Origin of the sequence: Aeromonas sp. R5-3 (assembly GCF_040908225.1) — a bacterium.
GTDB lineage: Bacteria > Pseudomonadota > Gammaproteobacteria > Enterobacterales > Aeromonadaceae > Aeromonas > Aeromonas dhakensis.
Genome location: NZ_JBFODH010000009.1, coordinates 57,492 through 109,259, shown reverse-complemented (window position 1 = coordinate 109,259; position 51,768 = coordinate 57,492). Strand labels below are relative to the sequence as shown.

General features: G+C 59.4%; 56 protein-coding genes, 4 tRNA genes and 1 pseudogene. 19 read left to right on the top strand and 42 right to left on the bottom strand.

Annotation, left to right across the window (positions count from 1 at the left end):
- Positions 1-3 precede the first annotated feature (3 nt).
- The 3 genes from AB5Y95_RS04665 to AB5Y95_RS04655 all read left to right on the top strand — a co-directional run bounded on the left by AB5Y95_RS04665 (position 4) and on the right by AB5Y95_RS04655 (position 291).
- A tRNA-Arg gene (locus AB5Y95_RS04665) sits at positions 4-80 on the top strand.
- A gap of 29 nt (positions 81-109) precedes the next feature.
- Positions 110-186 (top strand) — tRNA-Arg (locus tag AB5Y95_RS04660).
- A 28-nt stretch (positions 187-214) separates the two neighbouring features.
- A tRNA-Arg gene (locus AB5Y95_RS04655) sits at positions 215-291 on the top strand.
- Positions 292-679: 388 nt separating this feature from the next.
- On the opposite strand, the gene pbpG is transcribed toward AB5Y95_RS04655, so the two are convergent.
- From pbpG to pepA, 6 genes are all read right to left on the bottom strand, one after another.
- Positions 680-1,507 (bottom strand): D-alanyl-D-alanine endopeptidase, encoded by an 828-nt coding sequence (gene pbpG, locus AB5Y95_RS04650; RefSeq protein ID WP_065018771.1) that lies wholly within the window; start codon positions 1,505-1,507, stop codon positions 680-682.
- A 138-nt stretch (positions 1,508-1,645) separates the two neighbouring features.
- Positions 1,646-2,311, bottom strand: a complete 666-nt coding sequence (locus AB5Y95_RS04645; RefSeq protein ID WP_005305157.1) for a DedA family protein — start codon at positions 2,309-2,311, stop codon at positions 1,646-1,648.
- 18 nt (positions 2,312-2,329) lie between these two features.
- A complete protein-coding gene (locus AB5Y95_RS04640) occupies positions 2,330-3,622 on the bottom strand; it encodes a hemolysin family protein (RefSeq protein ID WP_025201157.1) in 1,293 nt (430 codons plus the stop codon).
- A gap of 186 nt (positions 3,623-3,808) precedes the next feature.
- Complete coding sequence (locus tag AB5Y95_RS04635) at positions 3,809-6,661, bottom strand: valine--tRNA ligase (protein ID WP_368159685.1); 2,853 nt, start codon at positions 6,659-6,661, stop codon at positions 3,809-3,811.
- 65 nt (positions 6,662-6,726) lie between these two features.
- Entirely contained in the window at positions 6,727-7,182 is a 456-nt protein-coding gene (locus tag AB5Y95_RS04630) for a DNA polymerase III subunit chi (RefSeq protein WP_065018774.1), read from the bottom strand.
- A 162-nt stretch (positions 7,183-7,344) separates the two neighbouring features.
- Entirely contained in the window at positions 7,345-8,853 is a 1,509-nt protein-coding gene (gene pepA, locus AB5Y95_RS04625; protein WP_005305141.1) for a leucyl aminopeptidase, read from the bottom strand.
- Positions 8,854-9,025: 172 nt separating this feature from the next.
- Here pepA and lptF point away from each other — a divergent pair, with 172 nt between their 5' ends.
- Together lptF and lptG are read left to right on the top strand one after the other, a co-directional pair.
- Positions 9,026-10,138, top strand: a complete 1,113-nt coding sequence (gene lptF / locus AB5Y95_RS04620) for an LPS export ABC transporter permease LptF (protein ID WP_017765325.1) — start codon at positions 9,026-9,028, stop codon at positions 10,136-10,138.
- Positions 10,139-10,279: 141 nt separating this feature from the next.
- Complete coding sequence (lptG, locus tag AB5Y95_RS04615) at positions 10,280-11,350, top strand: LPS export ABC transporter permease LptG (protein WP_368159683.1); 1,071 nt, start codon at positions 10,280-10,282, stop codon at positions 11,348-11,350.
- 159 nt (positions 11,351-11,509) lie between these two features.
- Here the strand turns inward: lptG and AB5Y95_RS04610 are convergent, their stop codons facing one another.
- A complete protein-coding gene (locus AB5Y95_RS04610; RefSeq protein ID WP_368159680.1) occupies positions 11,510-12,031 on the bottom strand; it encodes an RDD family protein in 522 nt (173 codons plus the stop codon).
- A 143-nt stretch (positions 12,032-12,174) separates the two neighbouring features.
- Between AB5Y95_RS04610 and AB5Y95_RS04605 the strand changes: the two genes are divergently transcribed.
- From AB5Y95_RS04605 to AB5Y95_RS04590, 4 genes are all read left to right on the top strand, one after another.
- Positions 12,175-12,260 (top strand) — tRNA-Leu (locus AB5Y95_RS04605).
- Between the two features lie 199 nt (positions 12,261-12,459).
- Positions 12,460-12,744 (top strand): ADP-ribosyl-(dinitrogen reductase) hydrolase, encoded by a 285-nt coding sequence (locus AB5Y95_RS04600; RefSeq protein ID WP_124252050.1) that lies wholly within the window; start codon positions 12,460-12,462, stop codon positions 12,742-12,744.
- A 91-nt stretch (positions 12,745-12,835) separates the two neighbouring features.
- Entirely contained in the window at positions 12,836-13,189 is a 354-nt protein-coding gene (locus tag AB5Y95_RS04595; RefSeq protein WP_124252049.1) for a hypothetical protein, read from the top strand.
- A 145-nt stretch (positions 13,190-13,334) separates the two neighbouring features.
- Positions 13,335-13,736, top strand: a complete 402-nt coding sequence (locus AB5Y95_RS04590; RefSeq protein ID WP_338324608.1) for a DUF4236 domain-containing protein — start codon at positions 13,335-13,337, stop codon at positions 13,734-13,736.
- A 642-nt stretch (positions 13,737-14,378) separates the two neighbouring features.
- On the opposite strand, the gene AB5Y95_RS04585 is transcribed toward AB5Y95_RS04590, so the two are convergent.
- From AB5Y95_RS04585 to AB5Y95_RS04470, 24 genes are all read right to left on the bottom strand, one after another.
- The gene (locus AB5Y95_RS04585) at positions 14,379-15,077 is read right to left on the bottom strand and encodes a phage virion morphogenesis protein (protein ID WP_368159676.1); all 699 of its coding nucleotides are present in this window, start codon (positions 15,075-15,077) and stop codon (positions 14,379-14,381) included.
- Between the two features lie 10 nt (positions 15,078-15,087).
- Positions 15,088-16,701 (bottom strand): hypothetical protein, encoded by a 1,614-nt coding sequence (locus AB5Y95_RS04580; RefSeq protein WP_368159673.1) that lies wholly within the window; start codon positions 16,699-16,701, stop codon positions 15,088-15,090.
- Positions 16,698-17,249, bottom strand: coding sequence for a hypothetical protein (locus tag AB5Y95_RS04575; RefSeq protein ID WP_368159671.1), 552 nt, complete (start codon positions 17,247-17,249; stop codon positions 16,698-16,700). Before AB5Y95_RS04575 ends, AB5Y95_RS04580 begins: the two co-directional genes overlap by 4 nt.
- On the bottom strand, positions 17,246-18,127 hold the full coding sequence (locus AB5Y95_RS04570) for a hypothetical protein (protein ID WP_368159668.1): 882 nt from the start codon (positions 18,125-18,127) through the stop codon (positions 17,246-17,248). Before AB5Y95_RS04570 ends, AB5Y95_RS04575 begins: the two co-directional genes overlap by 4 nt.
- Positions 18,124-18,549, bottom strand: a complete 426-nt coding sequence (locus tag AB5Y95_RS04565; RefSeq protein WP_368159666.1) for a tail fiber assembly protein — start codon at positions 18,547-18,549, stop codon at positions 18,124-18,126. Before AB5Y95_RS04565 ends, AB5Y95_RS04570 begins: the two co-directional genes overlap by 4 nt.
- A 15-nt stretch (positions 18,550-18,564) precedes the next feature.
- On the bottom strand, positions 18,565-20,655 hold the full coding sequence (locus AB5Y95_RS04560; RefSeq protein ID WP_368159664.1) for a phage tail protein: 2,091 nt from the start codon (positions 20,653-20,655) through the stop codon (positions 18,565-18,567).
- Entirely contained in the window at positions 20,652-21,254 is a 603-nt protein-coding gene (locus AB5Y95_RS04555; RefSeq protein WP_368159661.1) for a phage tail protein, read from the bottom strand. The genes AB5Y95_RS04560 and AB5Y95_RS04555 overlap by 4 nt, the downstream gene beginning before the upstream one ends.
- Positions 21,247-22,434, bottom strand: a complete 1,188-nt coding sequence (locus tag AB5Y95_RS04550) for a baseplate J/gp47 family protein (RefSeq protein ID WP_368159659.1) — start codon at positions 22,432-22,434, stop codon at positions 21,247-21,249. The genes AB5Y95_RS04555 and AB5Y95_RS04550 overlap by 8 nt, the downstream gene beginning before the upstream one ends.
- The gene (locus AB5Y95_RS04545; protein ID WP_230122758.1) at positions 22,431-22,754 is read right to left on the bottom strand and encodes a DUF2590 family protein; all 324 of its coding nucleotides are present in this window, start codon (positions 22,752-22,754) and stop codon (positions 22,431-22,433) included. Before AB5Y95_RS04545 ends, AB5Y95_RS04550 begins: the two co-directional genes overlap by 4 nt.
- Positions 22,751-24,808: a phage tail tape measure protein gene (locus AB5Y95_RS04540; RefSeq protein ID WP_368159657.1), complete on the bottom strand. Its 2,058-nt coding sequence runs from the start codon at positions 24,806-24,808 to the stop codon at positions 22,751-22,753. Before AB5Y95_RS04540 ends, AB5Y95_RS04545 begins: the two co-directional genes overlap by 4 nt.
- A 3-nt stretch (positions 24,809-24,811) precedes the next feature.
- The gene (locus AB5Y95_RS04535) at positions 24,812-24,955 is read right to left on the bottom strand and encodes a hypothetical protein (RefSeq protein ID WP_167335816.1); all 144 of its coding nucleotides are present in this window, start codon (positions 24,953-24,955) and stop codon (positions 24,812-24,814) included.
- 41 nt (positions 24,956-24,996) lie between these two features.
- Complete coding sequence (locus tag AB5Y95_RS04530) at positions 24,997-25,263, bottom strand: putative phage tail assembly chaperone (protein WP_043122797.1); 267 nt, start codon at positions 25,261-25,263, stop codon at positions 24,997-24,999.
- Positions 25,260-25,451 (bottom strand): hypothetical protein, encoded by a 192-nt coding sequence (locus AB5Y95_RS04525; RefSeq protein ID WP_368159653.1) that lies wholly within the window; start codon positions 25,449-25,451, stop codon positions 25,260-25,262. Before AB5Y95_RS04525 ends, AB5Y95_RS04530 begins: the two co-directional genes overlap by 4 nt.
- The gene (locus AB5Y95_RS04520) at positions 25,387-25,821 is read right to left on the bottom strand and encodes a hypothetical protein (protein ID WP_368159651.1); all 435 of its coding nucleotides are present in this window, start codon (positions 25,819-25,821) and stop codon (positions 25,387-25,389) included. Before AB5Y95_RS04520 ends, AB5Y95_RS04525 begins: the two co-directional genes overlap by 65 nt.
- Positions 25,818-26,279, bottom strand: coding sequence for a glycoside hydrolase family 104 protein (locus AB5Y95_RS04515; protein ID WP_368159648.1), 462 nt, complete (start codon positions 26,277-26,279; stop codon positions 25,818-25,820). Before AB5Y95_RS04515 ends, AB5Y95_RS04520 begins: the two co-directional genes overlap by 4 nt.
- Complete coding sequence (locus tag AB5Y95_RS04510; RefSeq protein ID WP_268000005.1) at positions 26,266-26,592, bottom strand: phage holin, lambda family; 327 nt, start codon at positions 26,590-26,592, stop codon at positions 26,266-26,268. Before AB5Y95_RS04510 ends, AB5Y95_RS04515 begins: the two co-directional genes overlap by 14 nt.
- Before the next feature lie 23 nt (positions 26,593-26,615).
- Positions 26,616-26,825, bottom strand: coding sequence for a TraR/DksA family transcriptional regulator (locus AB5Y95_RS04505; protein ID WP_368159646.1), 210 nt, complete (start codon positions 26,823-26,825; stop codon positions 26,616-26,618).
- A 10-nt stretch (positions 26,826-26,835) separates the two neighbouring features.
- Entirely contained in the window at positions 26,836-27,291 is a 456-nt protein-coding gene (locus AB5Y95_RS04500) for a phage protein (protein ID WP_044800823.1), read from the bottom strand.
- 3 nt (positions 27,292-27,294) lie between these two features.
- Positions 27,295-28,431, bottom strand: coding sequence for a DUF2586 domain-containing protein (locus tag AB5Y95_RS04495; protein ID WP_368159643.1), 1,137 nt, complete (start codon positions 28,429-28,431; stop codon positions 27,295-27,297).
- Positions 28,432-28,456: 25 nt separating this feature from the next.
- Entirely contained in the window at positions 28,457-28,972 is a 516-nt protein-coding gene (locus AB5Y95_RS04490; protein ID WP_368159641.1) for a phage tail protein, read from the bottom strand.
- Entirely contained in the window at positions 28,969-29,430 is a 462-nt protein-coding gene (locus AB5Y95_RS04485) for a head completion/stabilization protein (RefSeq protein WP_368159640.1), read from the bottom strand. The genes AB5Y95_RS04490 and AB5Y95_RS04485 overlap by 4 nt, the downstream gene beginning before the upstream one ends.
- Before the next feature lie 105 nt (positions 29,431-29,535).
- Positions 29,536-30,261 carry a phage terminase small subunit gene (gpM, locus tag AB5Y95_RS04480; protein WP_042066260.1) on the bottom strand — a complete coding sequence of 242 codons (726 nt, stop codon included), beginning with the start codon at positions 30,259-30,261 and terminating at the stop codon, positions 29,536-29,538.
- 2 nt (positions 30,262-30,263) lie between these two features.
- The gene (locus AB5Y95_RS04475) at positions 30,264-31,343 is read right to left on the bottom strand and encodes a phage major capsid protein, P2 family (protein WP_368159638.1); all 1,080 of its coding nucleotides are present in this window, start codon (positions 31,341-31,343) and stop codon (positions 30,264-30,266) included.
- A 10-nt stretch (positions 31,344-31,353) separates the two neighbouring features.
- Entirely contained in the window at positions 31,354-32,271 is a 918-nt protein-coding gene (locus tag AB5Y95_RS04470; protein ID WP_368159636.1) for a GPO family capsid scaffolding protein, read from the bottom strand.
- Between the two features lie 177 nt (positions 32,272-32,448).
- Here AB5Y95_RS04470 and AB5Y95_RS04465 point away from each other — a divergent pair.
- Together AB5Y95_RS04465 and AB5Y95_RS04460 are read left to right on the top strand one after the other, a co-directional pair.
- Positions 32,449-34,254 (top strand): annotated as a pseudogene (locus AB5Y95_RS04465) (terminase family protein); the annotation flags it as partial.
- Positions 34,255-34,264: 10 nt separating this feature from the next.
- On the top strand, positions 34,265-35,311 hold the full coding sequence (locus AB5Y95_RS04460) for a phage portal protein (RefSeq protein ID WP_368159634.1): 1,047 nt from the start codon (positions 34,265-34,267) through the stop codon (positions 35,309-35,311).
- A gap of 157 nt (positions 35,312-35,468) precedes the next feature.
- On the opposite strand, the gene AB5Y95_RS04455 is transcribed toward AB5Y95_RS04460, so the two are convergent.
- Entirely contained in the window at positions 35,469-36,683 is a 1,215-nt protein-coding gene (locus AB5Y95_RS04455) for a hypothetical protein (RefSeq protein ID WP_368159631.1), read from the bottom strand.
- 476 nt (positions 36,684-37,159) lie between these two features.
- Between AB5Y95_RS04455 and AB5Y95_RS04450 the strand changes: the two genes are divergently transcribed.
- Positions 37,160-37,414, top strand: a complete 255-nt coding sequence (locus AB5Y95_RS04450) for an ogr/Delta-like zinc finger family protein (protein WP_139695941.1) — start codon at positions 37,160-37,162, stop codon at positions 37,412-37,414.
- A 35-nt stretch (positions 37,415-37,449) separates the two neighbouring features.
- Here AB5Y95_RS04450 and AB5Y95_RS04445 read toward each other — a convergent pair whose 3' ends face one another.
- Positions 37,450-37,983, bottom strand: a complete 534-nt coding sequence (locus AB5Y95_RS04445; RefSeq protein ID WP_368159629.1) for a hypothetical protein — start codon at positions 37,981-37,983, stop codon at positions 37,450-37,452.
- A gap of 356 nt (positions 37,984-38,339) precedes the next feature.
- Here AB5Y95_RS04445 and AB5Y95_RS04440 point away from each other — a divergent pair, with 356 nt between their 5' ends.
- Complete coding sequence (locus tag AB5Y95_RS04440) at positions 38,340-38,573, top strand: hypothetical protein (RefSeq protein ID WP_368159627.1); 234 nt, start codon at positions 38,340-38,342, stop codon at positions 38,571-38,573.
- Between the two features lie 130 nt (positions 38,574-38,703).
- On the opposite strand, the gene AB5Y95_RS04435 is transcribed toward AB5Y95_RS04440, so the two are convergent.
- The 9 genes from AB5Y95_RS04435 to AB5Y95_RS04395 form a co-directional block, all read right to left on the bottom strand.
- Positions 38,704-41,472 carry a replication endonuclease gene (locus AB5Y95_RS04435; RefSeq protein WP_368159624.1) on the bottom strand — a complete coding sequence of 923 codons (2,769 nt, stop codon included), beginning with the start codon at positions 41,470-41,472 and terminating at the stop codon, positions 38,704-38,706.
- On the bottom strand, positions 41,472-41,756 hold the full coding sequence (locus AB5Y95_RS04430; RefSeq protein ID WP_368159622.1) for a hypothetical protein: 285 nt from the start codon (positions 41,754-41,756) through the stop codon (positions 41,472-41,474). The genes AB5Y95_RS04435 and AB5Y95_RS04430 overlap by 1 nt, the downstream gene beginning before the upstream one ends.
- Positions 41,753-42,202, bottom strand: a complete 450-nt coding sequence (locus AB5Y95_RS04425; protein ID WP_368159620.1) for a hypothetical protein — start codon at positions 42,200-42,202, stop codon at positions 41,753-41,755. The genes AB5Y95_RS04430 and AB5Y95_RS04425 overlap by 4 nt, the downstream gene beginning before the upstream one ends.
- A gap of 267 nt (positions 42,203-42,469) precedes the next feature.
- Positions 42,470-42,757 (bottom strand): helix-turn-helix domain-containing protein, encoded by a 288-nt coding sequence (locus AB5Y95_RS04420; protein ID WP_235354733.1) that lies wholly within the window; start codon positions 42,755-42,757, stop codon positions 42,470-42,472.
- A gap of 2 nt (positions 42,758-42,759) precedes the next feature.
- The gene (locus AB5Y95_RS04415; protein WP_017412429.1) at positions 42,760-42,945 is read right to left on the bottom strand and encodes a hypothetical protein; all 186 of its coding nucleotides are present in this window, start codon (positions 42,943-42,945) and stop codon (positions 42,760-42,762) included.
- A 38-nt stretch (positions 42,946-42,983) separates the two neighbouring features.
- A complete protein-coding gene (locus tag AB5Y95_RS04410; protein ID WP_368159616.1) occupies positions 42,984-43,409 on the bottom strand; it encodes a hypothetical protein in 426 nt (141 codons plus the stop codon).
- 13 nt (positions 43,410-43,422) lie between these two features.
- Positions 43,423-43,905: a phage regulatory CII family protein gene (locus AB5Y95_RS04405; RefSeq protein WP_368159613.1), complete on the bottom strand. Its 483-nt coding sequence runs from the start codon at positions 43,903-43,905 to the stop codon at positions 43,423-43,425.
- A 28-nt stretch (positions 43,906-43,933) separates the two neighbouring features.
- Positions 43,934-44,221 (bottom strand): hypothetical protein, encoded by a 288-nt coding sequence (locus AB5Y95_RS04400; protein WP_065475621.1) that lies wholly within the window; start codon positions 44,219-44,221, stop codon positions 43,934-43,936.
- A gap of 11 nt (positions 44,222-44,232) precedes the next feature.
- Positions 44,233-44,418: a Cro/CI family transcriptional regulator gene (locus AB5Y95_RS04395; RefSeq protein ID WP_368159610.1), complete on the bottom strand. Its 186-nt coding sequence runs from the start codon at positions 44,416-44,418 to the stop codon at positions 44,233-44,235.
- Between the two features lie 117 nt (positions 44,419-44,535).
- Here AB5Y95_RS04395 and AB5Y95_RS04390 point away from each other — a divergent pair, with 117 nt between their 5' ends.
- The 6 genes from AB5Y95_RS04390 to rlmD all read left to right on the top strand — a co-directional run bounded on the left by AB5Y95_RS04390 (position 44,536) and on the right by rlmD (position 51,662).
- A complete protein-coding gene (locus AB5Y95_RS04390) occupies positions 44,536-45,186 on the top strand; it encodes a LexA family protein (protein WP_368159607.1) in 651 nt (216 codons plus the stop codon).
- A gap of 86 nt (positions 45,187-45,272) precedes the next feature.
- Complete coding sequence (locus AB5Y95_RS04385) at positions 45,273-45,779, top strand: hypothetical protein (RefSeq protein WP_368159604.1); 507 nt, start codon at positions 45,273-45,275, stop codon at positions 45,777-45,779.
- Entirely contained in the window at positions 45,772-46,857 is a 1,086-nt protein-coding gene (locus tag AB5Y95_RS04380) for a ComEC/Rec2 family competence protein (protein ID WP_368159602.1), read from the top strand. The genes AB5Y95_RS04385 and AB5Y95_RS04380 overlap by 8 nt, the downstream gene beginning before the upstream one ends.
- 97 nt (positions 46,858-46,954) lie before the next feature.
- Positions 46,955-48,007, top strand: coding sequence for a site-specific integrase (locus AB5Y95_RS04375; RefSeq protein WP_368159599.1), 1,053 nt, complete (start codon positions 46,955-46,957; stop codon positions 48,005-48,007).
- Positions 48,008-48,584: 577 nt separating this feature from the next.
- On the top strand, positions 48,585-49,994 hold the full coding sequence (gene amt / locus AB5Y95_RS04370; RefSeq protein WP_017782602.1) for an ammonium transporter: 1,410 nt from the start codon (positions 48,585-48,587) through the stop codon (positions 49,992-49,994).
- A 315-nt stretch (positions 49,995-50,309) separates the two neighbouring features.
- On the top strand, positions 50,310-51,662 hold the full coding sequence (rlmD, locus tag AB5Y95_RS04365) for a 23S rRNA (uracil(1939)-C(5))-methyltransferase RlmD (protein ID WP_336289856.1): 1,353 nt from the start codon (positions 50,310-50,312) through the stop codon (positions 51,660-51,662).
- Positions 51,663-51,768 lie beyond the last annotated feature (106 nt).

Genomic DNA, 51,768 nt, shown 5'->3' with positions numbered 1-51,768 from the left:
TGAGCGCCCGTAGCTCAGCTGGATAGAGTACCTGGCTACGAACCAGGTGGTCAGAGGTTCGAATCCTCTCGGGCGCACCATTTTGAAAGCAGTACACAAAAGTTTGTGAGCGCCCGTAGCTCAGCTGGATAGAGTACCTGGCTACGAACCAGGTGGTCAGAGGTTCGAATCCTCTCGGGCGCACCATTTTGAAAGCAGTACCAAAAGTTGATGAGCGCCCGTAGCTCAGCTGGATAGAGTACCTGGCTACGAACCAGGTGGTCAGAGGTTCGAATCCTCTCGGGCGCACCATACAGACAGCCTCGACTTCGGTCGGGGCTGTTTTTTTATATGGCCGCTCCGGATATGGGATACGACCCGGGTGGCTTGATACTCGTCTCTTCGTCTCTTCACCTCTTTGCTTCAACTCTGTGGCTTCGCTACTAAGATCGCGCTCACGGCAACCCCGAGTTCCGTGACAAGGGCTTCCACCTCTGCATGACGGGCGCTTGGCGCATCTCCCTGCCTCTGCGGCCCACTGCGCCGACTTTCGCGTTATCGCGCCCTGTGTGCATCCCTTGGTTCTCGGTCAACCCACGCCCCTTTCTGCTGATAAACCCGCTCAGAGGCGGGCAGAGGCGGTTTGCAGGCAATAAAAAAGGATGCCGCAGCATCCTTTTTTATCCCCGCAGTCCGGGTGTCAGCTTTTCAGCCATTTGCGAATGCGGTTGGCATCGCCGATGGGGGTGCGTTTGCCCACCGAGTTGAGCAGCACTATGGCCAGCTCCTGATTGTCCGGCTTGGCCCGCATCAGCAGACAGCGGCCCGCTTCGTCGGTATAACCGGTCTTGGAGAGGCGCACGTCCCAATCCGGGTTCTTCACCAGCGGGTTGGTGTTGTTGAACATCAGGCTGTAGGCCGGCGTGCGAAAGCGCATGTCCTTGCTGGTGTCCTGGGTGAACTCGCGGATCAGCGGCTGGCGGTAGGCCGCCGCGATGAGCTTGGCCAGATCCTGGGCGGTGGAGACGTTGCGGGTCGACAGGCCGGTGGAGTCGTAGAAGCGGCTGTTGCGCATGCCCAGCTGCTTGGCCTTGTTGTTCATGGCTCGGATGAAAGCGGGACGGCCCCCCGGGTAGTGGCGGGCAAGCGCCGAGGCCATGCGGTTTTCAGAGGACATCAACGCCAGATGCAGGGCATCGCGGCGGGTCACCTGGGTGCCCATGCGAACCCGCGAATAGGTGTGTTTGATGGCGTCTCTGTCGTTCTGGTCGATGGTCAGGGTCTGGCCGAGATCCTGGCGGGTATCCAGCACTACCAGCGCCGTCATCAGCTTGGTGAGGGAGGCGATGGGGCGCACCTGGGTGGGATTCTTCTGGTAGAGGGTCTTGCCCGTTCTGACATCCATCACCAGTGCGCTGCTCGATTGCAGCTGCAGTTTGGCCGGGTTGGGGGCAGCCAATGCTGCTGGCAGTCCCAGCAGTCCAACCAATGCATAAACCAGCGCCATAGCGCTAACCCGACACCGCATACTACCGACTCCGTTCACATGGAAAAAAAGGCGCTAGATTCACTCATTTTTACCCTCGCTTGACAAGAGTGCCAGCGGGTAAATCACCATTATTTCGCTAAAAAAAGGGCCATCTCGCGATGACCCTCTCTCTTTGCCTCAATCCCGTGGCGCACTGGCTTTGCGTTTGCTCAGCCAGCGCCAGATCAGCGCAATCAAACCGCCGACCAGCAGCACGATCGGCAGGCAGAGAATGATGCTGAGGAACTGGGACTGGTACTCGGCCGCCAGCTTGGTGTGACTGAGGAAGTAGCCGAAACCTACCAGCGGGCAGATCCACATGATGGAGCTGACCAGATTGACGATGAGAAAGCGCCCCTGGGGCAGTTCGGTGGCACCGACGATATAGGGGTAGGCTGTACGCACGAAGGCGATATAGCGGGCGGTGATCAGGGTCACGATGCCGTATTTGTCCAGCAGGTAGTAAACCTTCTGCTGGTGTTTCTCTTCCACATGGGACAGCAGCCGGTGGTAGAGCTGGGTATGGCCCAGGAAACGCCCCTGCATGTAGCCGAGCCAGGTGCCGACGAAGGTGGCCAGGATCAGCAGCGGGATCACCCCGAGGGAGAGCACGTCCTGATAGATAAGCACGCCGGTCAGGATCAGCAGGCTGTCGCCGGGCAGAAAGGCGGTGGGAATGAAGCCGTTCTCCAGCACCAGAAAGGTCAATAACACACCGCAGACCATGAAGGCCATCTTGGGATCGGATAGCGTCACCAGATCCTGATGCATAAAGGCGTGGGCCAGTTGGTAAAACTGTTCCATAGTTGCAAACTCCGCAGGTTAGCTGGGTTGATCAAGCAAGGGCATGGCAAGCACCTTGTCGATGCGCAAACCATCCATGTCAACGATTTCCAGTTGCCACTGTTCCAGGGTGACCAGGTCTCCCGTCTGGGGAACACGACCAAGGAGCAGCATGATAAGCCCTCCGAGGGTGTGATAGTGATGTTTTTCTTCCTCCGGTAGCCGAACCAGTCCCAGGCAGTCTTTCAATTCCGGCAGCGGAATGAGGCCGTCGAGCAGCCAGCTGCCGTCGGTACGCTGAAAAGCCCAGTTGTCGTCGCCGTCTTCCTGCTGGAAGTCGCCGGCCAGAGTCTCCAGCAGATCCTGCTGGGTGACCAGTCCCTGCAACTCGCCATATTCGTCCACCACCAGCACCATGTGCTCGGAGTGGGTGCGGAAGTGGTTGAGCAGCTCGAGGCCGTTGAGGGTCTCAGGCAGCAGGCTGCCATCCTGGGTCAATGCCGCCAGATCGATGGGCTCACCCTTGATATAGGCGTGCAGCACCTTGCTGACGTTGATGATGCCCACCAGTTCCGACAGGTTGCCGTCGCAGACCGGGAAGAAGCTGTGGCGATACTCCACCAGCCGCTGCAGGTTGACCTCCAGCGGCAGGGCGAGGTCGAGATAGCGGATGTCGCTGCGCGGCACCATCAGCGAGGAGAGGCTGCGTTCGTCGAGCCGGAATACGTTGCGCAGCATGGTGTGCTCATGATCCTCGATGATCCCGGCTTCCGAACCCTCCACCAGCATGGCGTGGATCTCCTCCTGGGTCACGTTGGCGCTGGCATCCTGGCTGACTCTCAGCAGTCGCAGGCTGGCCTTGGTGGAGGCCGACAGCAGCCAGACGAAGGGACGGGTAAGGGCGGCCAGCCACAACATGGGGCGGGCCACCAGGCAGGCGATGCGCTCGGCACTGATCTGGCCGAGCCGCTTGGGCACCAGTTCGCCGATGACGATGGAGAGATAGGTGACCACCACTATGACCAGCACGGTGGCGATGAGGCCGCTGCTCTTGGGGGTCATGCCCCACTCCTGCAGCCAGAGCGCCAGCGGCTGGGCCAGCAGGGATTCGCCGTAGATACCGTTGAGCAGACCAATACTGGTGATGCCGATCTGCACCGCGGAGAGAAAATGAGTGGGATCTTCGCTCAGCTTGAGCGCGATGGCGGCGGAGCGGCTCCCTTCGCTGACCATCTTGCTGAGGCGTGCCTTGCGTGCGGTGACGATGGCGATTTCCGACATGGCGAAAACGCCATTGAGCAAAATCAATCCAAACAGGATCAATATTTCCATACTGCGGCAGCACTCCTAGTAGAAAGATCGCTGGCAGTGTAATGAATTTGGGGGCGCTGCGCTTGTGAAAGCGGGTGATTTGGCTCGCTAATTTTGCATGACAACGCGCGAAATGAGGGGGAATGGTGGTGGGCGGGCAACAAAAAGCCCCCTGCAGGAGGGGGCTTTTGCGAGGCGGATGCCGGCTTACAGCGCGGCGATCTCGGCCTGCTGGGCTTCCAGCTTGGTCAGCTGGAGGCGGTAATCTTCCAGTTTCTCGCGCTCCTTGGCGATGACCGCTTCCGGCGCCTTGGCGACGAAGGCCTCGTTGCCAAGCTTGCCTTCGATGCGGCCACACTCGCCCACCAGACGGGCTACCTCTTTGGCCAGACGGGCCAGTTCGGCATCCTTGTCGATGAGACCGGCCATCGGGATCAGCAGCTCGGTGGCACCGATCAGCTTCTTCACCGACAGTGGCGCGGCTTCACCTTCGCCAAGCACGCGGATGGATTCCAGACGGGCAAGCGACTTGAGGAAGGCCTCGTTGTCGGCTGCACGCTCGGCATCCTTGGCATCGCACTGGAGCAGCACGTTGAGCGGGACGCTCGGTGCCACGTTCATCTCGGCGCGGATGTTGCGGATGCTGACGATGAACTCCTTCACCCACTCCTGATCCGCCATCGCGGCTTCGTCCACCTTGGCGGCGTCGAACTCCGGGAAGGCCTGAACCATGATGGTGTCGGCGTGTACGCCAGCCAGCGGGGCGACCGATTTCCAGATGGTCTCGGTGATGAACGGGATGATCGGGTGTGCCAGACGCAGCAGGGTTTCCAGCACGGTCACCAAGGTATGGCGGGCAGCGCGCTGCTCGGCCTCGGAACCCTTGGTCAGTACCGGCTTGGTCAGCTCCAGATACCAGTCACAGAACTGGTTCCAGATAAATTCGTACAGCACGCCAGCCGCGATGTCGAAGCGGTAGGTATCGAGGGCGGTGCGGAAGTCACGGATGGCCACTTGCAGCTGAGACTGGATCCAGCGATCTGCCAGACTGAACTGCATTTCGCCACCGGCAAAACCGCAATCCTGATCTTCGGTGTTCATCAGCACATAGCGGGAGGCGTTCCACAGCTTGTTGCAGAAGTTGTTGTAGCCATCCAGGCGCTTCATGTCCCAGTTGATGTCACGACCGGTAGAGGCCAGCGCCGCCAGGGTGAAGCGCAGGGCGTCGGTACCGTGGGCCTCGATCCCTTCCGGGAACTGCTTGGCGGTACGCTTGCCGATCTTCTCGGCCATCTGCGGCTGCATCATGTTGCCGGTGCGCTTCTCCAACAGATCTTCCAGGCTGATGCCGTCGATCATGTCGAGGGGATCCAGCACGTTGCCCTTGGACTTGGACATCTTCTGGCCCTCTTCGTCACGAATGAGGCCTGTGATGTAGACGGTTTTGAACGGCACTTGCGGCTGGCCGTTCTCGTCCTTGATGAAGTGCATGGTCATCATGATCATCCGGGCGATCCAGAAGAAGATGATGTCGAAGCCGCTCATCAGCACGTCGGTCGGGTGGAAGGTCTTGAGCGCTTCTGTGTTGTTCGGCCAGCCGAGGGTGGAGAAGGTCCACAGGGCGGAGCTGAACCAGGTGTCGAGCACATCTTCGTCCTGACGCAGCACGGTCACGGACGGGATGCTGTGCTTGGCGCGCACTTCATCCTCGTTGCGACCCACGTAGACGTTGCCGGCGTCGTCATACCAGGCCGGGATGCGGTGACCCCACCACAGCTGACGGGAGACGCACCAGTCCTGAATGTCGCGCATCCAGGAGAAGTACATGTTTTCGTACTGTTTCGGCACGAACTGGATACGGCCATCTTCCACCGCCTCGATGGCGGTCTTGGCCATGGGGGCCACGCGCACGTACCACTGGTCGGTCAGCATCGGCTCGATGGGCACGCCGCCGCGATCGCCGTAGGGCTGCTGCAGCACGTGATCCTTGATCTCGGCCAGCAGGCCCAGCTCGTCCAGCTTGGCGACGATGGCCTTGCGGGCGGCAAAGCGCTCCATCCCGGCGAACTCGGTCGGCAGGGTGGCGTCATAGGCGGTGCTGGGGTTGCCGTTGGAGTCAACCACTTCGGCCTCGGCGCGCACGTGGGCGTCCAGAGTGAAGATGTTGATCATCGGCAGGTTGTGGCGCTTGCCCACTTCGTTGTCGTTGAAGTCGTGGGCCGGGGTGATCTTCACGCAGCCTGTGCCCTTCTCCATGTCGGCGTGCTCGTCGGCGACGATGGGGATCAGGCGGTTCACCAGCGGCAGCAGAATGTGCTGACCGATCAGCGCCTTGTAGCGCGGGTCTTCCGGGTTCACCGCCACGGCGGTATCACCCAGCATGGTTTCCGGACGGGTGGTGGCGACGATCAGGTGATCCTGGCCTTCGGCGGTCTTGGCGCCGTTGGCCAGCGGGTAGCGCAGGTGCCACATGTGGCCCTTGATCTCGCGATTTTCCACTTCCAGATCAGAGATGGCGGTGTTGAGCTTGGGATCCCAGTTCACCAGGCGCTTGCCGCGGTACATCAGGCCATCTTCGTAGAGACGGACGAACACTTCCTGCACAGCAGCGGAGAGGCCTTCATCCATGGTGAAGCGCTCGCGCTCCCAATCCACGGAGTCGCCCAGGCGGCGCATCTGGCGGGTGATGGTGCCGCCGGACTCTTCCTTCCACTGCCAAATCTTGTCGATGAAGGCTTCCCGGCCATAATCGTGGCGGGTCTTGCCCTCTTCTGCGGCGATCTTGCGCTCAACCACCATCTGGGTGGCGATACCGGCGTGGTCGGTACCCGCCTGCCACAGGGTGTTCTTGCCCTGCATGCGGTTGTAGCGGATCAGGGTATCCATCAGGGTTTGCTGGAAGGCGTGACCCATGTGCAGGCTGCCGGTGACGTTCGGCGGCGGGATCATGATGCAGAAGGAGTCTTTGCTGGTGTCGCCGTGGGGCTTGAAGTAGCCCTGAGCTTCCCAGTGCTGGTAGAGCGCCTGTTCGATGGCGTTGTGATTAAAAGTCTTTTCCATGGTCTCGCCGTAATCTGGATGGATGGATTCTGGTGTTGATTCGTGGTGGATCACAGGCGGCGCAGTCAGGGCTGCGCCGGATCCGGTGCGGCAAGGACGGGCTGATCCCTCATCTCGAGGGCGTGGCCTGCCTGGCGATAGTGCTTGTAGCGCTCGCGGGCTTGCTGCTTTTGCGTTTCGTCAGTGGGGACAAAATCTACCACTTGAGCGAAGTGTCCTGCAAACAAAGGTGTCTGTTTGGCCAGATTGATGAGGCGGGCGTAGCGCCGCCGTGGCGGCTGGTGGCCGATCTCCACCGGGGCCTGGCCGCTCTCACCCTGCAACTGGTGCGGCACGAAGCGCTCCGGCGGCAGCTGCCACAACAGCTCGTCGAGGCGCAGGGCCTGAGCCTCATCGTCGCAGAACAGATAGAGGTGGCCCGCGCCCCACGACTCGGCCGCAAGGCTGCAGGCGAGTCGCTCGACGGCAGAGGCCTGCGCGTCATCCGGTTCGCTCATCAGGTAAAAAGTCACTTGGCTCATCAGGTTGATCCCGTTTGCGGTGACGGATAATTGACCGCCGGTAAGGACGGGCAGGGGGTATTCCTGCCCACCCTCAATGAAACAAGGAAGAGGCGGGCCTCTTCCTTGTGGTGCAGGGCAACTTCCGCTCGCCCGATGACATCGCCGGGCGAGGTGCGGAAATTACTCCTTCTCTTCGATGTCCACCCCTGACCGGTTCAGCAGGAACTGGGTCAGCAAGGGCACCGGACGCCCGGTGGAGCCTTTCTCCTTGCCACTCTTCCAGGCAGTCCCGGCGATATCCAGGTGGGCCCAGTTGTACTTCTTGGTGAAGCGTGACAGGAAGGCTGCGGCGGTGATGGTACCGGCCGGACGACCGCCTATGTTGGCCATGTCGGCAAACGGACTCTCCAGCTGTTCCTGATACTCGTCGAACAGCGGCAGACGCCAGGCGCGATCACCCGCCTGCTCGGAGGCATTGAGCAGCTCGTGGGCCAGCGGGTTGTGGTTGGCCAAGAGGCCCGTGGTGTGGTGACCCAGGGCGATGATGCAGGCACCGGTCAGGGTGGCCACGTCGATCACGGTTTCCGGATCAAAGCGATCCACGTAGGTCAGCGCATCGCACAGCACCAGGCGGCCTTCCGCATCCGTGTTCAGCACTTCGATGGTCTGGCCGGACATGGAGGTGAGGATGTCGCCCGGACGATAGGCGTTGCCACCCGGCATGTTCTCGCAGCCCGCCAGCACGCCGATGACGTTGATGGGCAGCTGCAGCTGGGCCAGGGCGTGCATGGTACCGAGCACGGAGGCGGCGCCGCCCATGTCGTACTTCATCTCGTCCATGCCGTCGGCCGGCTTGATGGAGATGCCGCCGGAGTCGAAGGTCAGTCCTTTGCCGACCAGCACGATGGGCTTGGCATCCGGATGACCCTTGTATTCGATGATGGCCATCATGGCTTCGTTGTCGGAACCGCGCGCCACCGCCAGGTAGGAGTTCATGCCGAGCTCGGCCATCTCCTGCTCGCCGATCACCTTGGTGGTGATGTTGTCGAAGGCATCGGCCAGACGACGGGCCTGGGAGGCGAGATAGGCCGGATTGCAGACATTGGGCGGCATGTTGGCCACGTCGCGACAGACGCGCACCCCTTTCGCCACGGCCAGGCCGTGGGCGATGGCTTTTTCACCAATGGTCAGTTCCCGACGCGTCGGCACGTTGAACACCAGCTTGCGCAGCGGACGGCGCGGCTCGGCCTTGTTGGTCTTGAACTGGTCGAAACTGTAGAGGCCCGCCTTGGTGGTTTCTACCGCCTGGCGCACCTTCCAATAGGTATCCCGTCCCTTGACGTGCAGCTCGGTCAGGAAGCAGACCGCTTCCATGGAGCCGGTTTCGTTGAGGGTGGTGATGGTCTTGTTGATGATCTGCTTGTACTGGCGTTCATCGAGTTCCCGCTCCTTGCCGCAACCGACCAGCAGCACGCGCTCGCTGAGCACGCCCGGTACTTGATGCAGCAACAGCATCTGGCCTGGTTTCCCTTCCAGGTCGCCACGGCGCAGCAGCGAGCTGATGTAGCCATCGCTGATCTTGTCCAGCTGTTCGGCAACCGGAGAGAGGCGACGCGGCTCGAATACGCCGACCACGACGCAGGCACTGCGTTGCTTCTCAGGACTGCCACTCTTTACACTGAACTCCATGGAATCTCCTACATCCTAAAGACAAAAGGCACCTTTTATTGAATAATGCGGTGCTTGTTGGGGTATCAGAGGCGGAGCGAACAGGCACTGGCCCCGCAGTTCAAACTGGTAAAAATCCAATATACGGCCCTATTTTTCAGGCATTCGACTAAAAACACAAGTTTACTTGGGAATGACTGTGATCGTTTTCCGATATTTGTTCAGGGAAACCCTGAAAACCCAGCTGGCGGTATTATTCGTGCTGCTGCTCATCTTCGTCAGCCAGCAATTCATCCAGATCATCGGCGATGCCGCCGATGGTGAGGTGCCGACGCGCCTGGTCTCCACCCTGCTGCTGCTCAACCTGCCGAATATGGCCCTGTTGATGCTGCCCATCAGCCTGTTTTTGGCCATCTTGTTCGCTCACGGGCGCCTCTACGCTGAAAGCGAGATGACGGTGATGCATGCGGTAGGCTTCAGCCACCGTTTCGTGATGCGCAGCGCCATGGTACTGGCCCTGCTGACGGCGGCCGTCGCCGCCTTCAATACCGGCTGGATTGCCCCGCAGGCGAAGGAGCGCGAGTACCAGGTGATCGACGAGTTCAAGGCAGATCCGGGGATCTCCTTCCTGCAGGCCGGCCGCTTCATGGAGCTCGACAAGGGTCGCCTGGTGGCCTACATCCAGGACCTGAATGACAAGGGCTCCAAACTGCAGAAAATCTTCGTGTTGCAGCGCTCCCAGGATGGCAAGCCGCCGTCAGTGGTGGTGGCGACCGAAGGGGTGGTCACGGTCGACAGCAACGGCCTGCAGTGGCTGACCCTGAAGGATGGTTCTCGCTACGAGGGGCACTTCAATACCCGCCAGTTCCAGATCTCCGAGTTTGACGAGTACAGCCTGGTGATCCGCCAGCAGGAGATGGAGCGCTCCAACCGCAAGGCGGCGGCCAAGCCGACCATGGAGCTGCTGGGCACCCAGGACAACCAGCTGATGGCCGAACTGCAGTGGCGCCTGTCACTGCCGCTCTCCATTCTGGTGCTGACCTTCCTGGTGGTGCCACTGGCGCGGGTCAACCCCCGTCAGGGCCGCTATGCCAAGCTGTTGCCGGCCATCCTGCTCTACCTCTCCTACTTCCTGCTGCTCAGTGCCGCCCGTTCAGCCATCGACAGCGGCCGGCTGCCGCACTGGCCCGGCATGTTCCTGGTGCCGCTGGTCTATCTGCTGCTGATCGGGTTGCCGCTCAACCTGCAGGGCACCAGCTGGTGGAACGGGGTCAAGACCCTCTATTTCAAGAGAAAATCGGCATGATGTTGCCATCTGGGAGTCTCTACTGATGTTTGGCATTCTCGATAGACATGGCGACCGGGTCATTTTGCTGTCGCCCCCGCTCCATACGTCTGTATTTGAGGGAAAAATCAGCATGATGCTGCAACCGGGGAGTTTCTGCTGATGTTTGGCATTCTCGATAGATATATCGGCCGGATCATTTTCATGTCGGTCCTGCTGTGTGAGATCACGCTGGTGGGCCTTGCGGCGCTGATCAAGTACGTGGAGCAGCTGAAGTCGGTAGGGGAAGGCAACTACGACATGCTCAGCGCCCTCTACTATGTGCTGCTCTCCATGCCGAAAGAGGCGGTGCTCTTCTTCCCGCTGGCGGCCCTGCTGGGCGGCCTCATCGGTCTGGGCCAGCTGGCGACCAGCTCGGAGCTGGTGGTGATGCAGGCGGCGGGCCGCTCCAAGATCAGTATCGTGATGGCGGCGCTCAAGACCGCCATCCCGCTGATGCTCCTGGTGGGGCTGATGGGGGAGTACGTGGCGCCCATCGCCAAGCGGATGGCGGATGACATCAAGGCGGGGGCCCTGTCGGAAGGGCGGCTGACCGTATCGGCCTACGGGGTGTGGGCGCGCGATGGCAACAACTTCGTCAACATCAACGGGGTGCGCAACGATGGCGCGTTGACCGGCATCACCCTTTACCGTTTCACCCCGGAGCGCAAGCTGATCGATATCCTGCAGGCGCAGGAAGGGGTGTTCGAGCAGCATCACTGGCTGCTCAAGCAGGTGCAGGTGACCCGTTTTGACGATCCCAAACAGATCCTGAGCGAGACCCAGCCCCAGATGGAGTGGAGTTCCGAGCTCACCCCCAAACAGCTGGGGGTGGTGAGCGTCGATCCCGAAAACCTGCCGGTGGCGGGACTGCTGGATTACATCGGCTATCTGGATGCCAACAAGCAGGATGCCGGGCGCTACAAGCTGGAGATGTGGCGCAAGCTGTTGTCACCGCTCTCGGTGGTGGCCATGATCCTGCTGGCCTCCTCCTTCATCTTCGGTCCGCTGCGCTCGGTCAGCATGGGCGCGCGGATGCTGATGGGGATCATGACCGGCTTTGCCGTCTACGTCAGCGATCGGGTGTTCGGTCCCGTCAGCCTGGTGTACGCGGTGCCACCGATCCTGGCAGCCATAGCACCGAGCCTGCTGTTTGGCGGTATCTCCTTCTATATCCTGAGCCGCAAGCAGTAGCGACCTGAAGGGGGGTGTTGCTGCTGACAAAGGCGGCCATCGCTCTTGCTGCACTGCTGTTTAGCGGTATCTCCGTCCATATCCTGAGCCGCAAGCAATACGCGTCGGCCAGCAAAAAGGGCACCCTGGGGGGCCCTTTTTCGTTGCCGCCTTTTGGGATCAGCGATTGAGCTGTTCCAGATTCTCCTGTTTGCCCAGCACGATCACTTCGCACTCGGACCAGATGTCCTGAAATGCGCGAGGTGACTTGCGGTTCAACAGGCAGAGCAGGTTGCCGAGGCCAAAGGCCGCCGTTGCCAGCCGGATCAGCGCCTGGGTGATGCGGATGTTGCTGCCGTCGGCATTCTGGATGCGCAGACGCCAGGCGCGCATGCCGATGGTCTGGCCGGCGCGGGTCCAGAACCAGGTGTAGAAACCGCAGATGACGAGGGCGAGCCAGGCACTGTAGACGGGGCTGGTCAGCAGCCAGGAGGCGTCTTTGCCCTCGGGGACGCTTGCCATGCCGGTGGCCAGCAGCAGATGGGCTACCCCCATCCCGATAAAGCCGGCGATGATCAACAATGAGATGACCACCAGATAGTCATAGATCAGGGCGCCGAGCCGGCGCAGCAGACCGGCGGAGGGGTGACGCTGGGTGGGAGGAGGGGGAGTGGTCGGTTGGACGGGTTTACGCTTGGCCATCGTTCTTATTCCATTAATATGATGCGGGCATTCTATTTAACTGACCTTGCCTCGGCAAGGCGTTGAATAAATGAGCAAACGACTGTGGGCACAAGAAAAACACCTTGCATGCCCAAGCGCCATTCGTATAATCCCTCGCAGTTGCCCGGGTGGCGAAATCGGTAGACGCAGCGGATTCAAAATCCGCCGGTGAATAACCGTGTCGGTTCGAGTCCGACCCCGGGCACCATTAGAATTCAATGACTTAAGGCCATCCTCAGGGATGGCCTTTTGTTTTTCTATTGCCAAGTGGCGACAGAATGGCGACAGCGAGAGCTGCCATTTTCTGATTGAGCTCCCAGTTTCCCCTTTCATTGCTTCGGATCATGTTGACGCGAGAATCCTAGCGATATACGCTGTATATACAACGTAAATGCATGGGGGCTGGTTTGGCACTTATCGTATCAGCGGCTGTCAGGGCTAAGCTAAAGGTAAAGCACTGTGTTGAAGAGAGCGAGGTCATTGAAGCTTTCGCAAACAGAGAGAAGGGGTTTCTGATCGATACCCGAGAAGATCACCAAACCAACCCTCCGACAGAGTGGTTTATTGCTGAGACGGATCGAGGCATTAAGCTTAAGGTCTGTTTTATGCGTAGAAACGGCGACATTCACATCAAAACTGCATACGCAGCCAATCAGATTGAGATTGGCATCTACAATAAATACGCCGTTTGATTTGGCTCCCATAAGACATGGGCGTGAGCTAAAAAAGAGATGTACGCCGAAGTCTGCGGCGGTAAATATAAACATGCGAGGGATCAATTCTATGAGCACCCACCAAGAGAAGATTCTAGGCACAGAAGAAGCCTGGGACGCGGGGGTTCTGGGCACCGACGAACAGTATGTAGCTGTATCTAACCACTCTACCGACGAGCTGATTAACGAAGCTCTGTCTCTGCAGCCAATCTCAATCAGGCTGCAGAAAGGGCTGATTGAGAATTTGAAAACGATTGCGGAGCTTAATGGTATCGGTTACCAACCGTTGGTTCGACAGGCTCTCACTCGGTTTGTAGATTGCGAGATGAAAAGAATTGCAACTGAAGTGCTGGCTACTCAGCGCAAAGAAGAGCAGTTAGCTAGAGAGATGGAAGCAGCAGAAGCGCAACTGAAAAGAGCGTGATGGCTTGACAAGTAAGAAGGAGGCTTAGGCCTCCTTTTTTCTTTGATTATGTAACTGAGAAATAAAGAATTTATTGTTTTGATGTCCTCATGATGTCCACGTCTGTGTCAGCCATTCTATTAGCAGTAGTAGTTATTCCATTTGTATGGATGTTATTGTTAGTGCCATACGAAAACACCCTTGGAGAGTGGTGAAGATGGCATTGAAGTTTCGCAAGCGAATCAAAATTGCCCCTGGCATAAACTTGAATCTGAGTAAAAGTGGAGTATCTACATCGATAGGGAAGCCCGGTGCTACGGTCAACGTTGGGAAGAGAGGTATTAGGACCACAGTAGGAATTCCAGGAACTGGGGTGTCTTGGTCTAGCACGTCAAATCCTCAAAATGGAACGTATACGCCAGATGATGAACGCCCTGGGTTTTGGCGCACCCTATGCGGCATTATTGATGGGGCCATCCTATTGGTGAAAAGTGTGGTGATGTTGGCGGCCGGATGTTTGTTTCTCTGGGTTTTGTTCAAAATCGTGGTTGCTATTTTGTTTTCATAACCGATGAGGAGATGGTTGTCGCTGATGGTTTGGTGCGAGTATTATGCCGCGCTGTTTGGTTATGCCCAGTTCATGCGGCGCCATTCCCTGGCCATTTACTTGGTCATGCCGGCAGCAGAAACCCCAGCTATCGCTGGGGTTTCGTCTTTGTATCAGGCGTCCATTTCTCAGCTTTTGAGCTCCTGACTGCTTCACTCGTGAAATTTTAGATCCTTGCGCAAATTGCCTTCCAAGCCCTGCCGCATAAGGCTTGCCCGCTTTCCAATCGTGGTCATACCAGATCCATCACGCCGTGCCAGACCCTCACGGAAAATGAACGTTATCACTTTACCATCAATGACTTACGTTTTTCGCGTCGCCTGATTGGTGTGATCAAACTACCCCAAAACGATCATCAAATGACGTTTTGTGAAATTCTGAATTCCCCCCAAGAACCCAGCCACGGCGCGGGTTAGACCATGGATTTGCACCATTTTATTTGTGCAAAAAACGCCACATTTTTAGCCCGAAGGTGGGGGGGGAGGAGTGCGGATTCCGTGAGCGGCGCGTTTCCTCCGTCGCGCCTGGGCTGCAGGGCAGGGGCTGGCCACAAAAAAGCGACGCTGGTGCGTCGCTGTCGTGTGCGGTGTGATGGTCTGCGGGTTACTGGTCGGCGCCCCATCCCATCTTCTGGAATGCCTTGGCGGCGATGGCCAGCAGTTCGTCGCTACTTGCCTGGGGGAGCATGGGGCGGGCTGGGGTCTCTACCGTCCAACGGTTCTTCCTGGTCTCTCCGGTGGTGGTCCTGATCAGGATGGCTGCCCGGGTAACACTGAGATGTTCCCGTATCCACTTGAGGGAGGGCTTGCGGTAGCGACGACGAGCGCCCCGGTCTGACAGCACCTTGTACCCCAGCGCACGCAGGCGCTGCGCCTGGCTGCGGGTGCAAGGGCTATCCGTAGGCTTGAACGGTTCCTTCTTCTTGCCCCGCTCTGACTTCCTCGGTTGTGCTGGCTTGGGCGGCGCTGCCGTGAATGGCTGTGACATCCCCTGGTGGTTCTGGTTGGCGATCATTCCCGCAAAGCGGGAGTCAAAATCGATGATTGCCGCGTCCTCGGTACCGCGAGAGCGTAGACGCTTGGAGAGGCCGGTCAGCCGCTTGTGTTTGCGCTTGCTCTTAGTCGGTGCCCACTTTGTGCCATCAGGTGCCTTGCCGGCTCTGATGCGCTGGCGGTTCACCTTGGCCACCTCGCGGCCTATCTGCTGGGTGATGCGTCGGCGTTTCGCCGGTGGCAGAGCGGCGGCGTCCAGGCGAGCCAGCAGGTGGTGCATTGCGCCTTGATTTAGGGTCAGTGAGATCATGTGTGCATCCCTATTCGATGATGGGGGAGAGCTGGCTGGCCAGCAGCTTGGCTTGTTGGCCCTGTTGAGTCATGGCTTCGCTGTTACCGGGGGCCGGCCCGCTGCCGTGGGTGTGGCTGGCAGTGGCTGCGGCCAGCTGCTCCACAACGTTCATCAGCTGCAGCAGCAGCCGGAAGATGTTCACGCTCTCGGTCCCCATCCACGAACGGGGCGCCTCCAGGTGCTGCAATTCGCCGGCAACCGCCCGGCGCAGTTGGCCCACCACCTCTATCAGATCCCCCGCCGTGGTCTGGCTCATGTTGCCCAGGCTTCCCAGGGTGATGTCATCCCCGGCCAGCAGCTCGACGGCGCCCAGCGCCTCGATGAGCTTGAGCCCGCCCACCTCCTCGATGCTGTGCTGGGCCACCTGCAGCCGATGCTGGCCATGTTCCCCCAGGTAATCGTCACTCTGGTGGTGCATCTGCAGGGCCTGGTCATGCAGGCGCCGGTCGGTGTGGCGGCTCAGGTTGCCCACGGTATCGGTGCGGCTGAACACCTCGGCCCGTTGCTGCTGCAGCTGCTCGCCCGGGGCGATGTCCGGCAGGGCCCAGCCGCTGCCGAGCACGGTGCGAATAAAGGGCCGGTCGGCCCGCCCGAAGGCAAAGCCCAGCTCAACCAGCGTCCCCTCAAGGGGGAACTGCAGCAGGCCCTGTTCCTGCCCGCCGAACTGCACCGGCAGCGGCACCGCCCGATAAAGTGGCGCGGCCTTGTCCGGCTGACCATCCTCACCCAGCAGTTGCACATCCACTGCATAGCGGGGGCGAAAGGGGTCATTGAGCTGGCCGGCGCTGGCCTGGTCGCTGATGGTCTCGACTTGCCCGAACTTGGGCAGATGCATCTTGTCGGCCAGCTCCGGGAACTCCCCCTCTATCTTGCGCCGCTCCAACGACTTGCTGACTTTGCCCGGGGTGACGGTGGTCAGGGTCATTTCATCCCCTTTGAGCCGCACCCGGGTGACCCGCTTACCGTTGACGGTCGCCCCGGGACGCATGGCCGGCACCGGGGACAAGGTGATGAGGTTACCCGCCTGGCGGGCAGTCCAGGCCGGGTCAATTTCGACCTCCCGATCATGCCAGCGACAATCGGCGTGGCTGCCGACAAAGATGGCGCCATCGGGTTGCTGGTACCAGACAAAGTCGGGTACCTCGAAGGCGCGGCCGGCGTGCTCCAGCAACTGGTAACCGGTGCCGGCGCTGGTGAAGTTGGGGATCGGCCGGTCTGCATAGTCAGCCGCCGCTGGCAGCATGAACACCAGACCGGTCTCGGTGCTGAGCCAGGCCAGTAGGTTGCGCAGGGTGGCATGCTGCATGCTGATGGGGAGGCGACCGGCCAGCACGCCCGCCAGTTCTCGGCAGAGTAGTTGCACAGAGCCCGCCGCGGCCGGCTGCACATCGAACACGTAACCGGTGAACCAGCGGCGCAGCTCGCCGTTGTAACCGACATCGATGGCGATCGGCTGGCCTTTTTGCACCTTGGCCTGGGCGGTCAGGGCTGCCCGGCCGCCGGCGTTGAGATCCAGCATGATGTCGTGCTCGACCAGGTGAGCCGGTTGGTCATTGATGGTCAGACGGGTGGTCAGCTTCATGCCAGGACATCCCCCAGTTTGTCGTCCAGTTTCTTAAAGAACGCCTCCCCCTTGGAGAGCTTCTCATCGCCGCTTTGGCCCTGGCCGCCTTTGGCTGCGGTGGTGCCGGTGGAGCCTTTGCCAAGGTTGGCGGGGCTACCAGGTAAACGGGCTTCGCGCTTCTCCGGTACCGAGTTGAACTCCCTCAAGGTGAACTGCACCTGCCAGGCCAGCAGCCCCTCCTGTTCGCTCGCTGTGATGCGGCCGGCAAACTTGGCCTGGCGCACCTTCACCGACTTGGCCAAGAGCGACCCGACCCGGTAGACGTGGCGCTTGCCGCCATTGCCCTTGGCATCGGCTAGCTCAAACAGCCGACTCAGCATCTGCTCATCCTTGAACGGGATAAGGCCGGAGACGTCGAGCTCCTTGGCCTTGGCGCCCTGTTCGGCGCTGCTGGTCGAGCTGGTCTGGCCGCTCTGGTCCTTGTCCTGAAACTGCATCGATGCGGAGACCCGCATCGACCTCATGATGATGGGCTCGCCATCGAGGGTCAGCATGGCTTGGCTCATGGGGTTAACTCCTGCCAGAAGGTGAGCGGGGATGGGGAGAGCAGCAGGGCCGCGACCGTCATGCTCTGGCTGTGGTCGGGTGGCGTGCTCTGCCCGAGCTGAGTGGCAAGGCTGGCGGCATCCCCCTGGCCTTGCCAGTGCCAGAGGGTGCCGGAGAGGGTATCCAGCTCGGCCAAGGCCTCGGCGAGGGTAGTCAGACGATCGGCACGACGTGTCGCCAGCCCCTGCAGCTTGGCGATCGGGGTTTGGCTGTCCCGGGCCAGGCTCTCCAGCTGGGCCAGCTCTGCCCCCAGCGCCAGGCGGGCGGGGCGTAGCGGTGCCCAGCTCAGTGGCTCATCGGCGCGCCAGCGCGGCACCTTGGCCGCGGTGGGCTGGCTCATGGGGTCGTTGTCGGCAGTGAGCCGGCGTAGAGTAGCGCACCACTCCGGCAACGGCAGCAGGGCGCAGAGAATCGCCAGCTGGCGAGCCAGCGCGTCGGCGCTGTTACCGGTGACCAGCCAGGCGAGGGCATGCAGTTGCCCGCTGGGCAGGAGGGGATCGGCCCCGTCCTGCAGCTTGGCGGCCAGGGTGGCCACCGCATTGGGGGCGGCCAGGCTGAACTGCTGGCCCTGCTGTTGGCCGACCCCGTGCTGGTAGGGGGTGACCGTCAGGCAGCGGCCGGTGGCCAGCAGGCGGTCGAGCTCGTTGCGCAGCCCTGCCAGCGCGGCGGCCGCTTCGCTGAGTGGGTGGGGCCGGTACTGAGCCCGCCCAGCCAGACCCTGCAGGCGGGCCATGGCGCTGTCCTGGGTGGCCGGGAGCTGACTCAGGACGCCGTGGGCGCGGGTATGTAGGCTGCCGGCACTGGCGGGCCAGCGCAGTGGCCCCTGTATCCAGCTCATCGCGGCGCTTCCGGCCAGCTGACCTCGGTCGGCCAGCCATCGCCTTGCGGCAGGCGATAGAGGGCGACTCGGTAGCGCTGCCAGGCGGTGAGCTGTTTGCGCTCGACCTCGCTGATGATGCCCAGCGCCTCGGCGTCGAGCAGCGGGGCCATGGCATTGGCGGCCTGCTTGAGCAGCGCATCGAGGCGGGCTTGCTGCTCTGCCTCGGTCGGCGGTGGCACCGGGATCACCTCAATATCGCCAAACTCGCCGAACACCGCCCGGCTGTAGAGCTCGCGGCCGTGTGCTTCCAGGTCATCTTTGCGGGCCGCAAACTGCACGGGGTCGGGCAGATGGGCAAAGCGTACATCCAGGGTGATGCTGTCGGGATCCGCGGCATAATGGCGCGGGCGGGCCGCGCTGAGTACTTCAATTCGTTCCATCCGATTCTCCTGTGCTTATGCGATGCGCAGCCACAAGGTGGTGCGGTCGTCCCAACGGTCGTCGCTGTTATCCGTGATGAATCCCAGGCATTTCCAAGTCCCCGGCAGTGCCCAGTCGCGGTTCTGGCCCCACTCCGAGCAGTTGGCGGGGCGCAGCGATGAACCGGCGATGGTGGCGGTGGGGTTCATGGCGCCAGAGTGGCCCGGGATCACGGCGGCCATCATGTAGGTGCCGATCTGCCCCCAGCCGCTGGCGACGATGTCCTGGTTGCCCTGGGCGGCAGTGTGGTTGTGGGTGTAGTGGGGTTGGTTGCCCGGGCTGTAGCAACGGCCAGAGCCATCATTCACCGCGCCTGCAAAGGTGACATTGGCCCCGGTGTCGATGGTCATGCGGGTGAAGGTCGCGCCTCCGACACCGTTCGAGGAAGCAATTCGAAACGCGCCATCGCTAGCAAGGTAGGTCATCACTGCCCACTTGCCCGGGATGTGGTATTCGGTCATTGCGTAGTTAGGATCAGAGATCCCTAAACGCCAGCCCACCTCCCAGCCAGTGGCTGCCTGGTTGAGCCACTGACGAAACGCTGCTTGGCTACTGCAGTAGCGCAGATAGCTGTCGTTGCCGTAGTCGACCCGAAAGGCCACGGCGCCGACCATGCGCTGTTCATCGACCAGGTTGCTGCGCAAGGTGCGAGCATAAAGGTCACCGGATTGGTCTCGCACGGCGTAAGTATCTGCTACCGCCTGAGTGTTCCAGCCTTTGTTGACAACTAATCCCAGACCGACGTCATCTGCGCTTGGCTTGTTCTGGGTGTTGTAATCCCGGGCCCAGGGAGTAAAGGCCCCAGTGTTGTACTGGGCGCGGGTGTAGATCCGGCTGGTGTTGTAGACGTGGTAACGCTGCTGCACCCCGGCCCCGACGGTCACCGTCAGGGAGCCCGCTTGAGGTTCGGGGTAATTGAGCGAGGCCGCGGCATTGGCATCGGAGTCCTGGCGAAACACGCTGGGGGTGACGAGGGTGTTCAGGTCCTCTTTGGCCAGCGGGATCGGGTTGGTCAGTGTGCCCGGGTGAGTGTGGTTGGCCGCGGCCAGATCCGGTTTGTTGGTTACCTCGTCATAGAGGGGCCAGCGGCTGGCGGTGGCTGGTACCTGGTCTAGCTCCCCCCACGGGTGGCGGTGGCTGCCGTCTTTGATCTCCACGGCGATGGTGACGCCTTGGGCGTCCTCCAGGATGCCCTTTCCGGTGACGTCCCCGGTCAGCTCGATGGTGCGCTTGCGGCGCACGTCGGTGACGCTGCCGTCCGCATTGACGATGGCCACCTTGGCCACATGGTGCTGATGGCCGTTGCTGTCCAGGTAGTCGGTGAGCTCCGGCACACTTAAGCTAAGGGTGAAGTGATTCACCCAGGCATCGAGCAGGGAGCCCGCCCGGTAGATATCGAGCCAGAGTCCCACCGGCTTGGCGCCCGGGGTCACCTTCTTGATCTCGTTCAGTTCCGCCCGCAGGCCGCCCACGTAGGCCACCCCGGGCTGCACCTTGTAGACCCCTGACTCGTTGACCAGCTTGAAGCCATCGCCATAGAAGGTGGCCGGCCCGAAGAACTGCAGCGCTTGCAGGCGCAGGTCGTCGTCCATCCCGCGCAGGCGGGCGGCATAGTCGATTTGCCAGGTGCTGGCGTCCACGTGGGTGGCAGTGGCCTCTGCCGCCCGGTCGTACTCCATCAGCATGGATTTGACCAAGCTGTTACCGGTCTGGCCGGTGGCCTCATTGGTCTTGAGTTTGGTTTCCAGCCCCTTGTGCACAATCATCCCCACCACGCCGGTGGCCTTGTTGATGAGATACATGGCGTTGAAGCTGAAATCACCGACCGTGGTGTCCATCACGATGGTGTAAGCCACCGCGTCGTTGTTGATGCGCCCGCGCTGGTCCACCCCGTGGCGGTGCACAATCTGGCCCGCCGGCGGCAGTCCGCTGTCCGGGTTAATGGCCGTATCGGGATCGAGCCCCGGCACGTTGGCCAGCACGAACTCATCGAGCACCACCGGCGTCTGGTTGGTCAGGCACTCCTGCCAGTAGCGGGAGAAAGCGTTGGTAATGATCTGGCTCATGCGTTCCTCTTAAGTGATGCGCCAAACACCTGCTGGCTCATGTCGATGCGGCCGAACTGCAGGATGCCGGTGACCGGGTAAACCACCTGAAAGCGATAGCGGCGGCAGGTGCGGCCATAGTGTTGAATGAGGGTTTCCATCAGTTTCTGGTTGGCCGCGATGGCGCCATCGGTCACCTCGATGGTGATGACGTCCCAGGGGGCGCCGGCCTGGCGTTCGTGGATGTCACACCAGCCGATGCCCAGGCGCTCGAAGATGCGCTTAAAGCCGGCCACCTCGCCGGCGTCCCGGGCGTTCACAAAGGCGAACTTGACCCGTTTGCGAAAGAGCGGCAGCGGCTCGCCGTTGAAACGGCTGATGTCCCGTTCCCAGGCCAGCAGCGTCAGCAGGGACTCCGAGCAGGTCAGCGGGTCTTGCTGGGCCAGCGGCAGCAGCAGCCAGCCCTTGACCCGTTGCCAGAAGGCGTTGATCCCCTTGGCCAGAAACCCGGGCTCGGCGTGGGCCGGGCTGATGGTGTAACCGTCTTCCCACCAGGGGGCGCTGGCATCGGGCAGCACCGGCGCCTGCAGGTCGTGTTCAAGCGGGGTCGGATCAGTCATGCAGGGTCACCTCCAGCGTGCTCAGGCGCGGGATGGCCAGCCCCGACACGATGTCATCTTGCGCAAACTTGAGGCTCTGCAGCTGCGGGAACTGGCTGTGCAGCTCGCGGGCCAGCTGGGAGAGCGAGAAGCGCGAGCGCGGCCAGGTGCGGGTGACGCTTGGGAAATCCGCCGACTGGCGAAACGCCGCCTTGACCAGGTTTTCGGCGCCCGCCTTGAGCGCGGCTTTCTGCTCGTCGGTGAGGTTGGGTTGGAGCCAGAGCGCTAGCGTCAGGCTGTGCTGAGTCTCAGGGATGCTCATCACGAACAGGTCATCGCCGTGGCCATGGTTGCCCTGGCGGCCCACGTAGTCGTTGAGCTGATTGATGAGGCTGGCCGGGGTGGCGCCCACCTCCAGCAGGATGTAAGCGTTGGCGGTCCCCGGGCCGCGGGGACCCTCATGCTCAAAGAAGATATGATCGGCCCGGATCCCCGCCACGCTCGCCAGCATGGAGCGGTAAATGGCGTCGATGTGGTAGCGCCCCACCGCCGAAAACTGGTTCTGGATGCGCAGGCCGAGCGCGTCGTTGCCCTCGGCATCGGCGCCCTGGGTGGTGATCCACTCCTTGTCATCGTTGCGGGCCGAGAGGATGCCGGTGACCGGTTCGCTCAGCAGGTTGTAATACCCCGGGGCCAGATTCCAGGCGCTGCCGGCGAACTCCGCCTCGCAGACCACCTTGGCTACCGCCTCGCCGGCGGGGCTGACCACCGCCTGCAGGGGCTTCACCCGGTAGATGGTGCCGTTGATGCGCTCGGTGGTGATCCAGATATCGGCCGGGATGGTGACCGCCTCGCCAGGGTTCACCTTGACGAAGTGGATCACCCCGCGGGTCTTCTGGGCGGCCTTGCGGGTCAGGTCCACATCCCAGGCCTTGAGATCGAGATAGGCATCGGTGGCGGTGGCCGCAAAGGTGTTGGGCAGCACATGGCCCGCCAGTAGTGTGCGGATAAGCCAGAGCGCCGGGGTGATGACCACCCCGCGCACCAGTCGCCAGAAGGGGCTCACATCGCTGTCGTTGGTGATGAGAGAGCCGGCGGCCACCACCTCCTTTTTAAGCTCGGCCTCCATGGCCTGCTCGGTGGTCGGCACACCGGCCTCGGCCAGCAGGGCCATAAAGTCCACGTTCGGGCGCAGGTTCACAGGGTTACCTCCAAATCGCCGAATTCATAGGTGCGAGCGGTGACCAGCACCCGGTCGGGGGCCTCTTCACGGATCACGATGGTGCCGGGTACCAGCCGCTCGTCGTCTTCTACCAGCAGTTCAATCTCGGTCATCACGTCGGCACGCAGGGTAGGGCTGCGCTCGCCGATGAGCTTGCGGGCCAGTCCCGACTCCATGATGCGGTGCTTGATGTCCTGACCGATGCTGTGGCGGTCCTGGGTGTAACGCGGCTGGCCGCCGGCATCGAGTTGCCAGGCGCCGTTCACCACCAGGAGATCGATGTATTTGGGTTCGTTCATCCTCGTTGCTCCACCCAGGCGTTTTTCTCCAGCTCATCCGGTGTCGGCATGGTTTGGGGGTTGATGTGTACCTCACCGATATGCAGGGCGCGGGTCGGCTTGTGGTTGGCCGCACTGGCCGACGCATTGGCCTGGATCAATTGCTGGCCAAGGCCACCTGTTGGCACCTTGCTCTGGTCCTGCTGGCGGTAGTCAGCCAAGGGGCTGTTCACCACGCTGGCAGGGGGCGCCATCGTCACGGGGGAGGCGGCCCACTTTGGCAGCACGTCCACGTTCAAGGCGCCGGTGTCGAACTGGGTGCCCAGGAACTGATTCGAGGCATCGAGCGCGGTCTTGATGAGCGCGATCAGCGCCCGCCACGGGGTGAGCAGGGTGTCGAATGCCGCCCCAAGGATATTGCCCATCCGGCGGCCGGCATCGGCCACGTTGTCGATCCCGACGCTGGCCTGGTTGGTCTGCGCAAAGAAGCCGCCGAGCCAGACGATCCCCTGACCGAGCAGGCCCACGATAAGGGTCAAGAAATCCACCAGGGGGGCCAGTGCCTGCGAGGCGAGCGGGCCAAAGGTCTCGGCCAGCCCACCAAAGAAGGCGCTCAGCAGTTCAAAGTCGGTCAGCACCGCGAAGGTGGCGCGCAGTTCGTCCCAGTAGATGATGGCCAGCGCCACGGCGGCGACCAGCGCCAGGATCGCCCCGATGATGATCACCGCCGGGTTGAGGCTCATGGCCATGTTGACGGCCATGATCACCGGGCGCAGGCCCGCGAGGGCCTTCTTGAACAGGGTGAGGGGGGCGGTGAGGCCACCAAAGGTCAGCGCCCAGGCCAGGGTGGCCAGCTTGGCGAGGCCGGCCAGCATCAACCAAGCCCCGGTCACGATGCCAAGGCCCGCGATGGCCAGCACGGCGTACCCCACCACCTTGGTGAAGTTGGGAAAGATCCGGGTCCAGCGCAGCACCACGGCGCCGCCATCGGCAAAGGCGCCCACCACCTTGTTGATGGCGGGGAGCACCGCCCCAAAGGCGGCAGCCCGGATCGCGAACCAGGCTGATTTGACCCGTTTCCACTGATCTACCATGGCCTTGGCCATCTGCTCGGCCTTGCCCATGCCGTGGGTGTTTGCCAGGGCGTTGATACTGGTGGCCAGGCCCTGGGTGTTGCTCATCAGGAGTTTGATCATGGAGACCGCTTCGTCCGAGCCAAACGCCTTTTTCAGCTCATCGCTGCCAGCCACGGTGAGGGTTTCACCATAGCGGGCCTTGAGCTTGTCCAGGATATCGAGCACCGGCAGCATGTTGCCGGCCGAGTCGGTGAACTTGAGGCCGAGCGCTTTCTGGGCACTGCCGACCCCGGCCAGGAAGGACTTGAACTTGGTACCGGCCTCGCCGCCGCCCATGGTGGCCTGCAGGTGGCCGAGCACGGCGAACTGCTCATCCATCGAGATCCCGGCGGCGGTGGCGTTGGCGCCAATGCCCTTGAAGGCGTCGGTCATGCCCTGGCCGGTGGTCTTGAACATCTGTACCGCGAGCGCGGTCTTGCCGGCGACGTCCTCCACCCAGTTGGCCTTGCCCATCTTCTTGGCCTGCTGCTCGAAGATGCCATACATGGTGCCCATGTAGTTGGTGATGGTGGCGGTGTCGGCCTTGGTGGCCTTGGCCAGCACGCCGGAGGCGCGGGCAAAGGAGGGCAGTTCATTGCCCTCCAGCCCCGCGATGGCGGACTGGATATCGTAGGAGGCGCTGACAAACGCGCTGGCCGATTCGCCGTACTTGACGGAGAACTGCAGCGCGGTGTCGGAGAGCTGCTTGAGGGTCTTTTCATGGACATCGAGCGAGGCCACTTCGGCCAGCGCCCTGTCCATCTCAATGGCCGGCCCCAGCGCATTCTGGATCGCCATGGTGCCGGCCAGCATGGCGGCGCCACCACCGGCGATATTGGCAAAGCCGCTTTGCGCGGTCTCTTTCACCCGGTTCAGCTGGCTGTTGATGCCCTCAAGCGGCCGGGTAACGGCATCTATCAGGGCAATCCTCATGATCAGTTGTTCGGTGACAGAAGCCATGATTTATCCATTGAAGGCGGTGGCGATGCCCTCGGCGACGGCATGGGCGAGGCGTTGGGCGTGGTACTTGTCTAACCAGAGGGCGCGAGCCAGGGTGTCGAGCTCGTCATCTTCATGGGGCAGGTAGTGGCGACGCAGCGCCAGCACCTGCTCCAGTTGGTTGTGCTCGATGGCCTCGGCGCGCGCGGTCAGTTTTTTACTTCGATATCCAGATCCGGGGCGTACTGCTCGTTGACCTTGGCGGCGATCTGCAGAGCCGCGCCCGGGCGGGCCAGCAGGCCATCGAGCGCCTCTTTGCTGTCGGCGTCGACGATGCGCTTGAGGTACTGGTGGGACGGCGCCACCTTGTCGGTCATCGACAGGCCGTTGATGTAGCTGTTGTAGGCCACCATGGTGGGCACAAAGCGGATATCAGTGCCGGCGATGGTCAGGGTGATGGGGGTGATCTTGCTCATGGGGTGATTTCCTCTTGGGTTATCCACTGGTTCAGGGTGTTTATCTGGGTTTGGCAGCGGCGCAGCGCCGTCTGCAGGGTGGGGATAAACCGCACGGCCTCGCCGTAGGTGGTCCCCGTAAAGTCAGGGTCCGGGCAGTGGGGCACCAGTCCCGGCGGCGGCAGCTGCTTCACTACCTTGGTTTGCACCACGGTGGTGGGCTGGCTGGAGCAGGCGCAAAGCGCCAGCAGGCAGAGGCTCGCGAGCACAGTCCGGACGGCCCGCCGGTGGCGTGGCCAACGCATTTTGCAGTTCATCGGCGGTTTTCCTGTTCTGGTTGTCGAGCTCGGCCAAGGTCGCGTTCTGGTCGCTCAGCAGCAGGCGCAGGCCCTTTGCCTGCATCAGCAGTTCCTGGAAGGCGGTCGCTTGCTGGTTGTTGACGGCCTGCAGGGTGTTGATGGTGTCGTTGGCGCTGGCCAGCTCCTTGGTGCGTTGCGTGAGCCGTTCGCCTTGGGTAAACAACAGGGTGCCAAGGACAAACCCGATGATGGTCGGCAAGAACCGGATGAGAGTGCTCATGCCAGTACCCCGCCGAACTCGGTGAACTTGGCCAGCAGGTCAGCCAGCTTGTGTTCACGCTGGCCGTAGCCGGCACCTGGCAGGCTGGCCCAGATGTTGGCGCACTTGCTGATCGCCTGGCTGATGCGCCCCTTGAGCACATCGTCCAGCGCCTTGCGCTCGCGAATGAGCTGGATGGCCCAGGTGTCTTGCGACGCGGGGCCAAAGTCCGGCAGGTCGAGCTGATCGCGGTAGTGCGGCCAATGTTTGGACAGATGCTGATAGCGGCCGGCGGCGGTGCTGCTCAGGGTCTTGTTGACCTGCACCAGCACGTTCGGGTGGGTGCGATAGTCGGTGAAGAACCCCGCCGGATTGACCAGCTTGTTGTAACCGTCGTCCCCGAGATCCTTGGTGCCTTCGGCATAGGCGAGCAGGTCGAGAAAGGCGGCCACCTGCGGGTGGCAGTTACTGCGCGGCATTGTTGTCCTCCTTCTTGCGAAACATCAGTGCGGCCCGGTCGCGGATGATGTCGACCCCAAGCAGCCCCACCATGCCACCCAGCAACGGGGTGGCCTCCTGGGGGATCCCGAGCAGATGGGTCCCGGTGGCGGCCGCCAGGGTGATGAGGCCGCACAGCAGGGATTCGATCAGCCGACGGCGCCCCCGTCCGCCGGCGTAGGTGATGCGTAGGAAGGCGATGGCCAGCGCCAGCAGTGCCCCATAGACGGCGGGCCAGTTGTCCATCAACCAGGCCAGTAGAGCGGTCCAGAAGGTGGGGTCTTTGTTTGGCATAGGGTTCATGTCCGTTGCTCTGATTAGCGACCCAGCCGCTCAAGGCGGGTCTTGCAGGGGACGCACAGGCGCACCCCGGGGATGTGGCGGCGGCGTCCTTCCGGGATGGGGTCATCGCACTCTTCGCACTGGTGCAGGCTCTCCCCCTGGTAATGCCCTTTGCCCACCTGGTTGGCCAGCTGGGCCGCCAGCATGCGGGCGGCGTGGTGGTTGGCGCGGTCGATGTCGTCCAAGGCGTTCCCCTTAATCCATCAGGTGGCGGGTGTCGTCCTTGGAGAGGTACGGCACGCCATCGAGGTGGATGAAATCGGGGGAGGTGACGAAGCCTTTCACCTTGTGCACGGTCTTGCTGCCGCCCTTGGGGTCGATGTCGAGCAGGTCGGCCACGTTCAGCTTGACGCCGAAGGCTTCCACCTTGATCTCCTCGCTGCCGGTGCTGGCGTAGAACAGCACATCGTCCGGCTCCATCCCGCGCCAGCTGCCGGCCCGTTTGGCGGCGGCGATCAGCTGCTTGAGGTTCTTGGTATCGAGCTCGAATTCACACTCGGCGGCGACATCCCCATCCACATAGCCATCGGGAATGCCCCGGGTCTGCGCCACCGCGCTGTTGTCGGTGATGGAGAGGCTGGCCTTTTCGACGTGGACCATGGCCCCCATCAGGGTGGTGTCGAAGTTGATACCGGAAAAGCGTTTGGTCACGGGTTAACCCTCCCCATTGTTGAGGCTCAGATCGAGCATGATGTTGACGATGATCCCCTTGGGGCAGTCCACGGTACGCACCACCACAAACACCGAGACCAGGTTCTTGGCAGTCCACTGGATGGAGATGTCGCCATCCTGGGGGGAGGCGATGTCGCCCGGGAACGGCTGGCCGTTGATGGTGGTGGCCTTGGCCATGGTGCGCAGGTCTTTGCCAAAGTAGGTGATGGCCATGGCGGTGCTGCCCGGGGTGGAGTTGAACGAGCGATCCCCGATGCGGGCAATGGCCCGGATGCGCATTCGGCGTGCCACCTTGTAGGCAATGCGCAGGTTTTCGATCACCTGGTAGTCGCCGCCCTCGGCATCCAGGGTGCGGCCGTCGGCCCAGTAGGTGCCGTCATAGTCCGGGTACCACATCGGTACCGAGTAACGGTTCTGCTCCAGGGTCTGCAGGGTGGCCAGCGGCAGCGGGATCCCGTCTTTGTCCACCGGCTTGTTGCCAAGGCCGACCAGGGCGCCGGTCTTCACCCGGCAGGGGCTGTCGGCGATGCTCACCGCTCGGTTGCACAGGCGCCCGGCATAGGCGCCGGCGAGGTTGGGCCAAAGCTGGGGCACCAGGCTGATGGAGTCGGCTTTGATGCCCTCTTGCAGGGCGGCCAGCATGGCCTCGTAGTCGCTCCAGGCTTGGGCGGTGTCCTCCTTGCCGACGGGCTTGGCAACAATGCCGGGCACGGCCAGCAGCATGAACTGCCAGCGCCCCCATTTGGCGATCAGCTCCTGGTTGAGGGCGTGGGCGGCGTTGATGCTGGCCTGGTCCCACTCCTGACCCAGCACCAGGACCCCTTCAAAGGATTGGGTCTGCTGGGCGCTGCGCACGGCATCAAGCCAGGATTGGTCGGTGGGCAGCACATAGGCGCCGGCGCTCCAGTTCTGGCCGGCGTTATCGCGGGCGGCCAGCAGGTTGGCCTTGAGCTCGCTGTCACCGGTACCCAGCAACTGGTCGAGGTCTGACTGGGCATTGAGGGAGAGCAGCTTGCCGGTGTTGCTGGCGGCGCTGCCGATGAACAGCAGGTGGCGTTCGACCTCCGTCACCGGCCCCTGCATCTGGTTCAAGTTGTTGATCTGCACATAAGGCCACATGGCGCGGGCTCCTTAAGTCTCGGGGTTAGCGGTGAACGGAGTGGGCGCTGCCCGCCACCGACAGTGTGATGTCATCGGCCACCCACACTTCAAAGGGGGCCACGGTCCAGGTCTTATCCAGCCAGCGGACTGCACCGTCCGGGTCTTCCACGATGCGCAGGGGCTCGGCGAACTTCACCTCCAGATCCAGGTCGGCGCTGTGCTCGTCATTGGGCACCACGTCATAGGTGGGATCGGGCAGGGCGAAGCGCTCGCGGAAGGGGTCGTTTTCTTGTATCCAGCTGGCGATCACCGCCAGCAGGGTCTCGGTGCGGCATTCGCGAAACGGCAGGCTTTCCAGGGAAAACACGGCGGTGTATTTGAGCCAGGCCAGATCCATCCCGGTGATCCCCATGTCCTTGGGTTCCAGGCTGATGGTGCCGCCCTCCATCCAACTGTCGAGAGAACGGGCGCAGCGGGCCGGCAGCACGCGCTCAAGCTCGCGGTGCAGGGCCCACAGGAAATACCCCTGGGGATGCAGGGCCTCGTTGGTCTCGCTCATATCATCGAGACCCCGACCCGGTGCTTGTTCTTGATGCTGCGCACCAGCTGCTGGCTTTCGGCCAGTAGCTGCTCGCGCAGGTCAGGGGCGCGCTCGGCCAGGTCTTTGCGGGCGTCCCGCTCGGTGACCGTGGCGAACTCGGGCAGCAGCATGGCTTTGGCCCGGGCAAAGACCGCGGCCAGGTAGGTCTCGGTCAGCGCGTTGTTGCCGCCGGCGAGGCGGGGGCCGGGCACCTGACCGGCCTCGGTGTAGCCCTGGGCTCGCAAGGTGGTCTGGTGGCGGGTCAGCTGCAGGTTGATCTCGCTGATGGCCGCCAGCAGGGCCGCACTGATGGCGTCGCTGTCCATGTCTGCGGGCAGGGCGCGCCGGCGCTCGAAGTTGCCACACACCACGTCAGGCCAAAAGCCGTCATTGGTGATGGTCTGCTCGCTGTAGCGGATGCTTTTGCCTGAAATCATGTGCTGCCCTATCAATTGGGGCGCCCCTGAGGCCACGGGATTGAGCGCGGTGCGAGCGGTCAGCTGCAGGCTCATCCCCGCCGGGGCGCGGTGGCGTGGGAGTCGTTATTCTGGGTTGAGCGCGCGCAGGCGCATGGCGATCTTGTGGCGCAAGGTACCGACCCCGATCTTGCTGTGGGTCTTCTCGGCCAGGGCCAGCCAGTGGTCGGCCTGCTCCAGGGTGGCGTTGTCTGCCAACGCGCTGGGGCGGGGGACTCCGTCCTTGTCACGCAGCAGCAGGCAGCCGGCCAGCTTGTACCATTTGGCGGTGGCCTGTTCGTTGAGGCGCCAGTCACCCCGCACCTTGTCGAACACCCGGGAGAACCAGGGCTCGACGCCATGGCCTAGCGCAGCTTGCTCCTCGGCCCAGCCCAGCACGGTGTCGGCGGTGAAATGGGCCCAGTCGCGCTTGATGTTGCCCGGGGTGCGCTGGTTCTGCTCGATGGCCAACAGCGCCCAGCTGATGGCGGTCTCCAGATCGCCGATATCAAACGCCCAGACGATCAGGCGTTGAAACAGCGCGTTTTGGTACACGGTGCCGAGCGCCGCCAGTTCCAGGTACTTGTCCACGTAGGGGCGATACTTGGGGAACAACTCGTCCCGTTTCATCGCCACCTTGTCGCTCATCCTGGCCAGCGCCTTGAGCCGCGCCATGTCCTGTTCCAGGGCAATCAGCTGCAGGTGCAAGCTGTTGGCCACAAGTCCTGTGGCTTGCCCGGTGGTGGCGGCTTGCGCCGCCCCCAACTGGGCCAGGACCTGCTGCTTGTGACGCATGCCAGGTGAGAGGGCCATGGTTAGGCCTCCGGTTCGCTGTGCGTGTCAGCACCTGCAGGCGGGGCGGCAGGGCGCGCCCCGACCGCCACGTCGGCCTCTTCGTAGCTGCCAAAGGCTTCATATTCGCCGATGGCATAGCCTTCCTGACGCCAGTACTGGTTTTCAAAGCCCTTGGTGTCGTCGTTGTCGGCGGCCTTGCGCTTGCGGGTGTTGCGCTGGGTGTAGATGTGCAAGTTGGCCAGGGTGGTGACCCACATCCCGTTCGCCGGGAAATAGGGCGGGATGTAGGCCGGGCGGCCGGCAATGGACTTGGCCAGCTGCTGGGCGGCAATCTGCTCGGTGGGCTTGGTGGCCTCGCTGTAGAGCTTGGCTTGGGCCGCGGCCACCAGGTCGGTACCGACCAGCACCACCAGACGCGGATCGGTGCGATAGAGCGGGTTGATGGTGGCGTTGATGAGGTCAGAGGCCATTTCATCCAGGGTCTTGAAGTCGCCGTGGCCGTCCGGGTCGAAATAGATCTTGTCGCCGGTGGCGGCTTTCACCACCTGGCTGCCCTTGTTCCACTCACGCGCCAGCTGCTGCCAGCCCTTGTTGACGTCTTCACCGAGCGGATACTTGACCGGATCGGAGTCATCGGCGATGTGGGTACCGTTAAAGCCCACCCGCAGCATGTCGAGGCCAAAGGTCTGGTTGGTGAAGTCGGACACCAGTTGCACGAACTGGCCCTCGTGGCCGGCGTTGGCCCAGGTGCACAGGGTGCTCCAGTCCAGGCGCACGCAGGAATCGGTCTCGGTCAGGCTGTACTTGTTGCCGTCGACCCCAATCTTGCGACGAAAACGTCCTTCAACCTTGCGGCCGGTGTGCAGGGCACTGGCGCCGACTTGCACCACCTGACCGGTCAGCTGGTCCACGTCCAGGCAGGTGATGAGTTTGAGGAACTCAGTGGATTCAAGGATGGCGCTGCGCAGCACCGTTTCCATGGGGGCGCTGACCGAGAACTGCTTGGCCAGCGCGTTCTCGGGCACGTTGAAGGCCTTGGCCAGCAACGCGTTGTAGTGATTCAGGCACTTCTCAGCCTGCGGGGTTTTGGTTTGACTCACAGAGGGTTCCTCAGCAAACGGTCGGGTGGGTGTCGCTGCCGCCCAGGGCATCGGGGCGCTGGTCTGGTGCTTCTACCGAGAACTTTTCGATCTTGGCGTTGAGGCCGGTCAGCTGTTCGCCCAGGCCCTTGAGGGTCTGCTCGAAGGCCGAGAACTGCTCGGAGGTGACGTCGACCGGAGCGGGATCGGTGACGGTGGCCGGCTCGGTGACGGCCGGTTGTTTGTCAGCCGTCAGCGCGTCGACCTTGGCGCCAAAGGTTTCAATCTGGGTGCCCAGCGCGGTGAACATCCCCGCCAGTTTGTTCATCTGTTCTTCGTTCATGTCGGTACTGTCCTCGGGTTGGGGGCGGGTCGGTGACTCAGTGGGGATCGCCGCGGTCGGGGCGCCGTGACCGCCTAGGAAGTTGAACACCTTGTGCAGGAGTGAGACGCGGTCGGGGTGGCTGTGCTCATCGGCAGGCAGCGAGAAGCCGGACAAGTCCAGCGGCTGGCTGATCCCCACGGTCGGCGACGGGTGCTTGGCGGAAAACTTGAGCATGGTGGTGCCGGTGCTGGCTGGGATGTCGGTGACCCCTACTGCAAACAGGTAGGTTTTGCCCTGACCGGTGAAGTTATCCAGCGGCTCGATGGAGCAGAACTTGTACTGGCCGCGCTGGTTCTGATAGATGAGGTCGCGGGTCGGGCAGAGGATGGCGAACAGGGTATGTTTGCCGTCTACCTTGTCGGCCTTGAGGGCCTGCACGTAGCCCAGGTTCTCGCCCCATTTCTCATGGTCAGGCCAGAGCTGGGCGCAGTAGAAGGTGGGATCGTAGGTGTCGGCCATGTCGGTGATCCACTTGGCCGAAATCTCACGGCCATCCACGGACTGGCCCTCAGTGGCGATTGCCACCCAGCCGGTGCGCAGTGATGAGTCTGTCGGTGTTGGCACGGCGGCCTCCTGGTATCGAATTGGCGTCAGGTTATCGGGGCCTGCTCAGGGGAGCACTCAGAGGCGTTCGGGCGATTTCGGATAGCGGGGGGTATCCGAATTCATCCGAATGAAGGCGGCGGGAGGGGCGGGATCGGCTCAGTATCATGAGCCCCAGCTTTATGACTGGGGAGCCTCATGGCCTATACAGAAGAGGTACGACAAACCGCCAAGCGGCTTTATCTGCGCCATTGGAGTGCACGGGAGATCAAGGAGGAACTCGGCCTTGGCAGCGTGCGGGTGGTGTACCTGTGGGCCGAGAAGTATGGCTGGACGGAGCTATTGAGCGACGAGGCGCTGGAAGATGCGATCACCCGTCGTTACCAGGCGCTGGCCGCCAAGCCGAAGAAGAACCACGCCGACCTGGCCGAGATGGACCGGCTCATCAGCCACCACGTCGCCCTCAAAGTGGAGGCGCTCAAGCTGGCCGAGCGCGAACATGCACTCAAGGCTCGCCGGAAGACGACCCCGCCAGACGAGGCTGGTGAGGCGGGCGAGAGTGAAGGTCGCCGCCAGCGTGGGGAAAGCAAGCCGAAGAAAGGCGGCAAGAAGACCAAGAACTGGGTCAATGACTTGGGCCCCGAAGACTTCGAGGGGTGGCTGGCCTCCCTGTTCCCGCACCAGCTGTACGTGCGGGAGGTCAAGAACGACCCGGCCATCCCGCGCACCCGTAATATCCTCAAGTCCCGCCAGATCGGCATGACCTACTATTTCGCCGGCGAAGCGCTGGAGGATGCCATCTTGACCGGTGGTAATCAGATCTTCCTGTCCGCCACCCGGGCCCAGGCCGAGATCTTCCGCTCCTACATCATCAACATTGCCCGCAAGTTCTTAGGCGTGGAGCTCAGCGGCAACCCCATTGTGCTTTCCAACGGCGCGCAGCTGGTGTTCTGCTCAACCAGCGCCAACAGTGCCCAGGGCTACACCGGCAACTTTTACGCCGATGAATATTTCTGGATCAAGAACTTCAAGGCGGTCACCGACGTGGCCACCGGCATGGGCTCGCAATCCCACTGGCGCAAGACCTTTTTCTCTACCCCGTCCAGCAAGGCCCATGGCGGTTACAAGCTGTGGACCGGGGATGACTGGAAGGGCAAGGATCCGGCTCGCCAGGCTATCGAGTTTCCGACCGATGCCGAACTGCGCGACGGGGGGCGAGTCTGCCCGGATCGGGTGTGGCGCTACATCCTTACCCTGGAAGAGGCGGTGGCTAAGGGGTTCACCCTCATCGACATCGAGGCGCTGCGCGAAGAGACCGCCATCGAGGTATTCGATCACCTCTACATGTGCGCCTTTGTGGACGATGAAGCCTCGGTGTTCAAGTTCCAGCACATGGAGCGGGCCCAGACCAGTGTCAGCAACTGGAGCGACTACACCCCGGGGCACCCCGAGCCGTTCGGCAAGCGCGAGGTGTGGCTGGGCTATGACCCGAGCCGGACCCGCGATAACGCCACCCTGGTGGTGGTCGCCCCGCCGCTGTTCCCGGGCGAAAAGTTCCGGGTGCTGGAGAAGCATTTCTGGCGCGGGATGAACTTTCGCTACCAGGCGGACGAGATAGAGAAGATCGCCAAGAAGTTCCGGGTCACCTATCTGGGGATCGACGTCTCCGGGGTGGGCAGCGGGGTGTATGACCTGCTGCAGCCCGTGTTCAAGTCAACCATCACCCCCATTAACTACAACGTGGAGAGCAAGGCCCGGCTGGTACTCAAGATGGTGGATGTGGTCGAGTCAGATCGCATCGAATGGGATCAGGAAGACATCGAGATCCCGCTGGCCTTCATGAGCATCAAGCGCAGCACCACCGGCGGCGGCCAGCTCACATTCCGGGCATCGCGCAGCAGCGAGACCGGGCACGCCGACGTGTTCTTTGCCATCGCCCACGCGGTGGACAACGAACCGCTCGACACATCGCGCCGCCGCAAATCCACCTGGGCCATCAGCAAACGAGGAAAACATGAGCCGCAAACAGCGCTTTCATCAGCGGGCCAAGCGGCCCACCCCCGATACAACCGGCAGCCGGCCCTCGGTCAGCTTTTCCATGGCCGAGCCCATCGACCCGACTGCGTGGATGACCGACTACACGGACGTGTTCTACAGCCCCTGGGGCGAGTATTACCTGCCGCCTATCGACCGGCAGGGGCTGGCCAAGGTCGCCCGCGCCAATGCGCACCATGGCGCCATCCTGATGGCGCGGCGCAACATGGTATCGGGCCGGTTTATCAGCAGCGAGGGCGTGCCCCGGGAGGTGATCACCGCCTTTGTGCATAACCTGCTGCAGTTCGGGGACGCGGCCCTGCTGAAATTGCGTAACGGGTTTGGCCAGGTTGTCGGGCTTTACCCTCTGTCGAGCCTCTACCTGCGCCGCTGCCAGGATGGCAATTTCCTGATGCTGCAGCGCGACGGCAGCTACAAGCGCTATCTGGCAGAGGACATCATCTGGCTGGCCCAGTACGACCCGGTGCAGCAGGTGTATGGCCAGCCCGATTACCTGGGGGGCCTGCAGTCGGCCCTGCTCAACCAAGACGCCACCATGTTCCGGCGCAAATACTTCCTCAACGGGGCGCACATGGGGTTCATCTTCTACGCCACCGACCCGAACATGGACGATGACCAGGAAGCGGAAATGAAAGAGATGATCGCAAGCTCCAAGGGGGTCGGGAATTTTCGCTCGATGTTCGTCAACATCCCGGGCGGCAAGCCCGATGGCATCAAGCTGATCCCAGTGGGGGACATCGCGACCAAGGACGAATTTGCGGCCATCAAGGCGATCACCGCCCAGGATGTGCTGACGGCGCACCGGTTCCCGGCTGCCCTTGCCGGCATCATCCCGTCCAATGGTGGTGCGGGTCTCGGCAACCCTGAGCAGTACGACCGGACCTATGCCCGCAACGAAACGCTCCCGATGTGTGAGCTTATCCAGGATACGATCAACAGCGCGGGGCTCCCTAACTTCCTGAAGGTAGATTTTCGAGAGGATACTGGCCTAACAGAGAAAAAATGATGATGGGAGTTTTGTGAGCAAAATAAGGATTAATTCCACCGAAAATGACCTCTGACCTGTTTTAAGGATAATCTGTAAAGGAAAATGTTGTTATAGCGATAGCTTTCTTTTTTAATAATGAATGGGTATCTATTAAGATACCCATTCATAGTGTAAATTAGTTTGCAGATGGGCCAAATGAGCCCGCCTGCGATATTAATGACCCTAGGCCATTAAAGCGTTTATCAAGGTATTTTACCAACAAATCAGTGATGAAATTCTCGCCACTGTTAGCTCCTGAGTCAGGAGATGAACTTATAATACTGGCAAAGTTAATATCCCTATTGTCTTCTTGTGGCACTCCGATTCCCATCATAGAGAGACCAAACAGGTATTCGTCTACAATGACAGAGGTGCGTGATTCATCCTTCAATATATATTCATACATAGGCAGTGGTTGTGCCTGATGGGATAGGTTGTAGACATTGTTTGCATACTCCATAATTCTTCCGACACGTCCTGAATCTGGATTTGTATCTTCAACCTTTATTTCCTGTTGATAAAATGGAACTACATTTCTTTGAAATGCATCTGTCATCATATAGTTGAAGGTGGTAGTAAAATCACCATTGCTCTTATAATCCCAAATATAACTAATTTTTGGTTCGTATAGGTAGTTCTTGAGCGGTTTTGTAACTGGAGGTAAAGGACATGTAGAGCACTGTGCAGAGCTCATGGAATATGTTCTTACCTCTTTGAAGTCTGTTTTTTCTTTATCGGTATAAGTGATAACAAATGCACCGATTGGGCTACCAATAGAGGGGTCATCAAAATTAATCCCATCAAGAGGTTGCTTTGAAGAATTGACGTTTTTTTGCATTGCAAGAAGAAGACTTGTGCCAATCCCGAACTTATTAACTACTGTAGCGCGACCACTTTCATCTCTCTCAGAGACAACAAGGATCCATTTTCCTGCCATTGGGAACGTGGGTGACTTTACTTTTGCATTAAGAGAGTATTTTTCTGCAATCTGATCTTTGGTTCCTGTTACACGATCAAGCCCTTGACTAAATAGAACTATGGCTTTTAGACGTTTTTTCCCATCGGCATCAGTTTCATACTTAAAATAATGGCTACCAACAATGGCATTGTAGATGCTATCTGCATCGTACCCACTATCACCGGTTTTGAATAGCATATTGACCGCAGATAGTTCGTCACCATTGTAGGAAAATTTATATGACAACTCATTTGGAATTACATTTCCAAAGACGTCTCCTCCTTTTGGTTTTACGATAATTTCATCTTGAGTCCAACTAGTTAATGCAGAGGCATTTGCACATGCTGAAGACAAAAATATAGCCAAGGCTACTTTCTTAATAGCAACTTTCATAATGAAATCCCTTTTGGTTTAATCTATTAAGCGGTGATTGAATCCGCAAAAAGATTAAATCATTAAAATTTACGGAGGAGTGTGATACACATCACGCGGCTTCAATTGATAACCTTGAAAATAAATGGTGTGTTAAATGTTAATATTTTTTGCTGTTTTTTTTGGCTGTAGAATAAAAAATAACGGCCGATTTTTATATATATTAAATTACATTTTTTGGCCGTGTTTTTATAATAAAATTTCGTCTCAAATAAGTATGTTTGACATGGTTGTTTTAAAATAACTATCTAGGTAGTACGCTTGTCCCTCTGCTTAAGGCAAAAGGATCCTGATGTAACAGCGAGATGTCACTTCAAAACACGATTTCATAACCTACGGATGAATATGGCGCATCTCAGGAAATCAACCATGTGGTATAAATATATAGCTCGTTGGTATAAAATTATGGTCTCTTATCAATGGAATCAGGGGGAATCGTGCGGGTATTTTGTCGGGAATGTGGGGAGCTGGGGCGCATCACCAAGACGCACCGCCTGAGCCGTGATACCGCCGATCTGTACTGCCAGTGCACGGATGCAGAATGTGGACACAGCTGGGTGTCCCAGATGTCATACAGTCATCCACTGAGCCCATCGGGTCGAACGACCAGCCAATTGGCCTTGAGCCTTATCAACTCGCTTAGTCAAGAGGGGCGACAGGCTCTGCAGCGGGAACTCAACCTGGGACAATGAAAAAGGGGCGCATGATGCGTCCCTTTTTCATTTTTTTAATTATATGACATGTTGCGAGTATCAAAGACAAGTGGGTATGACATGGTAGTGGTACCTTTCGTTTTATAGACTTTTTCATCAAATTGCAGCATGACACCCGTTGTGCGAGTGGATTCTGCATAATCATGTTCATTGGGAACGCCAATGAACTTAGCCCCTTTGTGAGTCACTAAATCTGGGTGGCACTCCGCCAGAGTAGCGGCATCAATCAAGTCAATGTCAGTGATGGTGTATGGCTGTACAACGATCTGTGCATTTGACTTGATGGCACATGCAACATTTTCTGTTGCAGGGAATTCGAGTCGACTGATGGTGACCGGAACAGGGTACGTATTAAAAAACTTTGCGGAGATGACATTGCCATTTCTGGCAGGAATCAACCCGCTACGTTTCTCTTCCCATTTGCTCATATCCAGAGGGGTCGATGCTCCTGGTTTCGCAACAAATGGCTTCACATTCGCATCGCCATGTGGAGTTTGTGAACATGCGCCCAATACAAGGGATGCCATCAGCAAGACAATATTCTTCATAAATCCTCAATCATAGCTGGTGATGCTCGTCCGAGTATTCTTCATTGTATGAGCTTGATAATCAATAACAAATGGCGTGCTCTGCCGCGCTTCGCTTGCCGGCCAGCAAAAAGAGGGCGACAGACTGCGCTAGTCACCTTTCTTTTGCTGGAGCTATCTATGGCCAAACTCCGTGCAGTAATACGGGGGAATTCTTCCACCTTAGCCAAACCCTGGACGGCCCATTGAAAACCCAGCCCGAAGGGCTGTTATCTCTTTCTTGGAGTTACTGCACGTTGACGACAATCGCCTTTGCATCCGCCTTGCAAGCTAGGCAATATCCGATCGGAGCATGGTGCTCATTTGGGAGATTGGCTATGTCAGAAGTGTTCAAGGTTGGTGATGAAGTGTCCTATCGGAATGAAAATAATGTTGCGGTTCCTAAGATGCGAGTTGAGTTCATTAATGGCGATGCTATTACATGTAGCTATCTAGAGCGTAAGCCTAGAGAGCAAACTGGTCATTCAAGTCTTGCCATGATGTCTGGTTTTTCACCGTATTCGCTCAAAACCATCGTGCTGAATGCTGCATCACTGGAAAAGGTGGGTTGATAATGATGCCGATAAAGCTAGTTATCGGCATAAGAACACCAAGGGGCCTATGGCCCCTTTGCCTTACCCCCAAGCCTGACCGCGCATAAATGTGTTTTATGGTAACCAACGACTCTAATATCTTGTTCAATTATGCCAGTAAACAATCGGCAACAAATGCCACTGTGTCACCACCGCCTAGTGTCATGGCATCGGCTTTGACCATCAGGTGGGTGAGCAGCGCCTCGCGATGCTCTGGTCGAGCGTTGGACAAGTGTGTCCTGGTCGTTTGGGCAATGAGGTGGTGCACATCTGGTTTGCGTGCAGGAGAGCGCTGACCATCAGCTGGCAACCCGAAGAACTCGGCATTACTGATTGTCTCCTGGCGGCGCTCAACTGGTGGTTGTGGCCACGTCCGCAGATCGACAGTTTCGCGCAGCCGGTCAAGCTGTGTGTGGGCTGCCTCGGCGTCCCCATCCCCCAGGGCCTCCAGCAACGCCAGGGCATCATCGGCGCTGGCGGCCGTCATGCTGGCCAGCCAGGCCGCTGGGTCTCCCGACTCGGCCAGCAAGCTCCGCACATCCTTGAGTTCCGTCTGGCGTTTTGCCTCCTGGCGTCTGGCTTCGGCTGCAATTTGATACGGTGATGGCTCGTTTGGTGATTCGAACGGGTGCCGTTCGGTCACTTTCAACTCACCATTCCGGATGCAAACAGACCGGTCCCCCGCTCTGACAATCAAGCCGCGTCGGACCATGGCCACCTCTTCATCACCGAGCCCCAAATGGAATAGATTAATGCCGCCCAATGGATCCTCTTTAAATCCTTTGAGATCGTCGCGTACAGTTGTTGCCAGAGCTCCAAGGGGGAAACCCCCTTCGCTTCGCTCGGTACCCACTAACTCGCTGCGCTCGCCCACAGACCAAAACCCGCTGCCCTGGGCCTCGGTGGTACTCTGTGAACCACATTTACGCAGCACCCATTCCCCCACTCGGGTCTGCTGGATGAGGCCGTCAGCGGCCCGCACGCCCACAAGCTTGGTTTGCGGTTCGCCGTACTGATTGGGTTCGGCAAAAGCGGTGCGGTGGATACTCAAGGGGCGTTCATCGCGCCGGCAGCAGGGGCCACCCATGGCTTGGGTGAAGTTCTTCCAGTCCACCGCGTCGGCATAGCGCCGGCACTCTTCCATGATGGGGCTGGCCAGCGGGGCCACGACGATCCCCTTGGCCTCTTGCAGGCGGCCAGGTAGCCGGCGTAGCTCCCGCCAGATCCCGACCGGTGGCCCTTTCAAGGGTTGGAACTGGCGCAGGCCCCAGAGCGAGGCCCAAGCCCGCACCCGACGGGCGCCTTCGGTAGCCGCGGTCTCGGCTTCCAGATCGCCTTCGTCGCCGACCCGGTACCCGTCGATGTTCTTGGCGATGTATTTGACGATGTAGCCGACGGCGCCACCCTTCTCCTTGTCCATTACCTTCCAGTCAAAGCGGGGCGTGATATCGCTATAGGGCTTTTTGCTGTCCGGGTGGCGTTTGCGTTCCAGGTCGCCTTTGTCATGGCTCAGGGCATAGCGCTGCAGGATGCCGATCAGCCTGTGCTGGTGCTCGGGTTTGACCCAGATCAGCAGGTGCCAATGGGGTGTGCCGTCGTGGTGGGGTTCGACCACCCGAAAGCCGAAATAGTCGATAGGGTCGGCCACTAGGAACTCCCCCCGCTTGGCCAGGTTGCGATCGAGGGCAGAACGGCAGCGCTTCCACAGCTCGCTGATGTAGTGTTGCGAGTCGCGAGGGGATGAGCCGTCGTGCTTGGGGTTCTCTTCAGTGCTGTCTGGTCCGCCGGCTTGAGAGGCTCTTACCGTTTTCCAGGGGTGGAAGCGGCTCGGGGCCGTCCAGGTGAAGAACAGGCCCACGTAACCCATTTCATCTGCCACGTCAGAGAAGCCGCGTGCCCGAACAATCAACTCATGGCGGCGGTTCTCCGGGTTGGCGATGGAGGCTTTTACCGCATCTTCCAAGCTGATGGTGATGTCGTCCTGGGCGTTATAGGCTTCCATGTCCTTGAGCCAGGCCGCCGCCATCCGCTGGCGTTCGATAAAGGCCTGCAGGCCCTGGCTGGACACGTAGGCGGATACCCCTTTACGCACCTTGCCGAGCAGGATGGCGCAATGTTCGTTGTATTGATCCCAGATCTTGCGCATACGCCTGGCCCACCATTTGGGGTCGAGCCAGCGGATAAGGTGGTGTGCGATGAAGTCGTCGCGGCTTGCGGCCGTTCTGAACCTGGGCAGGCGGGGCAGCATGCCCCAGGCGGCCAGCGGTTGGCGGCAGGCCTTCCACAAACGGATCGCCGGCACCTGCTCTGCGCCGAAATCGGTGATGGCATTAAACAGCCTGGTTACCCGTTCGGCGTAGTTGACGGCTAGGCGCTCGCGGCTCTCTTTGGTGCGCAGCGCTTCGAGTGGTTCGGGGATCACGTTCTGCACCTGGCGCAGGGTCGTGATGCGGCTTGATAGCCAGCGGTTGGCGTCGTAGCAGATCGCCACGCCTTTGAGCACGTCCGGGGCGCGACGGGCGCAGTAGCCCACGAACAACTCGGCGATCAGATCACCGGGCAGCTGCACCCCTGACCCGCCGTTTTCACGCGGGATCGGCCGCTCCAGCAGGTCAAGCGCCCAGTCCAGGGCATAGGCGCCAGGGATGCCGAAAAAATAGCTCTTGATGGCCTCGACCCGGGTATTGATATCGCCGCCGGCGAGCTCCCTGCGCCGAGCGGCAGGGAGGCGGGATGCGTCGAGTGGGCAGAGCCAGACACGACGACAAGCCATAATGCGGCGCGCCATGGCTTTGGTGGATGCTACCAATTTCCAGGCAGCAGGCTGCCTGGGGGAGATGGGTTTGGCGTCGAACAGATCGGCGTGGTAGTCCCGCATTAGAAGGGCAGGGGCTCGTCACAGCGCAGGTGGGCAAGATACCGCTCTTGGTGAGCGACTGTGTCTAACGCTTCGATACGGGCGCGGCGCTCCTCTCTGCACTCGAACAGCAGGCGGCACAGGGCGTATTTGGGCGCTGGCAGGCGGGCCTCTCGTAAGGTGAGGAGCTGGCGTTGGTACTGACGAAGGGTTGCTAGCTTGACCTTGGCGATGGCGGACAAGGTGGCAATGTCGGCCTCTACTTCCGCTTGCAGAGCTGAAAAATCCGGAGTGTGCTCGGTCATCGGATCACCTCGCCCAGTCCATGCAGGGGGGCGCACTCTTTCCACCAGTCACCGATTTCGGTGGCAAGCGGAGTTTCCCCCTGGCCGAGTGCCAACCAGTAGATGGAGCGGATCGCCCCAAGGGCGAGCACCTCAGCCGCATCAGTCCCAGAGGTGGCGTTAGAGGCGCCGATGTAGTCGGCTCGGTAGCTCTGCCAGTGGAGCCACAGCCCGCTTTTCGGCTGGTCCGGCTCACCGGTTTCTGTGTATTCATCATCGCTGCTGTCATCATCCAGCAGCGCGTCTGGGCTGCTTGTGGCCACAAGCTGGATCTGAATGTGCTGCGGGCCAGACCATACGCTGCCCAGGCACACCCGATTGTCATCAGCCCGGGCGGAGAACATGTCGGCCAGCAACCCCTCGATGAGCTTGGGGGCCTGGCTGGCTATCTTGATTGCGTCACTCATAGCTACTTCCTCAACGCTTTCTTACGGTCAGTTTGTTGTACCGTTCGTGGGTCATCAGCTGATAACCGCTGGCCCCACAGGGCCGAAACAGGCGGTATCGGTAGCCCACTGCAATGACATCCCCACACCCGGATTGCAGCCGGCGAGGGCGTTGACAGGCCAGCACTACTGCCGCTTTTGCCTGTATCTGGGCCGGTATCCGGCCAATGCTCTTGAATCCTTCCATGTGCATTGCTCCAGGGGCTGCCGAAGCAGCCCCTTGTTGGATTAGTTGGGATGGGCAGGGCGGACTTGCTCGGGGATGATCAGAGAGCCTTTCATCAGCCATACGGCGTAATCAGACAGGCCAGGGGTATTGATGATGCGCAGCAGCAGGCCGCCGCCAATCTCGCGATAGCCCAGCTCGTAGTTCTTGAGGGTGGTGGGCGGGATATCTAACTGCGCTGCAAACTTGGGACGACTCATTCCCAGAAATTCGCGCAGTTGGCGCAGGCGTTGGCGGGTACTGGCATTGAGGGCAGTCATGGACGGCATTTCAGAGTTGTGCAGGGTCATGGTTAGGCTCCTTGATGGGCATTAAGGCGATTGATGTGACCAAACAGAGAAGCCCAGACCAGGGCGTTGGCGCGCTGGCTCAGGATCGTCAGGTCGTTTTCCGAGTAGCGGGCGGCATATGGGCCAGCAATACGGCTGTTCTGGATCTTGCGGTTGCGCAGCGCGCAGGGGATTGCTAAAGTTGCCATGTCAACTTTCCTTGATAAGTGGTTGATAGAGAGCCCCGTTAGGTGTTTGCGGCACCAGTGATCGGGGTTTTTTCTTGCCCGCAATTTGCGGTTTGTGAGTTGTTGACCAGTGTCATCAACAAGCCCTTGCTCTTCGCCAGCCGGTCGGCTGGTCCTGTTACCTCTGGTTTTTCTTCTGGTGGTGCTATCAAACCGGTGCGCCATTCTTCGAGGCTGACCGCGCCGTGAAACAGGTGCTGGTACCCAAGGCGGCGCATGGCCAGACAAAGGGCCTCGCGGTCGCGTTCCCCGAGTGGGAATTCAGGTCTTGCCAGCGAACTGGGTAACTCGGCTTCATTGCAGATGGCTCGACGTTGCGGCTGATTGAGCTCGCCCCAATACTTCGCAACCCTGCAATTGGCGTGGTAAAGCGCTTCACGCATTTCTGCCAGCGCCTTCTCGGCTGCACTTGCTCGTAAATTCATCTTTTCCTCCTCCTCACATCGCCAGTGCCGCAAGGGGCGACACCACCTGAAATCGCTGTTCGACGTCATTGATCAGCAGCGCCACTGAGCCCATCGCGGCGGCGGCAATGCTCATGAAAGAACGGTGCTCGTTACTGGTGATGCGACCGCGTTCCGTGAGCTCCAGGGTGCGCTGGCCGATGCTCGCTATTTGCGAGTTGAGCTGGATCACCTGGTGGGTCAGGGATGGCGCCCGCTCGGCATCGGGAATGGCGACAGCCGTCAGGCCACACTCAAACAGCAGGGCATCGAGCAGCGTTTCGTCTTTGGTCACCTGGTAGAGCGCGATCAAGTCGTCACCCGACAGCTTGTGTTTCTGCTGCTGGTTGAACTTGTTGCGCAGCACATGGGCCGACATACCCACGCTGGCAGCCAGCTTTTCTACATTGCGATCCTTCACGAAACCGGCGCAGACACTGCGGTAGTGGGGGTGTAGGTTTCTGGTGGTATTCGACACTCTGATTTCCCTCCAAAGGTCGTTATGGTTAAGCCGCCAGCCTGAACTGGACCGTGGGGAAAGCACTGGCCATCTGCTTGGCGATAAAAACATGCACTTTCACCATGACCAGCTCGTTGCTTCGTGTCTTTTCCAATACATCTAGCCGGCCGGTTTTGACCCAGTGGCGGGCGGTATCGACAGAGACGCCAACCCACTCGGCGAACTTGGCGATGGGCATCAGCGGCGGAGTATCAGGGGAGATCACGAGATTGATCGCGCTGACGGTCGCCGGCGGAGCATGCGAAACGGCTGGGTTGATATGACGTGGTGGCATAGGAGCAACCCTTACTGCGTAGGGCGAGATTGAGTGGGGTCAGCCTTCAGCTGGCCGCCAGTCAGTGACTCGAGCTTGTAAGCACTGCTTTCTGGAATGGTTTCATCCCATTGGGAAACTGCCGATCTCGTAATCCCAAGCGCATTTGCTGCTTTGCTCACACCACCGAAATACTCAAGGACATCACTTTTTTTCACAAAACCTCCATTGTCAGAACGCTTAACTTTGTCAAAAACGCTTACCTTTCCGAATGGTAAGACCGCTTAACACGAGAGGCAAGCACTTTTGACATCGTTTTGTTTAGAGTGCTAAACATGAAAAGTGAACGCATCAAAGAACTAAGGAAGAAACAAGGACTTACCCAGCAAAAGCTGGGTGAACTTGTTGGGGCTAGCCGGGCATCGGTATCGCAATGGGAAAGTGGTGAACATTCGCCTAGCGGGGATTATCTGATTGCACTAGCGAAAGTATTTGGGGTGTCCCCTCACTGGCTTTCTACGGGCAAGGGGTCGCCTGAGTTGTCGAATGTTGAGCCAGCCGTGATCCCGCAGGGGAACCGGGTGCCGATTCTGAGTTATGTTCAGGCGGGCCACTGGCGTGGGATGTGCGAACAGGCCACGAGCTTTGATGGCAATGTTGAGTATGTGGCTGCCAGCGTCGATATCGGCCCTTGTGGGTTTGGCCTTTGGTTACGTGGCAACTCCATGACTCCGTTTTTCAATGAAGGGGACCTAGTGATCGTGGACCCTGACGAACAACCGCGCCCTGGTGACTATGTGGTTGCCAAGAACGGCGGCGAAGAGGCCACCTTTAAGAAATACCGCCCCCGTGGTATCGATGAGAACGGACAAGAAGTTTTTGAGTTAGTCCCCCTTAACGATGATTACCCCACCATGCACTCCGATCGGCAGCACATCGAGATCATCGGCGTGATGGTTGAGCATCGAACTTTCAGAAAACGATAGTAAACAAAATGGCAGCGATATTGGTTTGAGTTTTTGTAAGCTACATACCGATTTCGGTACGACTAAAGCCATATGAGGAGTTATATATGACGGACTTTCTAAACAAGCTATCTACATACAACATATTTAACTATCTTTTGCCAGGCGTTGTTTTTGTAGTTTTAAATGAATTTGTTACTAATATTTCATTGCTTCAGAAAGACATTGTCACCGGGGTGTTTTTCTATTATTTTCTGGGGCTTATTATTAGCAGGATAGGTTCTATTATTATTGAGCCATTTTTGAAAAAAGTCGGATTTGTAAAGTTTGCTGAATACAGTGATTATGTTAGCGCTGAGAGAAATAATGACTTTATTAAAGTACTGTCAGAAGTCAATAATATGTACAGAACCTTAGCATCTACATTGTTTTGTCTTTTTGTTTTTAAATTGTATGATTTAATATGTAAGAAAGTATCGTTTTTCCACGAGAATGGAATCTATATAATAGTAATTTTTCTTTTTGTGTTGTTCTTGTTTGCGTATAGAAAACAGACGTCATATATAACCAGCCGAGTGGCTAAACATAAAGAGGAGCAAGGGAAAAATGTCTAATTCATTTGTTATCGATTTTTTACAGGTTGGCTCATCCAAGAGTGGTGATGCGATTACAATAAAGACTGTGGTCGATGGTGTGTCAGAAGTTCATATTGTCGATGGTGGATATCAATTTACTGGTGAAAAAATATGTGAACATATAGAAGAACATTATGGCGTGACCCATCGTATTAATCGAGTCATTGTTACGCATAATGATGGAGATCATGCTGGAGGGCTCAGGACCATCCTTGAGAAATATAAGGTGGATGAGCTTTGGATGCTGAGACCATGGGAATATGCTGATGAGTTGATCGAAAGATTTAAGCGATGGACAAATGTTGATAATTTAAAGAAGCATCTTCAAGAACTATATTCAAATCTGTATGCATTAGAACAAATTGCTTTAGAGAAAGGCATCCCAATAAAAGAGCCATTCCAAGGGAAGCAGATTGGTAACTTCAGAGTGCTTTGGCCATCTAGAGACAGTTATATTAATCTTGTTGCAGATTCTGATAAAACCCCAGATACATACTCTGAAAGTGCCATCGCAGGCACTGAAAGTGTTTTCGGTTCCTTTAAAAAGGCGGTTAGTAGATTAATTGCTGCTTTATGGGGAGAAGAGAGTTTTCCTGCGTCGGACACCAGCGAAGAAAATAATATGAGCATTATCCAATATGCTTCTATTGATGGAAGAAATATTCTTCTTACTGGTGACGCTGGTCGTTTAGCCTTAAATGGTGCAGCTCAATACGCCATTTCAATTTATGGAAAAGTTCCGCAGATTACAGATTTTCAAGTACCTCATCATGGTTCGCGTCATAATGTAGACACAGAGGTACTCGATGTTTGGCTAGGACAAAAATTAGATCGACCATATGCCGCTGGAGAGTACAAATTTCGTTCTGCAATAAGCGCCTCTAAAGAGGACGAGGATCATCCAAAGAAAGTTGTAGTTAGGGCTATAAAACATCGTGGTGGTAAGGTCTCCACTACTGAGAATGGTCCTTATGCATTTACTTATAATATGGAAGAAAGAAAGGGATGGGGGCCTGCTTCTGACCTTCCATATCCGGAGGAGCAAGAAGCTGTCTAATAATGTCTAGGGTGGAGGCGCAATATAGCGGCCTCCATATTTTAAATAGCCCATCGATGTATATATCTATCATACATAAAGTATAAACGATTATATAATGAGCGTACGTAAGATCGATGATGGTAAGTCAAAGCTCTGGCTGGCTGAAGTTTATCCTCTGGGCCGTGATGGCCCCCGTAAACGCAAGCGCTTCGCCACCAAGGGCGAAGCCTTGGCATGGGAAAAACACATGCTGGTCCAGCCCTGGCAACAGCCAGATGCGGATGGTGTAAATGAGCGGCGGCTGAGTGACTTGGTGGCGCTTTGGTATGGTCGCCACGGCCAAACCCTGGCCGATGGTGAGCGACGCCGTGACAAGCTGAACTGGTTAGCTGATGCACTGGGCAACCCGCGAGCGGCAGAGTTCACGGCCCAGCAATTTGCGGCTTACCGCGAGCGGCGACTGGCCGGTGAACTTTATGTGCCTGGTCAGCGCAAGCAGGTATCACCGACGACTATCAACCGCGAACTGCTTTACCTGCAGGCTGTGTTCAATGAACTCGGCCGCTTGGGTGAGTGGGCTCATGGCAATCCGCTAGAGGTGCTACGTCAGTACAAGGTACAAGAGTCCGAGTTGGCATTCCTGAATCAGGACGAGATTGAACGGTTGCTGGCTGCCTGTGCGGGACTGAAAGACTTGTGGCTGATCGTGATGCTCTGCCTCTCGACTGGTGCCCGCTGGTCAGAGATCGAGAAACTGACCCGCTCACAGGTTGGCATCGGCCGGCTTACCTTCACTCGTACCAAGGGTAAGAAGAATCGCACCGTACCGGTGGCGGGTTGGCTGTTGGCATTGCTGCCCAAGCGCACCGGCAGGTTGTTCGGCGACTGTTATGCCGAGTTCGAGAAAGCGATACGGCGCGCCGAGATTGAATTGCCTGCCGGTCAGAGCACCCACGTTTTGCGCCATACCTTTGCCAGCCACTTTATGATGGGAGGTGGCAATATCCTAGTGTTGCAACGGATCCTCGGTCACACCGACATCAAGATGACCATGCGCTATGCCCATTTTGCCCCGGACCACCTTGAAGACGCCGTCAAACTCAACCCGATCACCGCGTTGAAAGATGGCGGCAAAATGGCGGCAGCGCTCACCAGCGACACCCAATGAGCCTCAGTCATCCACAAGCAACCCCCTGAAAGTAATGCAAATTATTGATTCTAAATAGCTTGCGATGGTTTCAAAATCCGCCGGTGAATAACCGTGTCGGTTCGAGTCCGACCCCGGGCACCATCAAATTCATGACAAAAGGCCATCAGCAATGATGGCCTTTTGTTTTTCCGCCTTTCCCCTTCCTTGTCACGCTTCTGTTCTCCGGCTGATATCGGCAAGCCGGGTACACTTCTGTGGTCATGCCATGTCCCGCCTTGCTCCATTTCGGTGCGGCTTGCTCTGCCTGCACAGCAGAAGTGCGCATTCGCTCATGTTAGCGCGTCCCATGCGCCAATCTGGTGCGCCTCCTCTCTGTCATAAGAATAACATTATGATTTTAAATAACTTATTAAGTTGGCCCGCTTTGTGCTTTTAAGCAGTTATGTCGCCATGATGCCGCTCCGTAGAGGGAATCTGACCGGGAGCGGTAACCAGTGTGTACCGAATGGAAATGTACGTGAATCATCGGTGTCGATGTTCATATCAGGAAATGGACCCGGTCTGGAGCCGGGACGACAGGGAAGGAGATGGCTGTATGCTCAAGAGACTCGTGATGACTGGCCTGTTGGCGCTGATTGCCCTGCTGGCCGCCCCCAGCTGGGCTGAAGAGGTGGTGACTGCACCTGCGGTGGTGACCATCAACAAGGGGGACAATACCTGGATGCTGCTGTCGGCAGCCCTGGTGATCCTGATGTCCATTCCAGGCCTGGCCCTGTTTTATGGCGGCCTGGTGCGCACCAAGAACATGCTGAGCGTGCTGATGCAGGTATTCACCCTGTTCTCGCTCATCTGCGTGCTGTGGGTGATCTACGGTTATTCGCTGGCCTTTACCGAAGGCAACAGCGTCTATGGCTCCTTCAGCAAGGCGCTGCTCAAGGGGGTGACCCCCGACTCCATCGCCGCCACCTTCAGCAAGGGGGTGGGGATCAGCGAGTTCATCTATGTGGTGTTTCAGGGGGCCTTTGCCGCCATCACCTGCGGCCTGATCGTGGGGGCCTTTGCCGAGCGCATCAAGTTTGCCGCCGTGCTGCTGTTCTCGGTGATCTGGTTCACCTTCGCCTATATCCCGCTGGCCCACATGGTGTGGTACTGGGCGGGTCCGGATGCCTATACCACGGCCGATGCCGCGGCAGCGGCCACAGCGACGGCCGGTTATCTGTTCCAGCACGGCGCGCTGGATTTTGCCGGCGGCACAGTGGTGCACATCAATGCGGCGGTGGCCGGTCTGGTCGGCGCCTATCTGGTGGGCAAGCGTCTGGGCTATGGTCGTGACCCCATGACCCCGCACAGCCTCACCATGACCATGATCGGGGCCTCTCTGCTCTGGTTCGGCTGGTTCGGTTTCAACGCCGGCTCCGCGCTGGAAGCCAACGGCACGGCGGCACTGGCCTTCATCAATACCTGGGTGGCCCCGGCGGCGGCGGCCCTCTCCTGGACCTTGGCCGAGTGGGTGATGAAGGGCCGTCCTTCGCTGCTGGGCGCGGCTTCCGGCGCTGTCTCCGGGCTGGTGGTGATCACCCCGGCGGCCGGTTTCGTCGGTGTCGGTGGTGGCCTGGTAATGGGCCTCATCAGCGGTGTCGCCGGGTTGTGGGGGGTTCACGGTCTCAAGCGGCTGCTGGGTGCCGATGACAGTCTGGACGTGTTCGGTGTGCACGGGGTGTGCGGCATTCTCGGTGCCCTGCTGACCGGGGTGTTCGCCAGCCCGGATCTGGGCGGCACCGGGGTGTGGGACTATGTCACCAACCAGGTGGCAGAGGGTTACTCCATCCTGGATCAGGTCAAGATCCAGGCCATCGGGGTGGGGGTGACCATCCTCTGGTCCGGCATCATCTCGGTGGTGGCCTACAAGCTGGTGGATATGCTGATCGGCCTGCGGGTGAAAGAAGACGCGGAGCGGGAAGGGCTGGACGTCACCACCCACGGCGAGAAGGCCTACAGCCTGTAATCCGCCATCTGATATTGCCGCCGGCCATGCCGGCGGTTCTTTTATGTCCGTTTGCCGAAGGCAAACTCTGATGCCCGAGCCTGTGGTGGTGCGGCTCGCCTCTGACGCCATCACCCCCGATAGAGCACATCCCCGAGATCGCCGCCGGCGATAGCATTTTTCGGCAGACAAAGCGGGCAGCTGCAATGTCCTCTGTCTTGTTGCTGTTTTATGCCTGCAATTTGGACGGATCTCCGCTAAACTCTGCCACCTTTTCTTGATGGGTCGGCCGGGTCGGCTCATCACCCTCTTATATATGTACTTTTGGAGCCGCTCATGCCGCTAGTGGGACATCAACACCAGATCGAGATCCTGGAACTGACCGACAAAGGAGATGGCAAAGGACGCCTGTTCGACCGCCCCCTGTTTGTCGAAGGTCTGCTGCCGGGTGAGCAGGCGTTGGTCGAACTGACCGAGGTGAAGCCCAACTACCTGCACGGCAAGGTGGCCGAGCTGCTCCAGCCCTCCGCCGACCGGGTTGCCGACTTCTGCCCCAACACAGAATGCGGCGGTTGCCAGGTGCGCCCGCTGGCCTATCCGGCCCAGCTCAAGCTCAAGCAGAGCCTGGTGCAGAGCGCCCTGGAGCAGGTCGGGCTGGGGGAGGCCGTGGTCAATCCCATCCTCGGCATGGAGACGCCGTTCGCCTATCGCAACAAGGCGCAGTACGCGGTGCGTGGCTGCGAGGCCGGCGCCGAGATCGGCTTCTACCGCAAGCACTCCCACGATCTCATCACCGCCGATGACTGCGCGGTGCAAGATTCTCTGCACGTGGAGCTGAACGCCCGGGTGCGCAACTGGATGCGCGCGCATGACATCGCGGCTTATGACGAAGTGGCCCACACCGGCTGCGTGCGCAACCTGATGACCCGCAAGGGCTTCAAGAGCGGCGAGCTGATGGTAGTGCTGGTGACTCTGGGTGAGGAGCTGCCGTTCGAAGCCGAGCTGCTGGCCGCCCTGCAGGATCTGCCGGTCACGACTCTGGTACAGAATATCAACGAGGCGCGCACCAACCGCATTCTGGGGGACCACAACCGGGTGCTGCTGGGCAGCGGGGTGATCCGCGACAAGATCCACGAGCTCGAATTCGAGATCTCGCCACTCTCCTTCTTCCAGAACAACCCGAGCCAGACCGATGTGCTCTACTCCAAGGCACTGGAGTATTGCGAGCTGACCGGCAACGAGACGGTGTTCGACATCTATTGCGGTATTGGCACCATCTCCCTGTTCCTGGCGGGCAAGGCCGCCAAGGTGGTGGGGATCGAGTCGGTGGAGAGCGCCATCAGCGACGCCCGCCGCAATGCGGCCCTCAACGGCATCGAGCAGACCGAGTTCCACGTCGGCAAGGCGGAGCAGCTGATGCCTGCCCTGCACGCCGAAGGGGTGAGTGCCGATGTGGTGGTGATGGATCCGCCGCGCAAGGGCTGTGACAAGGCCGTATTGCAGACCCTGGTGGCCATGGCGCCGCGCCGGCTGGTCTATGTCTCCTGCAACCCGCAGACCCTGGCCCGGGATCTCGCCTGGCTGGTCAAGCAGGGCTTCGTGCTGGACGAGGTGCAGCCGGTGGACATGTTCCCGCACTCGATGCACGTAGAGGCTGTCGCCCGCCTGAGCTTGCCTGCCAAGGCCTGATCGTCGCTGGTCCCCACTCGCGCCATGGACGTCGAAGCGGTTGCTCGGCTAAGCCTGCCCACCCAGGCGTGAATTGAATTAGCCAGATGGCTCTGATAAAAACGAC

What these genes read in the sequence shown, in the direction of transcription:
- AB5Y95_RS04640 (WP_025201157.1), bottom strand. Translation starts at nt 3,622, where the DNA reads ATGGAAATATTGATCCTGTTTGGATTGATTTTGCTCAATGGCGTTTTC.
- AB5Y95_RS04610 (WP_368159680.1), bottom strand. Translation starts at nt 12,031, where the DNA reads ATGGCCAAGCGTAAACCCGTCCAACCGACCACTCCCCCTCCTCCCACC.
- AB5Y95_RS04440 (WP_368159627.1), top strand. Translation starts at nt 38,340, where the DNA reads ATGTCAGAAGTGTTCAAGGTTGGTGATGAAGTGTCCTATCGGAATGAA.
- AB5Y95_RS04455 (WP_368159631.1), bottom strand. Translation starts at nt 36,683, where the DNA reads ATGAAAGTTGCTATTAAGAAAGTAGCCTTGGCTATATTTTTGTCTTCA.
- AB5Y95_RS04415 (WP_017412429.1), bottom strand. Translation starts at nt 42,945, where the DNA reads ATGGCAACTTTAGCAATCCCCTGCGCGCTGCGCAACCGCAAGATCCAG.
- AB5Y95_RS04485 (WP_368159640.1), bottom strand. Translation starts at nt 29,430, where the DNA reads ATGATTTCAGGCAAAAGCATCCGCTACAGCGAGCAGACCATCACCAAT.
- AB5Y95_RS04575 (WP_368159671.1), bottom strand. Translation starts at nt 17,249, where the DNA reads ATGAGCCAAGCCATGCTGACCCTCGATGGCGAGCCCATCATCATGAGG.
- AB5Y95_RS04540 (WP_368159657.1), bottom strand. Translation starts at nt 24,808, where the DNA reads ATGGCTTCTGTCACCGAACAACTGATCATGAGGATTGCCCTGATAGAT.
- AB5Y95_RS04510 (WP_268000005.1), bottom strand. Translation starts at nt 26,592, where the DNA reads ATGCCAAACAAAGACCCCACCTTCTGGACCGCTCTACTGGCCTGGTTG.
- AB5Y95_RS04430 (WP_368159622.1), bottom strand. Translation starts at nt 41,756, where the DNA reads ATGACCGAGCACACTCCGGATTTTTCAGCTCTGCAAGCGGAAGTAGAG.
- AB5Y95_RS04385 (WP_368159604.1), top strand. Translation starts at nt 45,273, where the DNA reads ATGACGGACTTTCTAAACAAGCTATCTACATACAACATATTTAACTAT.
- AB5Y95_RS04490 (WP_368159641.1), bottom strand. Translation starts at nt 28,972, where the DNA reads ATGAGCGAGACCAACGAGGCCCTGCATCCCCAGGGGTATTTCCTGTGG.
- rlmD (WP_336289856.1), top strand. Translation starts at nt 50,310, where the DNA reads ATGCCGCTAGTGGGACATCAACACCAGATCGAGATCCTGGAACTGACC.
- AB5Y95_RS04590 (WP_338324608.1), top strand. Translation starts at nt 13,335, where the DNA reads ATGGATGTTATTGTTAGTGCCATACGAAAACACCCTTGGAGAGTGGTG.
- AB5Y95_RS04585 (WP_368159676.1), bottom strand. Translation starts at nt 15,077, where the DNA reads ATGATCTCACTGACCCTAAATCAAGGCGCAATGCACCACCTGCTGGCT.
- AB5Y95_RS04520 (WP_368159651.1), bottom strand. Translation starts at nt 25,821, where the DNA reads ATGAGCACTCTCATCCGGTTCTTGCCGACCATCATCGGGTTTGTCCTT.
- AB5Y95_RS04635 (WP_368159685.1), bottom strand. Translation starts at nt 6,661, where the DNA reads ATGGAAAAGACTTTTAATCACAACGCCATCGAACAGGCGCTCTACCAG.
- AB5Y95_RS04565 (WP_368159666.1), bottom strand. Translation starts at nt 18,549, where the DNA reads ATGGAACGAATTGAAGTACTCAGCGCGGCCCGCCCGCGCCATTATGCC.
- AB5Y95_RS04595 (WP_124252049.1), top strand. Translation starts at nt 12,836, where the DNA reads ATGAGCACCCACCAAGAGAAGATTCTAGGCACAGAAGAAGCCTGGGAC.
- AB5Y95_RS04375 (WP_368159599.1), top strand. Translation starts at nt 46,955, where the DNA reads ATGAGCGTACGTAAGATCGATGATGGTAAGTCAAAGCTCTGGCTGGCT.
- AB5Y95_RS04425 (WP_368159620.1), bottom strand. Translation starts at nt 42,202, where the DNA reads ATGAGTGACGCAATCAAGATAGCCAGCCAGGCCCCCAAGCTCATCGAG.
- AB5Y95_RS04515 (WP_368159648.1), bottom strand. Translation starts at nt 26,279, where the DNA reads ATGCCGCGCAGTAACTGCCACCCGCAGGTGGCCGCCTTTCTCGACCTG.
- AB5Y95_RS04570 (WP_368159668.1), bottom strand. Translation starts at nt 18,127, where the DNA reads ATGAGCTGGATACAGGGGCCACTGCGCTGGCCCGCCAGTGCCGGCAGC.
- AB5Y95_RS04580 (WP_368159673.1), bottom strand. Translation starts at nt 16,701, where the DNA reads ATGAAGCTGACCACCCGTCTGACCATCAATGACCAACCGGCTCACCTG.
- AB5Y95_RS04495 (WP_368159643.1), bottom strand. Translation starts at nt 28,431, where the DNA reads ATGTGGCCTTATGTGCAGATCAACAACTTGAACCAGATGCAGGGGCCG.
- lptG (WP_368159683.1), top strand. Translation starts at nt 10,280, where the DNA reads ATGTTTGGCATTCTCGATAGATATATCGGCCGGATCATTTTCATGTCG.
- AB5Y95_RS04435 (WP_368159624.1), bottom strand. Translation starts at nt 41,472, where the DNA reads ATGCGGGACTACCACGCCGATCTGTTCGACGCCAAACCCATCTCCCCC.
- amt (WP_017782602.1), top strand. Translation starts at nt 48,585, where the DNA reads ATGCTCAAGAGACTCGTGATGACTGGCCTGTTGGCGCTGATTGCCCTG.
- AB5Y95_RS04410 (WP_368159616.1), bottom strand. Translation starts at nt 43,409, where the DNA reads ATGAATTTACGAGCAAGTGCAGCCGAGAAGGCGCTGGCAGAAATGCGT.
- gpM (WP_042066260.1), bottom strand. Translation starts at nt 30,261, where the DNA reads ATGGCCCTCTCACCTGGCATGCGTCACAAGCAGCAGGTCCTGGCCCAG.
- AB5Y95_RS04400 (WP_065475621.1), bottom strand. Translation starts at nt 44,221, where the DNA reads ATGCCACCACGTCATATCAACCCAGCCGTTTCGCATGCTCCGCCGGCG.
- AB5Y95_RS04460 (WP_368159634.1), top strand. Translation starts at nt 34,265, where the DNA reads ATGAGCCGCAAACAGCGCTTTCATCAGCGGGCCAAGCGGCCCACCCCC.
- AB5Y95_RS04545 (WP_230122758.1), bottom strand. Translation starts at nt 22,754, where the DNA reads ATGAACGAACCCAAATACATCGATCTCCTGGTGGTGAACGGCGCCTGG.
- AB5Y95_RS04445 (WP_368159629.1), bottom strand. Translation starts at nt 37,983, where the DNA reads ATGAAGAATATTGTCTTGCTGATGGCATCCCTTGTATTGGGCGCATGT.
- pepA (WP_005305141.1), bottom strand. Translation starts at nt 8,853, where the DNA reads ATGGAGTTCAGTGTAAAGAGTGGCAGTCCTGAGAAGCAACGCAGTGCC.
- AB5Y95_RS04555 (WP_368159661.1), bottom strand. Translation starts at nt 21,254, where the DNA reads ATGACTGATCCGACCCCGCTTGAACACGACCTGCAGGCGCCGGTGCTG.
- lptF (WP_017765325.1), top strand. Translation starts at nt 9,026, where the DNA reads ATGACTGTGATCGTTTTCCGATATTTGTTCAGGGAAACCCTGAAAACC.
- AB5Y95_RS04645 (WP_005305157.1), bottom strand. Translation starts at nt 2,311, where the DNA reads ATGGAACAGTTTTACCAACTGGCCCACGCCTTTATGCATCAGGATCTG.
- AB5Y95_RS04530 (WP_043122797.1), bottom strand. Translation starts at nt 25,263, where the DNA reads ATGAGCAAGATCACCCCCATCACCCTGACCATCGCCGGCACTGATATC.
- AB5Y95_RS04630 (WP_065018774.1), bottom strand. Translation starts at nt 7,182, where the DNA reads ATGAGCCAAGTGACTTTTTACCTGATGAGCGAACCGGATGACGCGCAG.
- pbpG (WP_065018771.1), bottom strand. Translation starts at nt 1,507, where the DNA reads ATGCGGTGTCGGGTTAGCGCTATGGCGCTGGTTTATGCATTGGTTGGA.
- AB5Y95_RS04380 (WP_368159602.1), top strand. Translation starts at nt 45,772, where the DNA reads ATGTCTAATTCATTTGTTATCGATTTTTTACAGGTTGGCTCATCCAAG.
- AB5Y95_RS04390 (WP_368159607.1), top strand. Translation starts at nt 44,536, where the DNA reads ATGAAAAGTGAACGCATCAAAGAACTAAGGAAGAAACAAGGACTTACC.
- AB5Y95_RS04420 (WP_235354733.1), bottom strand. Translation starts at nt 42,757, where the DNA reads ATGACCCTGCACAACTCTGAAATGCCGTCCATGACTGCCCTCAATGCC.
- AB5Y95_RS04560 (WP_368159664.1), bottom strand. Translation starts at nt 20,655, where the DNA reads ATGAGCCAGATCATTACCAACGCTTTCTCCCGCTACTGGCAGGAGTGC.